51 protein-coding genes and 6 pseudogenes (1 of these 57 cut by a window edge) are annotated in these 55,918 nt (G+C 69.9%); 24 read left to right on the top strand and 33 right to left on the bottom strand.

Annotated elements, in window-relative coordinates; genetic code table 11:
* Positions 1-98 precede the first annotated feature (98 nt).
* Positions 99-752, top strand: a complete 654-nt coding sequence (locus ACX28W_RS19265; protein WP_459000224.1) for a ThuA domain-containing protein — start codon at positions 99-101, stop codon at positions 750-752.
* 91 nt (positions 753-843) lie between these two features.
* On the opposite strand, the gene ACX28W_RS19270 is transcribed toward ACX28W_RS19265, so the two are convergent.
* Positions 844-1,875 carry a LacI family DNA-binding transcriptional regulator gene (locus ACX28W_RS19270; protein WP_459000225.1) on the bottom strand — a complete coding sequence of 344 codons (1,032 nt, stop codon included), beginning with the start codon at positions 1,873-1,875 and terminating at the stop codon, positions 844-846.
* A 340-nt stretch (positions 1,876-2,215) separates the two neighbouring features.
* Here ACX28W_RS19270 and ACX28W_RS19275 point away from each other — a divergent pair, with 340 nt between their 5' ends.
* The gene (locus tag ACX28W_RS19275) at positions 2,216-2,476 is read left to right on the top strand and encodes a hypothetical protein (RefSeq protein WP_459000226.1); all 261 of its coding nucleotides are present in this window, start codon (positions 2,216-2,218) and stop codon (positions 2,474-2,476) included.
* Positions 2,477-2,482: 6 nt separating this feature from the next.
* On the opposite strand, the gene ACX28W_RS19280 is transcribed toward ACX28W_RS19275, so the two are convergent.
* Positions 2,483-3,157, bottom strand: a complete 675-nt coding sequence (locus ACX28W_RS19280) for an NADPH-dependent F420 reductase (RefSeq protein ID WP_459000227.1) — start codon at positions 3,155-3,157, stop codon at positions 2,483-2,485.
* 98 nt (positions 3,158-3,255) lie between these two features.
* Here ACX28W_RS19280 and ACX28W_RS19285 point away from each other — a divergent pair, with 98 nt between their 5' ends.
* Both ACX28W_RS19285 and ACX28W_RS19290 read left to right on the top strand, forming a co-directional pair.
* Positions 3,256-3,654 (top strand): winged helix-turn-helix transcriptional regulator, encoded by a 399-nt coding sequence (locus ACX28W_RS19285; protein ID WP_459000228.1) that lies wholly within the window; start codon positions 3,256-3,258, stop codon positions 3,652-3,654.
* Between the two features lie 27 nt (positions 3,655-3,681).
* Positions 3,682-3,912 (top strand): annotated as a pseudogene (locus ACX28W_RS19290) (three-helix bundle dimerization domain-containing protein); the annotation flags it as partial.
* Between the two features lie 10 nt (positions 3,913-3,922).
* Here ACX28W_RS19290 and ACX28W_RS19295 read toward each other — a convergent pair.
* Entirely contained in the window at positions 3,923-4,297 is a 375-nt protein-coding gene (locus tag ACX28W_RS19295; RefSeq protein ID WP_459000362.1) for a hypothetical protein, read from the bottom strand.
* A 258-nt stretch (positions 4,298-4,555) separates the two neighbouring features.
* Between ACX28W_RS19295 and ACX28W_RS19300 the strand changes: the two genes are divergently transcribed.
* Positions 4,556-4,729 carry a hypothetical protein gene (locus ACX28W_RS19300; RefSeq protein WP_459000229.1) on the top strand — a complete coding sequence of 58 codons (174 nt, stop codon included), beginning with the start codon at positions 4,556-4,558 and terminating at the stop codon, positions 4,727-4,729.
* Between the two features lie 7 nt (positions 4,730-4,736).
* Positions 4,737-6,329 carry a carboxylesterase/lipase family protein gene (locus tag ACX28W_RS19305; protein WP_459000230.1) on the top strand — a complete coding sequence of 531 codons (1,593 nt, stop codon included), beginning with the start codon at positions 4,737-4,739 and terminating at the stop codon, positions 6,327-6,329.
* Here ACX28W_RS19305 and ACX28W_RS19310 read toward each other — a convergent pair.
* The 8 genes and pseudogenes from ACX28W_RS19310 to ACX28W_RS19345 all read right to left on the bottom strand — a co-directional run bounded on the left by ACX28W_RS19310 (position 6,211) and on the right by ACX28W_RS19345 (position 15,472).
* Complete coding sequence (locus ACX28W_RS19310) at positions 6,211-8,076, bottom strand: glycoside hydrolase family 127 protein (RefSeq protein WP_459000231.1); 1,866 nt, start codon at positions 8,074-8,076, stop codon at positions 6,211-6,213. The genes ACX28W_RS19305 and ACX28W_RS19310 overlap by 119 nt on opposite strands.
* Positions 8,077-8,084: 8 nt before the next feature.
* Entirely contained in the window at positions 8,085-9,188 is a 1,104-nt protein-coding gene (locus ACX28W_RS19315; RefSeq protein WP_459000232.1) for a LacI family DNA-binding transcriptional regulator, read from the bottom strand.
* Positions 9,189-9,433: 245 nt separating this feature from the next.
* Positions 9,434-10,456 (bottom strand): amidase, encoded by a 1,023-nt coding sequence (locus ACX28W_RS19320; protein ID WP_459000356.1) that lies wholly within the window; start codon positions 10,454-10,456, stop codon positions 9,434-9,436.
* 339 nt (positions 10,457-10,795) lie between these two features.
* Entirely contained in the window at positions 10,796-11,080 is a 285-nt protein-coding gene (locus ACX28W_RS19325) for a hypothetical protein (protein ID WP_459000233.1), read from the bottom strand.
* A 54-nt stretch (positions 11,081-11,134) separates the two neighbouring features.
* Positions 11,135-12,064, bottom strand: coding sequence for a homocysteine S-methyltransferase (mmuM, locus tag ACX28W_RS19330; RefSeq protein ID WP_459000234.1), 930 nt, complete (start codon positions 12,062-12,064; stop codon positions 11,135-11,137).
* Positions 12,065-12,608: 544 nt separating this feature from the next.
* Positions 12,609-14,663, bottom strand: coding sequence for an autotransporter (locus ACX28W_RS19335; RefSeq protein WP_459000357.1), 2,055 nt, complete (start codon positions 14,661-14,663; stop codon positions 12,609-12,611).
* 152 nt (positions 14,664-14,815) lie between these two features.
* Positions 14,816-15,040, bottom strand: a pseudogene (locus ACX28W_RS19340) (PIG-L family deacetylase); the annotation flags it as partial.
* Positions 15,041-15,091: 51 nt separating this feature from the next.
* A complete protein-coding gene (locus ACX28W_RS19345; protein ID WP_459000235.1) occupies positions 15,092-15,472 on the bottom strand; it encodes a winged helix-turn-helix transcriptional regulator in 381 nt (126 codons plus the stop codon).
* 127 nt (positions 15,473-15,599) lie between these two features.
* Between ACX28W_RS19345 and ACX28W_RS19350 the strand changes: the two genes are divergently transcribed.
* The gene (locus ACX28W_RS19350; RefSeq protein WP_459000236.1) at positions 15,600-16,007 is read left to right on the top strand and encodes a RidA family protein; all 408 of its coding nucleotides are present in this window, start codon (positions 15,600-15,602) and stop codon (positions 16,005-16,007) included.
* A gap of 43 nt (positions 16,008-16,050) precedes the next feature.
* Here ACX28W_RS19350 and ACX28W_RS19355 read toward each other — a convergent pair whose 3' ends face one another.
* Positions 16,051-16,443 (bottom strand): tetratricopeptide repeat protein, encoded by a 393-nt coding sequence (locus ACX28W_RS19355; protein WP_459000237.1) that lies wholly within the window; start codon positions 16,441-16,443, stop codon positions 16,051-16,053.
* Positions 16,444-16,756: 313 nt separating this feature from the next.
* Between ACX28W_RS19355 and ACX28W_RS19360 the strand changes: the two genes are divergently transcribed.
* Positions 16,757-18,166 (top strand): RICIN domain-containing protein, encoded by a 1,410-nt coding sequence (locus ACX28W_RS19360; protein WP_459000238.1) that lies wholly within the window; start codon positions 16,757-16,759, stop codon positions 18,164-18,166.
* 7 nt (positions 18,167-18,173) lie between these two features.
* Here the strand turns inward: ACX28W_RS19360 and ACX28W_RS19365 are convergent, their stop codons facing one another.
* Positions 18,174-19,853 carry a rhamnogalacturonan lyase B N-terminal domain-containing protein gene (locus tag ACX28W_RS19365; protein WP_459000239.1) on the bottom strand — a complete coding sequence of 560 codons (1,680 nt, stop codon included), beginning with the start codon at positions 19,851-19,853 and terminating at the stop codon, positions 18,174-18,176.
* 183 nt (positions 19,854-20,036) lie between these two features.
* Here ACX28W_RS19365 and ACX28W_RS19370 point away from each other — a divergent pair, with 183 nt between their 5' ends.
* Positions 20,037-21,083 carry a rhamnogalacturonan acetylesterase gene (locus ACX28W_RS19370; RefSeq protein ID WP_459000240.1) on the top strand — a complete coding sequence of 349 codons (1,047 nt, stop codon included), beginning with the start codon at positions 20,037-20,039 and terminating at the stop codon, positions 21,081-21,083.
* 84 nt (positions 21,084-21,167) lie between these two features.
* Positions 21,168-22,856: a DUF2264 domain-containing protein gene (locus ACX28W_RS19375; protein ID WP_459000241.1), complete on the top strand. Its 1,689-nt coding sequence runs from the start codon at positions 21,168-21,170 to the stop codon at positions 22,854-22,856.
* 73 nt (positions 22,857-22,929) lie between these two features.
* Here ACX28W_RS19375 and ACX28W_RS19380 read toward each other — a convergent pair whose 3' ends face one another.
* Positions 22,930-24,333, bottom strand: a complete 1,404-nt coding sequence (locus ACX28W_RS19380; protein ID WP_459000242.1) for a hypothetical protein — start codon at positions 24,331-24,333, stop codon at positions 22,930-22,932.
* 104 nt (positions 24,334-24,437) lie between these two features.
* Here ACX28W_RS19380 and ACX28W_RS19385 point away from each other — a divergent pair, with 104 nt between their 5' ends.
* From ACX28W_RS19385 to ACX28W_RS19400, 4 genes and pseudogenes are all read left to right on the top strand, one after another.
* Complete coding sequence (locus ACX28W_RS19385; protein ID WP_459000243.1) at positions 24,438-24,755, top strand: hypothetical protein; 318 nt, start codon at positions 24,438-24,440, stop codon at positions 24,753-24,755.
* Between the two features lie 165 nt (positions 24,756-24,920).
* Positions 24,921-25,805, top strand: a complete 885-nt coding sequence (locus ACX28W_RS19390) for a hypothetical protein (RefSeq protein ID WP_459000244.1) — start codon at positions 24,921-24,923, stop codon at positions 25,803-25,805.
* A 45-nt stretch (positions 25,806-25,850) separates the two neighbouring features.
* Positions 25,851-26,246 (top strand): annotated as a pseudogene (locus tag ACX28W_RS19395) (IS5 family transposase); the annotation flags it as partial.
* A 486-nt stretch (positions 26,247-26,732) separates the two neighbouring features.
* Positions 26,733-28,511, top strand: coding sequence for a tannase/feruloyl esterase family alpha/beta hydrolase (locus tag ACX28W_RS19400; protein ID WP_459000245.1), 1,779 nt, complete (start codon positions 26,733-26,735; stop codon positions 28,509-28,511).
* 536 nt (positions 28,512-29,047) lie between these two features.
* Here the strand turns inward: ACX28W_RS19400 and ACX28W_RS19405 are convergent.
* The 8 genes and pseudogenes from ACX28W_RS19405 to ACX28W_RS19440 form a co-directional block, all read right to left on the bottom strand.
* A pseudogene (locus ACX28W_RS19405) lies at positions 29,048-29,190 on the bottom strand (IS701 family transposase); the annotation flags it as partial.
* A 36-nt stretch (positions 29,191-29,226) separates the two neighbouring features.
* Entirely contained in the window at positions 29,227-30,531 is a 1,305-nt protein-coding gene (locus ACX28W_RS19410) for a PucR family transcriptional regulator (protein ID WP_459000246.1), read from the bottom strand.
* 405 nt (positions 30,532-30,936) lie between these two features.
* Positions 30,937-32,577, bottom strand: a complete 1,641-nt coding sequence (gene mhpA / locus ACX28W_RS19415; RefSeq protein ID WP_459000247.1) for a bifunctional 3-(3-hydroxy-phenyl)propionate/3-hydroxycinnamic acid hydroxylase MhpA — start codon at positions 32,575-32,577, stop codon at positions 30,937-30,939.
* A gap of 22 nt (positions 32,578-32,599) precedes the next feature.
* Complete coding sequence (locus ACX28W_RS19420; RefSeq protein WP_459000248.1) at positions 32,600-33,523, bottom strand: VOC family protein; 924 nt, start codon at positions 33,521-33,523, stop codon at positions 32,600-32,602.
* Positions 33,524-33,584: 61 nt separating this feature from the next.
* On the bottom strand, positions 33,585-34,460 hold the full coding sequence (locus ACX28W_RS19425) for a fumarylacetoacetate hydrolase family protein (RefSeq protein ID WP_459000249.1): 876 nt from the start codon (positions 34,458-34,460) through the stop codon (positions 33,585-33,587).
* Positions 34,461-34,571: 111 nt separating this feature from the next.
* A complete protein-coding gene (locus tag ACX28W_RS19430) occupies positions 34,572-34,961 on the bottom strand; it encodes a lipocalin-like domain-containing protein (RefSeq protein ID WP_459000250.1) in 390 nt (129 codons plus the stop codon).
* Between the two features lie 243 nt (positions 34,962-35,204).
* Positions 35,205-35,662, bottom strand: a pseudogene (locus ACX28W_RS19435) (TetR-like C-terminal domain-containing protein); the annotation flags it as partial.
* Positions 35,663-35,874: 212 nt separating this feature from the next.
* Positions 35,875-37,563 (bottom strand): alpha/beta hydrolase, encoded by a 1,689-nt coding sequence (locus tag ACX28W_RS19440; RefSeq protein ID WP_459000251.1) that lies wholly within the window; start codon positions 37,561-37,563, stop codon positions 35,875-35,877.
* A gap of 174 nt (positions 37,564-37,737) precedes the next feature.
* Here ACX28W_RS19440 and ACX28W_RS19445 point away from each other — a divergent pair, with 174 nt between their 5' ends.
* Both ACX28W_RS19445 and ACX28W_RS19450 read left to right on the top strand, forming a co-directional pair.
* Positions 37,738-37,959, top strand: a complete 222-nt coding sequence (locus ACX28W_RS19445; protein WP_459000252.1) for a hypothetical protein — start codon at positions 37,738-37,740, stop codon at positions 37,957-37,959.
* A 195-nt stretch (positions 37,960-38,154) separates the two neighbouring features.
* Positions 38,155-38,883, top strand: a complete 729-nt coding sequence (locus tag ACX28W_RS19450) for a VOC family protein (RefSeq protein ID WP_459000253.1) — start codon at positions 38,155-38,157, stop codon at positions 38,881-38,883.
* Positions 38,884-39,085: 202 nt separating this feature from the next.
* Here ACX28W_RS19450 and ACX28W_RS19455 read toward each other — a convergent pair whose 3' ends face one another.
* Positions 39,086-39,733 carry a DUF1707 SHOCT-like domain-containing protein gene (locus ACX28W_RS19455; RefSeq protein WP_459000254.1) on the bottom strand — a complete coding sequence of 216 codons (648 nt, stop codon included), beginning with the start codon at positions 39,731-39,733 and terminating at the stop codon, positions 39,086-39,088.
* Between the two features lie 489 nt (positions 39,734-40,222).
* On the opposite strand from ACX28W_RS19455, the gene ACX28W_RS19460 reads away from it, so the two are divergent.
* Complete coding sequence (locus tag ACX28W_RS19460) at positions 40,223-40,795, top strand: dihydrofolate reductase family protein (protein ID WP_459000255.1); 573 nt, start codon at positions 40,223-40,225, stop codon at positions 40,793-40,795.
* Positions 40,796-40,995: 200 nt separating this feature from the next.
* On the opposite strand, the gene ACX28W_RS19465 is transcribed toward ACX28W_RS19460, so the two are convergent.
* The 5 genes and pseudogenes from ACX28W_RS19465 to ACX28W_RS19485 all read right to left on the bottom strand — a co-directional run bounded on the left by ACX28W_RS19465 (position 40,996) and on the right by ACX28W_RS19485 (position 45,522).
* Positions 40,996-42,471, bottom strand: a complete 1,476-nt coding sequence (locus tag ACX28W_RS19465; protein ID WP_459000256.1) for a hypothetical protein — start codon at positions 42,469-42,471, stop codon at positions 40,996-40,998.
* Positions 42,446-43,252, bottom strand: coding sequence for a phosphotransferase enzyme family protein (locus ACX28W_RS19470; protein WP_459000358.1), 807 nt, complete (start codon positions 43,250-43,252; stop codon positions 42,446-42,448). Before ACX28W_RS19470 ends, ACX28W_RS19465 begins: the two co-directional genes overlap by 26 nt.
* A gap of 117 nt (positions 43,253-43,369) precedes the next feature.
* Positions 43,370-43,567, bottom strand: a complete 198-nt coding sequence (locus ACX28W_RS19475) for a DUF397 domain-containing protein (protein ID WP_459000257.1) — start codon at positions 43,565-43,567, stop codon at positions 43,370-43,372.
* A complete protein-coding gene (locus tag ACX28W_RS19480; RefSeq protein WP_459000258.1) occupies positions 43,564-44,391 on the bottom strand; it encodes a helix-turn-helix domain-containing protein in 828 nt (275 codons plus the stop codon). Before ACX28W_RS19480 ends, ACX28W_RS19475 begins: the two co-directional genes overlap by 4 nt.
* A 642-nt stretch (positions 44,392-45,033) precedes the next feature.
* Positions 45,034-45,522, bottom strand: a pseudogene (locus ACX28W_RS19485) (mycothiol transferase).
* Positions 45,523-45,664: 142 nt separating this feature from the next.
* Here ACX28W_RS19485 and ACX28W_RS19490 point away from each other — a divergent pair.
* Positions 45,665-46,261, top strand: coding sequence for a hypothetical protein (locus tag ACX28W_RS19490; protein ID WP_459000259.1), 597 nt, complete (start codon positions 45,665-45,667; stop codon positions 46,259-46,261).
* Positions 46,262-46,445: 184 nt separating this feature from the next.
* Entirely contained in the window at positions 46,446-47,195 is a 750-nt protein-coding gene (locus ACX28W_RS19495) for a class I SAM-dependent methyltransferase (protein ID WP_459000260.1), read from the top strand.
* Between the two features lie 68 nt (positions 47,196-47,263).
* Here the strand turns inward: ACX28W_RS19495 and ACX28W_RS19500 are convergent, their stop codons facing one another.
* Positions 47,264-47,602 carry a hypothetical protein gene (locus ACX28W_RS19500; protein ID WP_459000261.1) on the bottom strand — a complete coding sequence of 113 codons (339 nt, stop codon included), beginning with the start codon at positions 47,600-47,602 and terminating at the stop codon, positions 47,264-47,266.
* 248 nt (positions 47,603-47,850) lie between these two features.
* Between ACX28W_RS19500 and ACX28W_RS19505 the strand changes: the two genes are divergently transcribed.
* The 5 genes from ACX28W_RS19505 to ACX28W_RS19525 all read left to right on the top strand — a co-directional run bounded on the left by ACX28W_RS19505 (position 47,851) and on the right by ACX28W_RS19525 (position 52,709).
* Positions 47,851-48,285 (top strand): ATP-binding protein, encoded by a 435-nt coding sequence (locus ACX28W_RS19505; RefSeq protein WP_459000262.1) that lies wholly within the window; start codon positions 47,851-47,853, stop codon positions 48,283-48,285.
* Positions 48,286-48,416: 131 nt separating this feature from the next.
* Positions 48,417-50,126: a PHP domain-containing protein gene (locus tag ACX28W_RS19510; protein WP_459000263.1), complete on the top strand. Its 1,710-nt coding sequence runs from the start codon at positions 48,417-48,419 to the stop codon at positions 50,124-50,126.
* Positions 50,123-50,716, top strand: coding sequence for a hypothetical protein (locus ACX28W_RS19515; protein WP_459000264.1), 594 nt, complete (start codon positions 50,123-50,125; stop codon positions 50,714-50,716). Before ACX28W_RS19510 ends, ACX28W_RS19515 begins: the two co-directional genes overlap by 4 nt.
* Before the next feature lie 212 nt (positions 50,717-50,928).
* Positions 50,929-51,963 (top strand): permease, encoded by a 1,035-nt coding sequence (locus tag ACX28W_RS19520; protein WP_459000265.1) that lies wholly within the window; start codon positions 50,929-50,931, stop codon positions 51,961-51,963.
* Positions 51,960-52,709, top strand: a complete 750-nt coding sequence (locus ACX28W_RS19525) for a TIGR03943 family putative permease subunit (RefSeq protein WP_459000266.1) — start codon at positions 51,960-51,962, stop codon at positions 52,707-52,709. The genes ACX28W_RS19520 and ACX28W_RS19525 overlap by 4 nt, the downstream gene beginning before the upstream one ends.
* A gap of 49 nt (positions 52,710-52,758) precedes the next feature.
* On the opposite strand, the gene ACX28W_RS19530 is transcribed toward ACX28W_RS19525, so the two are convergent.
* From ACX28W_RS19530 to ACX28W_RS19545, 4 genes are all read right to left on the bottom strand, one after another.
* Positions 52,759-53,565, bottom strand: a complete 807-nt coding sequence (locus ACX28W_RS19530) for an ABC transporter permease (RefSeq protein WP_459000267.1) — start codon at positions 53,563-53,565, stop codon at positions 52,759-52,761.
* A gap of 2 nt (positions 53,566-53,567) precedes the next feature.
* The gene (locus tag ACX28W_RS19535; protein ID WP_459000359.1) at positions 53,568-54,302 is read right to left on the bottom strand and encodes an ABC-2 family transporter protein; all 735 of its coding nucleotides are present in this window, start codon (positions 54,300-54,302) and stop codon (positions 53,568-53,570) included.
* Positions 54,303-54,373: 71 nt separating this feature from the next.
* Complete coding sequence (locus tag ACX28W_RS19540) at positions 54,374-55,393, bottom strand: ABC transporter ATP-binding protein (protein ID WP_459000268.1); 1,020 nt, start codon at positions 55,391-55,393, stop codon at positions 54,374-54,376.
* Positions 55,390-55,918, bottom strand: partial view of an MFS transporter gene (locus ACX28W_RS19545; protein ID WP_459000269.1) — the 3' end only. Its footprint extends 644 nt past the window's final position; 529 of the gene's 1,173 nt are visible here — the last part of the coding sequence; its start codon lies beyond the right edge, outside the window; the stop codon is at positions 55,390-55,392. The genes ACX28W_RS19540 and ACX28W_RS19545 overlap by 4 nt, the downstream gene beginning before the upstream one ends.

Here is a 55,918-nt window from a genome sequence, read left to right on the forward strand (position 1 = left end):
AAGATCAGCAGGCATCCAACAGATCCTGCCGACACAACACCCAACTGCCAAGCCCCACAACACATTTCATTCTGAAACGATCAGTTAGGCTCCCGACCATGACCTCCCGTGTACTCGTCAACACCCGCACCACCGACTACCGGCACGACTCCATCCCGGACGCCGTGGCCGCCGTACGCTCCCTGGGGGACGAACACGGGTTCGATGTCGTCGCCACGGAGGACCCCGGGGCGCTGGAAGCGCCTCTCGACGCGTATGCCGCGGTCGTCTTCCTCTCCACCAGCGGGGAGGTGCTGACCCCGCGGGGGCGTTCGCGGCTCGCGGCCTACGTCGAGGCCGGCGGCGGGTTCGTCGGAGTGCACGCGGCGGCCTGCACCGAGTACGACTGGCCGTACTACGGCGAACTGCTCGGCGCGCGCTTCGACCGGCATCCGGACTTCCAGCCGGGCAAGGTGGTGGTGGAGGATCACGGCCATCCGGCGACCCGACACCTGCCGACCGTCTGGGAGTTCACCGACGAGTGGTACGACTTCCGGGCCAACCCGCGCGGTTCGGTGCGCGTGCTCGCCACCGCCGACGAATCCTCGTACGAGGGAGGGCGGATGGGCGACGACCACCCGCTGGTGTGGTGCCGGGAGCAGGGTGCGGGCCGGGTCTTCTACACCGCGCTCGGGCATGCCTCTCAGGCGTACGAGGATCCGGCCTTCCGCGCGCATCTGGTGGGTGGCATCACCTGGGCGGGCGCTTTCTAGGGCCTGTCCGGCGGATCAGGTCGGAGGGAAGCGGCGGCGTCTTGTCAGCGCACCAGACCCCGCGTCTGCGGCATGATCCGCCGGACAGGCCCTAGGGGACCGGGCCCGTGCTCGACCGTTCCACCAGCCGTGTCGACAGTTCCGTACGCGTGCCCTCCGGCTGGTCGCCCGCCATCATCCGCACCAGCAGGCGCAGCGCCGTCGCGGCCATCTCGGAGAGCGGCGGGCGCACCGTGGTGAGCGCCGGGGTGGCCCAGCGGGACTCGGGAAGGTCGTCGAAGCCGACCACGCTGAAATCGTCCGGCACGCTCAACTTGCGTTCGGCCAGGGCCTGGTAGGCGCCGAGGGCCATCTTGTCGGAGCAGACGAACACGGCGGTGGGCGGTTCGGGGAGGTCGAGGAGTTCCAGCATGCGGCGGTGGGCGCCGGTCTCGTTGAAGCTGCCGTAGCGGATGTACTCGGGGCGGTGCCGCAGCCCGGCCGAGGCCAGGGCCGAGCGGTAGCCGGCGACCCGGGCGCTGCTGCACATCTTGCGGCGGTAACCCCCGATGACGGCTATGCGCTCATGGCCGAGGGCGAGGAGATGTTCCGTCGCCATCACTCCGCTCTGCCAGTTCGCCGCACCCACCGAGACGACGCCCGGCGGCGGCTCGAGCACCGGGTCGATCATCACGAACGGGATGCGGTGCTGGTCGAGCCAGGCGTACTGGGACGGGGTCAGTTCGGCCAGGTTGAACACCACCCCTGACGATCCACGGGTGGTGAGCTTGTCCAGCCAGTCCCGCTCCGGGCGACCATCCCTGGTCCGGGTCAGGCCCGCCGAGACCACCACCTCCAGGCCCGCGTCGTGCGCCGCGCCCTCCACGCCGTGCAGCACCGCGCCGGACCAGGAGCTCTCCAGCGAATGCACCACGAGGTCGACCAGCCCCGGCGGCTTTGTCGCCTCGAAGCGGGGTCTGCGTACATAGCCGAGCCGGTCCAGCGCCTCGGTGACCCTTCTGCGGGTCTCGGGCGCCACGTCCTCCCGGCCGTTGACCACCTTCGATGCCGTCGGCACGGAGACCCCCGCCTCGCGGGCGACGACCGCCAGCGTCGGACCGGTCACGCTTCCCGTACGGACCATGAGAGCCCGCCTCCCCGGCCCGCCCGAGGGCCATCGAAAGTTTCGAATAGCGCTGCTCAGGCGACCGGAACATTGACCGCTCAGCAACCGGTTCCTACATTAAGGCCGCCTCAACACGACGTGAAGAAGTCGGCATTCACGGAATTCCCCGCACGTCGATGCATGCCGAAACTTTCGAAATGCCGAACACGCGGACCGCATTGCCGAAGGAACGAGTCGCTTCGCCGAACACGGATACAGAGCGGTGAGGGCATGAAGTGCGAAGCCGGCCAGGGGATTCGGGTGGCGGCCGTCGCCGCGGTCATCGCGCTCACGGCGGACGGGCGATCACACCGCGAACATGTCCGTGTGGAAAGTCAGCGGTGGATATCCGCCCTTCACACCGGAAATGGCGAACGCCCTGAAGACCGGCAAGGCAGCAACCGCTGTCTGTCCCGCCGGGAAGCTCGACCGCACCAAGGAGACCTCCGGGCCCACCAACTCCGGCAAGGGTCCCGTGGCCGCGGCCCCGCAGGGCGGCAACTGCGGCGGCTCCTACCTCCTGGTGCCCAAGCAGACCAAGCACCCGAAGGAATCAGCAGCGTTGGGGTCGGTCATCTGAGGGCCGTCACACGGAGACACCAGGTGACTGAGGGGGCGCCGTCGGCACGGGGACGCGGGGGACCGCGGCGTTGGGATCGAAGCCGGCGAAGGCCAGCCCGATGACGAAGCCCGCCACCTCCTCGAGCTGATGGACGCGATCCAGCGACCCCAGAACGGCAGGCGTCCCGCCGACATCGCGCACCAGTCGGCCGACGATGTCCAGCGCCGTCGGATCGTTGCCGCACATGGCCACCGTCACCGGTGTCTCGCCACCGCCGGGAGTTCCTGTCCACTGGTCCGCGGGAAAGAGGTGGAAGGCCTTGACGACGTGCGCTCCTGGAGCAAGTCCGGCGATCCGCTTCGCCATTGACTCGCCCGGTGCGGTGAGCAGCGCGCCGACGCCATGCGCGACGGCGTTCGTGGGGTCGATCAGGGGAGTCCCCGCCAGCGAGCCGTCCGGCCCGCCTGCGGTTCGCAGCATCTCCTCGACGCCGTCCCACGACACGGCGAGCAGCACCGCATCGCGGCCCGTGACCGCCTCGCGGGGCCCGGCGGCGCGCACCCTCCGACCCAGCCGGTCGGCAAGCTCCTGCGCCCTGGCCTGCGATCGCCCGCCGACCACCACCTCATGTCCCGCACGGGCCCAGCCCTCAGCCAGCGCCGTCGCCAGTGTGCCCGTGCCCAGGATTCCGATGCGCATGGTCGCTTCCTCTCATGAAGTGATCGCGGGGTGGCCACGGTAAAGAAGTCGATACGCACCGACCGGTGCGTATCCAGTGCGCGATGATGGTCGGCGAGATGAGTGATCACGAAGCCCACTGCTACGAACTGGTCGCCGACTGCCGCCTGCGTGCGGCCACCGATCTCCTCGCTCACACCTGGGACCCCGTCGTCCTGGCCGCCCTTCGCCCTGGAGCGCGTCGGCGCCGAGAGCTGCGCGCCTCGATCGGAGGCATCAGCGACAAGGCTCTGACCGAGGCGTTGCACCGCTTGCTCGCCAGTGGCCTGATCAGTCGCCACGCGTACGCCGAGGCCCCGCCTCGGGTCGAGTACGACCTGACCAGCTTGGGCCGGAGCCTGGTCGACGGCCCGCTGACGGCGCTCGGGCGCTGGACGCTCGAGCACGGCGACGAGCTTCTCCTCGCCCAGGAAGAGCGGCACGGGCGCGACCGTCGCGCGGATGACCACGATGACTGACCGACGCTCCCTCGCGCACGCCGGTTCATGAAAGCCGGCCCGGGCCGGCGGAGCGCGCCGTTCGTAGGGCCGCCGGTCGTCCCGCCGCCCGGCTCGCAGGACGAACTGGCGTCCATCCGGAACATGGTGGCGCGGCTGGGGCCTGCCTACCCCGCGGTCGACGCGGTTACCGTCGAGGCGACGGTGAGGACCGCGTACGCCTCGTTCCACGAGGCCAGGGTCAGAGCCTACGTCCCCATCGTGGTCGAACGCCGGTCCCGGAGGGTGCTCAGTGCAGCCTGCCGCACCGCTCCCGGTCAGGCCATCGACGCCAGGGCGGCTGCGCAGCCGGCCCAGAGGCGGACCTGCCTGCGGAAACGGCCAGTGCCCAGAGGCCGAGCGAGACCAGCACGACCCACAGCAGCCCGGCAGCCGCGTACAGAAGCAGGACACCGAGCGGCGCGGCGACCACCAGCAGCGTGGCCAGCACCCTGATCCAGCCGGTGTGGGTGAGTATCCACCACACGCCGGCCGCCGTGAGCGCCAGCCCTGCCCACCCCACCCCCATGAGCACGAGGCTTGCGAGCCCGGCGAAGACCACCAGCACCAGAAGCGCCGCTGCGCCCGCCGCCAAGGCCAGACGCGCGGTCCAGCGCCTGCTCATGGGGCAACCTCCCGCCGCTCCACCGGCTGCCGGACAGAATCTCGACCACTGCGTACCTGGTAGGCCGACTGTCCGTGGACGTGGACGACCGCAGGCATCCACTTCAGGGTACGAGCGATCACCCTGCGCGGCATGTCCACCGTGAACGACTGATCGGCCCAGGGGCTGCAATGCGGTCAACTCATAGGTGACCTCGGGGGCAATGGCCCGGATGGCAGTACCAGCCGGGCCTTGGGACCACTGTCCCGGAGGAGAGCCATGAGCCACGATCCGCCAGTTTCTCCGTCGGAAGGGCCGACATCGCGCAAGGAGGACGGCCGGGTTGACCGGCCTGGCGGCACGGACGCGGCCGGGGGCGAGGGCGACGCATCGCGGGAGGCGGGGGACGAGCGCGGCGATGACGTCCGCGGAATGGCCGCCGCGGTGATCTGATGGTCTGATGGTGAAGACGAGCGACCCGGTGGTCACTACCCCGTACGGAGCGGTGCGCGGCAGGTACGAGAGCGGGATCGCCGTCTTCCGCGGCGTCCCGTACGCGGCCCCGCCGTTCGGCCTCCGTCGCTTCCGGCCGCCGGAGCCTCCCGAGCCCTGGGACGGTGTGCGTGACGTGGGCGCCTTCGGGTCTACGCCGCCCAAACCGCCGTACCCCGGGGCGTTCGCGCGGCTGCTCGCCGACCCCGTCGTACCCGGCGACGACTGCCTGAACCTGAACGTGTGGACGCCGGAGCCCGGACCCGGTGCCCGGTTGCCCGTCATGGTGTGGATCCATGGCGGGGCGCTGACGCGCGGTTCGTCGGCCGTGCCCGTGTACGACGGGCACGGCTTCGCCCGCGACGGCGTGGTCCTCGTCTCGATCAACTACCGCCTGGGCGTGGAGGGTTACGGCCTGTTCCCCGACGCGCCGCCCAATCCGGGACTGCGCGACCAGCTCGCCGCCCTGGAGTGGGTGCGCGAGTCGATCGCGGAGTTCGGCGGGGATCCGGATCGGGTGACCGTCTTCGGCGAGTCGGCCGGGGCCATCAGCATCGGGGCGCTGCTGGCCTCCCCGCGTGCCGAAGGACTGTTCCGCCGGGCCGTGCTGCAGAGCGGGCCGCCCGAGGCGAGCGACCGCGACAAGGTCCGCCGGATGGTCCGCAGGATGGCCACCCGGCTGAAGGTCCCGGCGACGGCGGAGGCGTTCGCCGCCGTCGACCGCTCCCTGCTGCTGCGCACCCAGGCCGACGTGGGCAGACGGAGCAGCCCCCTGCTGGGCGGGCCCGCCTTCGGGATCGTCGTCGACGGCGATCTGGTCCCGCGCGACCCCCTGGAAGCCCTCGTCGAGGGTGCCGCGCCCGGCGTCGACCTGCTGCTGGGCTGGACGAGCGAGGAGTACCGGCTGTGGCTGGTGCCCGGCGGACTGATGGAGCGCGTCGACCGGCTCGGCCCGGTCGCCCTGGCCGGCGCGATGGCCCGCTGCCACTGCGGCCACGCGGTGCCCCGTGGCTACCGCGCCATCCGCCCCGACGCGGGCACCGCCGATCTCGTAGGCCAACTGGTCACCGACCATCTCCTCCGCGTCCCGCTGCACCGCCTCGCCGATGCCCGACCGCCCCAATCACCCTCGTACGTCTACGAGTTCGCCTGGCCCTCGAACCTGCCAGGCCTCGGCGCCTGCCACGCCCTGGAGCTCGGCTTCGTCTTCGACACCGTCGGGGCGCCGGCCTCGGCGCGGCTCGCGGGTCCGGGTGGCCCGCAGGAGCTCGCCGACGCGATGCACGCGGCGTGGGTGCGGTTCGCCGCAGAGGGAGACCCGGGCTGGCAGGCCTGGGACGCCTCGCACCCGGTGCGGATCTTCGGCGCGGGCGAACCCCACACCGTGCACGGGCCGCGTGATCGTGAACTCGCGCTGTGGAACGCGGAGTTGAGGAGACAGGTCAGCTCTGCGGAATCCACACCCGCATCGCGCCCTCCCGCCGGTTCGCCCACGCGTAGTACGGCACCGCTGTCAGCCGTACATCGCTTCCGTCGCTCCGGCGGAGTCCGTCGGCCGTGATGACGCCGACCCCGCCGAGCAGCTCCCGTTCACGTGTGAACGTCAGGGCGGAGCCGTGCGGCAGGGTGACGTCGTCGAGGCGGACGCCGGGCTGCTGATCGACGGCTTCCAGGCAGTGCACGAGCGGCCCGCGCTCGATGGCGACACAGCCACGCACCGCGTCGACACGCGGGTCGGGGCGGGTCAGCCGGGGGATCAGGTCGAGGTCGAGCGTGAACGAGTCGCCCCGGGACCAGCGGCGGCGCACCCGCAGCCAGCCGACGCCCGTCTCGGCGGGCGGCTCGCAGCCGGGGGCCGTGGTCGTGAACTCCGGGCACCAGGACGGGATGCGCAGCGACAGCGACCAGTCACGGTCGGCCGGGGCCGCCTCGACGGTGACGGTGATCCGGCCGTCCCACGGGTAGGCGGTCTCCACCCGGACCGCGCCCTCCCCGGCGGCATACACGCCCGACGCGTACTGGTGCAGCTGCAGGCCCTCCGCGTCGCCGCTCGCCACATAGTGGGGGAGTGAGGCGAGCAGCCGCATGACATTGGGCGGGCAGCAGGCGCAGCGGAACCACGGGGTACGGCGGGCCGTCTGGTCACCGGGACCGGCGTCGTACTCCTCGCGGACCTGGAGCGGGTTGACGTACAGCCAGCTGTCGCCGTCGAGGCCGACACCGGAGAGGAAGCCGTTGAACAGCGTCCGCTCGACCAGGTCGGAGTACTTCGCCTCGCCGGTGAGCAGCGCCATCCGCCAGGACCACTGGATGGAGGCGATGGCCGCGCAGGTCTCGGCGTAGGCGCGGTCCGGCGGCAGCTCGTACGCGTCGCCGAAGGCCTCCCCCTCGTGGCGCGCGCCGACTCCGCCGGTCAGGTAGGTCTTGGTCGCGACCATGGCGTCCCACAGGCGCTCCAGTGCCGCCCTCAGCTCGGGGTCACCGGTCTCCGCGGCCAGATCGGTGGCGCCCGCGAGCAGGTACAGCTGTCGTACGGCGTGCCCGGTGACCGTCGGCGCCTCCCGCACCGGGGCGTGGTCCTGCCAGTACGCCGGGCCGGGGTCGTGGCCGTGGCCGCGGCCGACGCCCGCGCTCAGCACCCCGTACCCGCGGCGCTCGACGAAGTACTCGGCGAGGTCGAGCAGACGGCGCTCGCCGGTCTCCCGGTACAGCTCCACCAGCGCCGTCTCTATCTCGGGATGCCCGCAGACGCCGTCGATCGCCTTGCCCCGGCCGAACGTCGCGTCGATGTGGTGCGCGAACCGCTCGGCCACGTCCAGGAGTTCACGCCGACCTGTCGCTCGGTGGTGGGCCACGGCGGCCTGGATGAGATGGCCCGCGCAGTACAACTCGTGGCCCCAGCCCAGCTCCTGCCAGCGCCGTTCGGGGTGGGCGACCTGGTAGTACGTCTGGAGGTAGCCGCTCTCGTCCTGCGCGGCGGCGAGCAGGTCCGACAACTCATCGATGTGAGCAGCGAGTTCGATGTTCTCCGGGCTGTCGGACAGTTGCCAGGATGCCGCCTCCAGCCACTTGTGCACATCCGAGTCCTGGAACTGGAAGTCCCCGGTGAACGTGCCCTTTCCTTCGGCGGCGGCCCGCAGATTGGCGAGGTTTCCTGCCTCCTCCAGCCGCGACGGGCCCTGCGGGATGCTGACGTCGGCGTTGGTGCGTCGCCGCGCCGCCCAGAAACCGTCGGTGATGCGGGCGGTCGTCGCCGGGCGGAGCCTGGTGTGCGAGCCGTCGGTGGGACGGATCGGACCGGATGTCATGGTCGTCGTCAACCCTTCAGTCCTGCGTGCAGTCCTGCCTTCGGTTTCGTTGGTCCTGCCGGTTGTGTCACCGAGTCGCGCACCACCACATGTGTGCCCAGGAGCAGGTGTTCGTTCGGGGCGTCGGGGGTGCGGCCGAGGGCGGTGCGGACGGCCAGGCGGCCCAGTTCCTCGTAGGGGACGTGGACCGTCGTCAGCGCCGGGTACAGATCGCGGGCGAAGGGGATGTCGTCGTAGCCCACGAGGGAGACGTCGGCCGGGACGCGCAGGCCCGCTTCGCGCAGGGCGGTCAGGGCGCCGGCGGCGACCATGTCGGTGGTGGCCATCACCGCGGTGAACTCCAGTCCCTGGTCCAGCGCCCGGCGCAGCAGGCGGTGGCCCGAGTCGCGGGTGAAGTCACCGGTCAGGCGCAGCGCCGGGTCGGGTTCGAGGCCGCGGGCGCGGTGCGCGGCGAGATAACCGCGCTCGCGGCCCAGCGCCGTGGTGTTGTCCGCCGCGCCCCCGAGGAACAGGACCCGCCGGTGGCCCTGGGCCAGGACGTGCGCGCACAGGGCGTAGGCGCCGCCCTCGTTGTCGTACTCGATGACCGTGACCGGTGTCCCGGGGTCCAGCGGTGGCCGCCCGCACAGGACGAGCCGCGATCCCGCCGACGTCAGCGAGTCGGCGATACGGGCCATCCGCGCGCGGTAGTCCGCGTTGTCCGTGGTGCCGCCGACCAGGATCACCGCGGCGGCCCGCTGGGCGCGCATCATCTCGATGAACTCCAGCTGGTGGTCGGCGTCGCCGTCGGTGCTGCACACCAGGCACAGATGACCGAGCCGGGCCGCCTCGCGCTCCACGCCGTGCGCCATGTGCGTGAACGACGGTCCGGTGATGTCGTCGAGGACGAACGCGAGCGTCGGTGTGCCGGCCCCCGCGATCGCCTTGGCGCGGGCGTCGGCCACATAGTCCAGCTCGCGGACCGCCCGCATCACCCGGGTGCGTGTCGCCGTGCTCACCGGGTAGTCGCCGCCCAGCACCCGCGACACCGTCGACGCGGACACCCCGGCGCGTGCCGCCACGTCCCGGATCGTGTGCCGGCTTCCGGCGTCCGTGGTGCTCTTTCTGGTCATGCCTGGCCCCCCTTCCTCATCCCCGCCCCTAGGAAGTCCTTGGGGAAACCGGTTCCCGGGCCCGGAGGCTAGCAGCGGGAGCGGCGCACGACGAGGGGCGGCGAATGCGAAACTTCCCCTCCTGCACAGGGTCCCTCTCGCCGCTCCGGGACGCCCCGCATCCGGCAGCGAGAGGGAAACCGGTTGTTACAGGGGAGGCGCCGCACATGCCCGACGCCTCCAGCGGGTGGGACGTCGGGTCTGACTCACGCGGAGGCGGCGGCCGCCTCTTCGGCCGACAGCTGGGGACGGGCGGTCGCTGTCCGCAGGAGGGACCGCGCGGTTGTCGGATCGGCCGGTCGCCGCGTGTGCCAGTCGGTGACCGCCTGATACGCGGCGGCCACCTCCAACAGCCGGTCCTCCTCGTACGGTTGGCCGCCGAGGATCGCCCCGACGGGCACCCCGGCCGCGTCGAAGCCGATGGGGAAGGCGATCTCGGGCAGTCCGAGGATGTCGAACGGCACAGGACCGGTCTGCAACAGGACGTCGCAGCGGTCCATGACGCCGTCCAGGACCTCGCGCAGCAGATGGTTCTTCGCCCGCTGGGCCGTGATCCACTCGTCGCCCGAGAGCATCAGTCCCTGGAGCCAACTCAGCAGCGAGACACCGAACTTGGTCGGGTCGGCGCGCAACCAGTGCCGGAACGGCTCGGTGCGCTCGGCGAGCCGGGCCGCGTTGAACGTGCCGGTCAGCAGCGACCAGTCGGCGGGGTAGGTGATGTCGACGAGCGTGACGCCCGGGATCGCGTCGAGCTGGAGATCGGGCACCTCCGGAAGCCCCAGCGTGCGCGGGTCGAGGGCGTCGGGACCGGCCATGACCTGGAGCATGAGGGCCGCGTCCATCGCGTCGCGGGCGAGCGGACCCGCGTGGTCACGTGTGAACGAGAGCGGGATGACTCCGTGGAGGGAGACCCGGCCCATGGTCGGCTTCAGGCCGGTCAGGTTCTGCTGGTTGGAGGGCAGCACGATGGAGCCGCCGGTCTGGGTGCCGATCGAGGACGCCGCCATGCGCGCGGCCACCGAGCAGGCGGGACCGGTCGAGGAGCCGCCCGGGTCGACGCTCGGATTCTCGGGCGTCCAGGCGTTGACCGTGGTCACGGTCCCGTCGGGCGTCGTGGCCCGGGTGGTGGCGAGCGGCCCCATCTGCCCCTTGCCCAGCACGATCCCGCCGGCCGCCTTCAGCCGGGCGACGGCGGTGGCGTCGTCGTCCGGGACGAAGTCCTCGAAGATGGCTGCTTGCCGGGGAGCGTGTACGAGGGCGGTTTAACTCGATCGTGTGATGATCGGCTTCCGGGCTTGCGGCGTCCTGGGCCGTCCGGGTTAACGTGATCGTGCGATCTGGGACGCCGGGTACGGTGCCAGCGTGCGGGGCCCCTGCTCCACCGGAGTGATGGTTCAGGGCCTCTCCGTCGCCTCTGGCCGTATCCATATGGCCAGGTCGCACAGGGAACTGGCCTCCCGGGCCCGGACCACGCACAGGATGCGTGTCGCCGCCCCGGGGTTGAGTACGCCGGGGACCAGTGCGCCCAAGACCGTTCGGGGCGTGCGGCTGAGCGGACTCACTCCCGCTCAGTCCAGAGGAACGGTAGATGAGGGGCGGGACGCTTGTTGCGCGGAGGCAGGACTGTCCGCGGGCGGGGTCCACCCGGATATCGCACCGGGGGTGGACGCCACGAACGACCGCAGCGAGGCGACTACTTGTCCCCGCGTGGGCACGCCGGTATCGGCGTCGAACACCTCCGGCAGCAGCGAGAGGTCGAAACCCGCCAACGCGAGGCGGGTCCTTACATAGGCGTCCAGTTGCTCGGCGGTGGGCTCGCTCAAGACGGCCTCCATGATCGGCAGACGGGTCATGGGGACTTCATCACCCGCCTGTGAAGTCCCCATTGAGCCCGTGCTTCACAGGAGTTACCGCACCGACGTCAGCGCCCCCGCGATCCCCGCGACCGCCCCGGGCCCCACCCGGCAGCACCCTCCGATCAGCCGGGCCCCGCCCCGCTGCCAGCCGGTCACCTGCTCGGCCGTGAACGTGGACCGCCCGTTCCAGGCCCGCGCCCGGGCGTCCCACACCTCGCCGCTGTTCGGATACACCACCACCGGCTTGCCAGTCACCCGCGCCGCGGTCTCGACCGCGCCGTCCACGTCCTCGGGGGCGCAGCAGTTCACGCCGACCGCGATGACCTCGTCCGCGTCGGCGGCCAGGGCGAAGGCCTCGTCCAGGGGCTGCCCGGCCCGGGTCCGGTCACCGGCCACGCTGTACGACAGCCACGCCGGGACGCCGAGTCCGCGTACCGCCCGTAGCAGCGCCTCGGCCTCGTCGGCGTCCGGCACCGTCTCCAGGGCCAGCACGTCGGGCGCGGCGGCGGCCAGTACCTCCAGGCGCGGGCGGTGGAACCGCTCCAGCTCGTCGACGCTCAGCCCGTACCGGCCCCGGTACTCCGAACCGTCCGCGAGCATCGCCCCGTACGGGCCGACCGACGCGGCCACCCACAGCGGACGGGTGACGCCCTTGGCGTGCGCGCGGCGGGCCGCCTCGCGCGCCAGCTCGACGCTGAGGCCGAGGAGCTCGGCCGCCCGTTCCCGTGGAATGCCGCGCTTGGTGAAGCCCTCGAAGGTGGCCTGGTAGCTGGACGTGATCGCCACGTCCGCGCCCGCCACGAAATAGGCGAGGTGCGCCTCGGTGATCGCCTCGGGCCGCTCGGCGAGCAGCCGCGCCGACCACAGCTCGTCGCTCAGATCGTGCCCGGCCGATTCGAGCTGGTTGGACATGCCGCCGTCCAGGACCACCGCGCCGGTGGCGAGGGCGTCGGCGAGGGTGCGGGAGAGGACGCTGCTCATGTCACGACGCTAGTCGATACGGGACACCGCACCGCTTTATGTCCACCAGATGAACAAATTGACCACGATGTGGGATGCGTGGATACGATCACACTCCTCCCGAGGGACGGCGCGAGAGCGGCGAGGAGACCGCTACGGACAAGGCCGACGAGATCTCGGGGTCCGCCACCTAGTAGTGCTTCGTTACCTATGGGGCGAGTCGGGTACGGGATGGCCGGTCACCCGGCATGTGGAGCATCTGCGGAGGCTGGGGGAGGCGCAGGGCGCGGGGCTCACCGCCGACACAGACGCGTCCACCCGTGCCGCAGGGCCTGGCAGCGACCACTTCTCGGATCACCCCTGGCTCTCCCGCCATTCCTCCGTGCGGCTCGGCTTTCCCGAGGCGCCGACCGGCCGGTGATGCCCCCCGTGCGCCACCGGCCGGCCGACGCGGTCCCTAGGGCCTGTCCGGCGGATCATGCCGGAGACGCGGGGTCTGGTACGCCGATCACCTGCGCTGACAAGGCGCCGTTGCTTCCCTCCGACCTGATCCGCCGGACAGGCCCTAGCCGTGCGCCGCGTGCCGCCCGCCCCGGCGCCGGGCGCGCGTGCGCCGCGTCGCCGGGACGAGGAGCCCGCCCAGCAGACCGAGCGCGAGTGCGTACGGCCACCACCCGAACCTGTCGTCGCCCGCCGCGCTCGTGGTGAGCGTGTCGTCGGCCGACGCGGCGCCGGAGGCCGCGGTGTCCGCGCGGATGGTCGCCGACGGGCTCGCGGTAGCGGCCGTGAGGACCACGTCGTTGCCGTCGCCGCCGCGGTAGCTGATGCGGTACGTCGTGTCGGCGAGCCGCACCTCGCCGCCCTCGCGGAGTCCGGTGAACGTGCCGGTGGTCTTCGCGCGGCCGGCGTGGTCGAGCACGGTGATCCGGGGGGCGGGGGAGGCGCTGCCGGACGTGGAGCCGGCCGTCGACACGTCGAGCTTCCCGGCCAGCTTCACCTTGCCCGCGACCCTCAACGGCTTGTCCCGCAGTACGAGTGCGCCCTTCGAGAGCTGCGTGTAGTCGCCGGCGATCCTGAGCGGGCCGGCGACATCGCCGTCGTTCGTCACCGAGCCCTGCACCGTGCCCTTACCCGTGAGCGTGGTCGCCACCTTCAGACCCGACTCACGGACGTCCAGGCGTGCGGCGGCGCTGGTGAGCCGGATCGCCTTGGAACGGGACAGCAGCGCTCCCGGGCCCAGCGCCAGCGTGCCCTTCGTGACGGTCGTCGGCCCGGTGTACGTCACCGCGTTGCCCGTGAGTGTCGTCGTCGCGGCGCCCGACTGCGTGAGCCCGCCGCTGCCGCTGATGCGGGACAGGGTGAGGGCCTTGCTCGTGTTGCGCACCACCAGAGTGCCGTTGTTGACGACCTTGTAGAGATCGCCCTTGGTGTAGAGCCCGCCGTCGCCGCGCGACTTGCCGCTGCCCAGCCGCAGCACCGCGCCCTTCTCGACGGTCGTCGAGCCGTTGTAGTACTGGACGGCGGCGAAGGTCACGTCGTTGCCCTTCGTCCCCTTGATGACGATGTCCCCGGCGCCGGGTGCGGACAGCGTGTCGTGGAACCGGCCGCCGCCGATAGGGGCGCCCAGTGTCACCGGGCCGTTGTAGTCGAAGGTGAGCAGCGAACGGGACCTGGCCGCCAGCAGGTTGATGTACACGGTCTCGGCGGTCCCCGGCATGAAGATCTTGTTCGTCGTCCCGTCGCCCCACTGGACGTCGGCGCCCTTGATGTTGGTGCCGCGCTTGTTGACGTTCTTCCGCGCGGGCGTCCAGTTCAGGGCGGGGTCGCTGAGTGAGGGGTCGGTGTCGCCGCCCTGGTCCGACCAGCTGTACTGGCCGGTGAGCACCACCTTGCTGCCCGGCCGCGACTGGACGTTGATGTCGCTGCCGTACTCCCGCTGGTAGAAGTCCATCCCCATGGTGACGGTCTGGCCGAGCGGGGTGTCCACGGTCCAGGTGCCCTGGTTCAGGATCTTGCGGACCTTCGGCAGCGAGGTCGCGAACTCCGGCCGTCCGGCGTTCGCCTGCGTGCCGTTGTCGATCACCCCGGAGAAGGCGTGAGTCCCCGACAGATCCCAGGTGCCCCAGAGGAACCGGGGCTGGCTGATCAGCCCGGAGCCGCTGATGGTGCCCAGGTTGTAAGCGCTCGTCAGGGAGAGCCGCAGCGTGCCGTCGACCCGGATGTTGTCCTGGTTGAGCCGGAACGCAGGGGTGTTGTACGGGAAGCTGCCGATCAGCCCGGCCGTACCGCCGCTGCCGTACTGGAGGGTGGCGCCCTTCTCCACGGTCACGGCGGGCGGGTCGGGGTCGGCCACGGTGACGTACGGGTGGTTGCCGCCCTGCGTCCTCACCGTCTGCCGCTGCCGCGCCTTGGGCAGCGTGAAGTCGCTGTCCCTGGTCAGGATCAGGGTCCCGGTACCGCGCACGGTGAGCGTTCCCTCACCGCGGAACACCCCGTTGTACGTGGTCGTCCCGGCCGGCACGGTCACCACCGAGTCACCGGTGAGCGTCACCTCCCGCCCCGCGAGCACGTCCGCGGTGATGTCACCGCCCGCGGCAGCCGCGGGCGGCGACGTGAGCATGAGGGCGACCGTCGTGAGGCAGGCGGCGGCCGAGGCTGTCTTGTAGATCTGGGTACGCACGTACGGGGAGACGGACAGGACGCCCCCGAATAACAAAAACGCCAAGGTGACCCACGTCACACCCAAGGCGAGGCCCGCCAAAGACGCCCCGAAGGGGCGCGGGGAACTGTGAGATGCGCGAGCAACCGCGGCTTGCGGGCCCGAAGGATCCGCAGCGCCTCGGCCGGCTCCGCGGCGCGTGGGGTGTCCGCGGCCCAGGTCGCTGTGACAACCGCGGTACGAGCGCCCGCGGCAGCGTGACGGGCGAGCACTCCACGCGCCGACAGGGACTCGTCGTCCGGGTGGGCGAAAACTGCGAGCAGGCTCGGAGCGGCCATGGACGGTCACCTTCCGGAGGGGGAGGTTCGGATCATTGGCCGCTCCGCCCGTCAGGCGTCGAAGCGGCGGCGGGATGCCTCGATGTCACCGAGGTACCGGTGGGTCCAGTCGCACAGTCCGTCGATCGTCACCCGCAGGGCCTGGCCCGGCTCGGTGAGGGTGTACTCGACCCGCGGTGGCACGGTGGGGTGCACGGTTCGCTCGACCAGGCCGTAGCGCTCCAGCATGCGCAAGTTCTGGGTGAGCATTTTGTGGCTGATTCCCTCGACCTCGTTCCGCAGCTCGCTGAAGCGCAGGGTGCGTTCGCCCAGAGCCTCGATGATCAGGAGCGCCCACTTGTTGGCAACGTCAGAGAAGATTTCCCGCGCCAGGGAATCCGCTCGCCTCAGGTCCGCTTCGTCGGGCGAGCCGCTGTACTGCTTGGTCACCATGAGGTTCCCCAGTCACCCAAAAGTGCGTTCTTCCATGTCAGCGCACACTCTCCTACGGTTTCTGAGTAACCACAAGAGAGTGAGGGTCCCGGTACGAAGGGGCTCTCGCAACGAGGAGGCGGGCAGTATGGCCATCACCCTGGTGAACCCGAGCGGATTGCCGGTCATCGATGTCTACCGGCAGGTGTCGATCGCGACCGGGTCGAAGCTGGTCTTCATCGCCGGACAGGTCGCCTGGGACGCAGAGGGGGTCACGGTCGGCGAAGGCGACCTCGCCGCTCAGGTCGAGCAGTGCTACCTCAACATCGGCACCGCCCTCGCCGAGGTCGGTGGCTCCTTCGACGACGTGGCGAAACTGACCGTCTACGTCGTCGACTGGACCCCCGACAAGATGCCCCTGCTCCTGGAGGGGATCACCCGTGCGGCCGCGAAACTGGGGGTCACCCCGGTACCGCCGGGCACGCTGATCGGCGTTGCGACACTCGACGTACCCGACCATCTGGTCGAGGTCGAAGCCACCGCGGTCCTCGACTGAACAGACGTCCGCCCGGCCCCGCCACGGAGTCGAGGGCGGCGGATCAGCCGCCCCGCACATGGCTCAGTAGTTCCTGAACGTGCCGTGTCGCGGGGTGGTCGGGCCCGAGGTGACTTTCGCCGGCGGTCAGGGCCCGCGCGAACAGCTCCGCGCTCCGCTCCCGGTTCCGCGCCCGGTGGTGGGCGTAGGCGAGATTGCTGAGGGAGAGCAGGGTGTCGGGGTCGTCGGGTCCGAGGTCGCGTTCACGCTCGGCCACCTGCCGTTCGAAGAAGGCCACCAGGCCGTCCCCGTCCCCAGGGGATCCATCCGCGGGCCGCGTGCCGTCCACGCGCAACAGCGCGATCCCCTCCAGGGACCGGTCCTCCGCGGCTTGCTGCAACTCCCGCCGAAGCGCCCGCATGGTCCCGGCGCATTCCGCGCACGACTGTCCGGTCATGGCATCGGCCCCTCGTCTGCCACCTGCTCACAGGGTAGGTACGTCACCCGTGGGGAAGGGCGTCCCGGAACAGGCCACACCGCCGATGGTCCGGAAGCGGATCGCACACGGGCACTCGGACCGTGGACCCGTCCCGTGAGAACCATGGACCGGTCCCGTCAGACCCGTTGACCCCACCATGGCAACCGCTTACCTTTTCGGCGGCCGCACGTTCGTAATCACAGATTTCGTTCGATATTCCGGGCAGGTGGACGGATGGACGGACGGGCGGTCACCGCATGAGTCGCCCGCCCCCTCAAGGAGTGTGTGTGAAATGAGACGTGTGTACGCGGTCCTCGTCGCCGTCTGTCTCGCGGTAGCCGGGGCCCTCGCGACCGCCGGAACAGCCGCAGCGGCACCCCAGACCATCACCAACGGCACCCAGTTCACGGACACTTCGGGCAACGCCCTGCACGCCCACGGCGGCGGAGTCATCAAAGTCGGCAGCTACTACTACTGGTTCGGCGAGAACCGCAACGCCGACAACACCTTCAGATACGTGGACGCCTACCGCTCCACCGACCTGAAGAACTGGGAGTTCCGCAACCACGTGCTGACCGAGGCCAGCGACCCGGAGCTGGCCACCGCCAACATCGAGCGGCCGAAGGTCATGTACAACGCGTCCACCGGCAAGTTCGTGATGTGGATGCACAAGGAGAACGGCACGGACTACAGCGAGGCGCGGGCCGCCGTCGCCGTCTCGGACACCGTCGACGGGAACTACACCTGGCAGGGGAGCTTCCGCCCGCTGGGCACCCACATGTCCCGCGACATCACGGTGTTCGTGGACACCGACGGCACCGGCTACATGATCTCCGCCGCCCGCGAGAACTACGACCTCCAGATCTACCGGCTCACCGCCGACTACACCGGCATCGCCGCCCTGGTCGCCGACCCCTGGCACGGCGGCCACCGCGAGGCCCCGGCCCTCTTCAAGCGCAACGGCGTCTATTTCATGCTGACTTCGGGCGCCACGGGCTGGAACCCCAACCAGCAGCAGTACGCGACGGCCACGAGCATCACCGGCCCGTGGACCGCCATGACGAACATCGGCGACTCGACAACATTCGGTTCGCAGACCGCGTACGTCCTTCCCGTGCAGGGCACTTCGGGCACCTCGTACCTCTACATGGGCGACCGCTGGGGCAACGCCTTCGGCGGCACCGTCAACGACTCCCGTTACGTATGGCTGCCGTTGACCTTCCCGACGTCCACCACGATGTCCATGTCCTGGTCGCCCGAGGTCACCGTCGACACCACCGCCGGGACGGTCAGCGGGACGAGCGCCACGTACGAGACGCTGATCGCCCGGCACTCCACCAAGTGCGCCGACGTGACCAGCCAGTCGCTGTGGCAGGGCGCCCAGATCAAGCAATACGACTGCAACGGCGGCAACAACCAGAAGTTCTGGTTCAAGTCCCTCGGCAGTGGCTACCACCAGCTGATGGGCCGGGGCAGCTCCCTGTGCCTCACCGAGGGCGCCACCAGCGTCACCCAGGAAAACTGCACCGGCGCCACCACCCAGCAGTGGACGGTCACCACCTCGGGCGGCTACACCACCCTCAAGTCCCGCGCCAGCGGCGAATGCCTGGACGTGAACGGCGCGTCCACCGCCAACTCCGCCGCACTCATCACGTACACGTGCAACGGAGGCACCAACCAGCAATGGACGCGCGGAACATGAGAGAACGTCAGGTGAGCAGGTCGATCGCGTCGATCGCCGTGCCCGCACTGAGGTAGGAGGTCGTCCCCGACCCGCTCACCACGTTGATCTTCAGCACGTTGTACTGGCTGGTGTCCGTGAGCCACGCACTCGCCGGAACGCTGTGGGTGAACGTGTAGTTGTTGCCCCGGTAGGACCCGTTGGTCAGCGACCGGGTGCTCGGCTGGGTGGGTGGGGAGGGGATGGCCGAGGTCCAGGCGTCGTTGACGACGACCTGCGGCCTACCGTTGGCGTAGGCCGTCGTCACGCCGATGCGCAGGGTGTGCGCGGCGGCGGCCTGGGCGGCGGTCAGCCGGAAGTACACGAGCAGACCGCTGTTGACGTCCTTCCAGAGGTAGCAGGGGAAGGCCGACGTCTCGCTGCCGCTGCCGATGACCACGTTGCCGGTCCAGGCCGCGGCCCGGACGTCCGACGGGTGCGCGTACGTCATCAGGTCGGCGTTCTTGAAGCCGCTCGGGGAGCCGGTCCAGTCGTTGATCCGCCAGATCGCGCTCGCGTTGCTCGGATCGTTCGAGGACGGGATCGCGATCGAGTTGAGGGTGGTCGTGCCGCCCGCGGTGACCGTCACCGAGGTGGTGTGGACGGCCAGTTCGCTCTTGAAGACGGTGAGCGTGTACGTCCCCGGAAGGACGCCCCCGATCGAGAAGTAGCCGTCGGAGGCCCGCGCCGAACCCCAGTACTGCGCCGCCGAGTTGGCGAGCCCGACGGTGTACGGGTGCGCCGTGTTCCGCCCGGTGATGCCGACGCCGGCGACCCGGCCCCGGCCGCTCGCGCCGACGTACCCCGAGATGCCGAGCGAGTCCGCCCAGGAGGTGGTCAGGGTGCCAGGGAACAGCGACGAGGAGGGGGCGCCGCCATCCGTGAAGGCGATGACGTACGGGCCCTGGAGGCCGAAGCGCTGGGCCTCGGTCTGGTTCTGGCCGTAGTAAAGGATCTCGTACAGGCCGCCGCCGTCCGCGCTCTGGTGGCGCAGCAGGGAGCGGTAGAACGGGCCTCCGGAGGCCTTCTCGTGGTTGCTCCGCACGACCCACAGGCCGACGCTGCCGGTCGTCCAGCCGAGGTAGTTGTAGTCGATGACGCGGAGCTTCGAGTAGTGCTTCGAGCGGGTCTGGCCGTCGGACTTCGCGAACACGTCCGAGGCCTCGATGGTGGTGGGTGCGTACGTGTAGGAGTCGGGCTCGTCGTTGAGGAACAGGCCCTTCTTGACGCGCACGATGTAGCGGGTCGCGGAGACGGACGTATCGGCCTTGTTGGTCCACACATAGACGTTGTTCTCGCCGCTGCGGGCCGCGTAGTAGTGCTTCAGCGTGCCGTACGTGACGGAGATCAGGATCGTCGTGCCGGACTGCGTGATGGTCACCGTGGAGGTGCCGAGGCCGGACTCGACGTGCGAGTTCATACCGCCGTAGCCCTGGTACTCCACGCCGCGGTAGACCAGCGAGGTGAGGTCGCCGTTGGTCTTGCTGACCTTGAAGACGAGGTTGGCGCCGGTGTCGACGACATAGTTCGAGCCGTCGTCGGTGTAGCCGAAGGCCGCGGCGGACGCGGGGGCGGCGAGTGGACCGGCGAGGGCGGCCGAGCCGGCGGCGGCCGCCGTGCCGAGCACGAAGGTGCGGCGACGGACCGCTCTGTTCACGGATCCGGACATGGGGGTGCCTCCTTCGGGAGGTTGCGGGTGTCTGCGAGAGTGACAGTTGAATCGATTTCGCGAAAGGGCTTTCACCACTCGGCAGTTGGCAATCATGTGAAATCGGATCACCCTCTAGAAAGCGCTTACGCAAACGGGTACGGTCCAGCCGCCAGGTCATGTCGTCCTGTGGGAGGAGCCGCAATGAGACGTTTCACCACCGCCTGCGTGGCGGTGCTGGCCGCCGCCACCGCCTTGTCGGCCGCGCCGGCGCAGGCACAAGGGGGGCGGCACGCCCTCGGCCTGGAGAACTGCACCGCGACCGCCTGCCACTTCGACGTCGCGCCCGGCACGTACGACGTGCGCGTGCTGCTCGGCGGCCAGGACGCGGCGAGCACGAGCGTCAGCGGTGAGACGCGCCGCGCGCTGCTGCCCGAGACCGCCACCGAGGCCGGGAAGCCCGTGGCCCGCAGCTTCACGGTGAACGTCCGCACACCCGAGGGCGAGCCGACGGGCGTGGAGGGCACGGCGGGCCTGGACCTGGTGCTCAGCGGCTCGGCGCCCGCACTGGCCGACATCCGGGTCACCCCGGCCGGCCGTCACACCCGCCAGATCTTCCTGGTCGGTGACTCCACGGTCTGCGACCAGCCGGGCGACCCCTACACCGGCTGGGGCCAGCAGCTGCCGCAGTACCTCCGCAAGGGGCTGTCGGTCGCCAACTACGCGGACTCCGGGGAGAGTACGGTCACCTACCTCGCCACCCCGGCGCTCTTTCCGACCGTCCAGCCGCTCATCCGCAGACACGACCTGGTCCTCATCCAGCTCGCCCACAACGACAAGACGACCGACGAGCCGACGTATCGCGCGAACCTCGAAGCCCTCGTCGCCGGCGTCCGCGCCCAGGGCGGCGAACCCGTCCTCGTCACCCCCGTCGTCCGCCGCTGGTTCAACACGGACGGCACCCTGAACAACAACACCGCGCTGCTCGTGAACGGCCTCGGCGTCGACCACCCGGCCGTCATCCGCTCGGTCGCCGCCGCCGAGAACGTCCCCCTCATCGACCTCACGGCCAAGACCAAGTCCGTCGTCGAGTCCCTGGGCGTCGAGGGCTCCAAGGCCCTCTACCTCTACAACGAGAAGCGCGACAACACCCACACCTCCGTGCACGGCGCGACGGTGTACGCGGGTCTCGTCCGCGACGAACTCGTCGCCCGGCATCTGGTGCCCGCGGGCCTGGTGAGGGTGGGATGAACTCCTGGGGCGTCCCGTCCGGAACCGGGGCGCCCCAGGTACCTACCCGCTCCACCGAACCATCGAAAGCAGGGAGTCCGCCCCATGCCCCCCGAGGACCGCACCCTCAGCCCGTACACCGGCTACACCCGCGCTCACTGGGAGGCGGCGGCCGACTCCCTGCTCGCCGCGGTCGCGCCGTACGCCACCCCCGACGGCGCCCTCTACCACCTCCCCGGAGAGCACACGAGCTGGTCCGGGCGACTCTCGGACGGCCTGGAGGGCTACGCCCGCACGCTCCTGCTCGCCGCCTTCCGCCGCGACGAGAAGGCCCTGGAGCGGTACGCCGACGGGCTCGCCGCCGGAACCGCGGGCGTCTGGCCGCGTATCGAGGACCGCAGCCAGCCTCTCGTCGAGGCCGCGTCGATCGCCCTCGCGCTCCGCATCACCCGCCCGCTGCTCTGGGACCGCCTGGACGACGGTGTACGACAGCGGGCCGCGGCCTGGCTCGGCGACGCGCTGACCGCAGAACCCTGGCCCTGCAACTGGGAGTTGTTCCCGGTGACGGTCGGCGGCTTCCTCGCGGAGATCGGCCACGAACCCGAGGCCTCGCGCGCCGCGATCGACCGGGGTCTGGACCGCATCGAGCAGTGGTATGTCGGGGACGGCTGGTACACCGACGGCCCCGGCCGCGCCTTCGACTACTACAACGGCTGGGCCATGCACCTGTACCCGGTGCTGCACGCCTGGCTGGCGGACGACGAACGACTGCTCGACCTGTACGGCGGCCGCCTCGATGCCCATCTCGCCGACTACGCGAGGCTGTTCGGCGGCGACGGGGCGCCCATGCACCAGGGCCGTTCCCTGACCTACCGCTTCGCGACGACCGCACCCCTGTGGCTGGGAGCCCTGACGGGACGTACGCCGCTCGCCCCGGGCGAGACGCGACGCCTGGCCTCCGGAGCCCTCCGCCACTTCCTCGACCGAGGGGCGGTCGACGACCGTGGCCTGCTCACCCTCGGCTGGCACGGCCCCGACGAGGCGGTCCTCCAAGGCTATTCGGGCCCGGCCTCCCCGTACTGGGCGAGCAAGGCCTTCCTCGGCCTGCTCCTCCCGCCCGACCACGAGGTGTGGACGGCGCCGGAGGAGCCCGGCCCGACGGACCGGTCCGACGCGGTCACCGCCGTCCACCCGCCCAACTGGCTCCTGCAGACCACCACTTCGGACGGACTGGTCCGCCTCCACAACCACGGCAGCGAGGACGTCCGCTACGACCCCTACTACACGCGGCTCGCCTACTCGACGGCGACGGAGCCTTCGAAGTCGTACGACAACAGTGCTTCGTACGACAACAGCGTGATCGTCGGAGGCGACTCGAGGCGGACCGGCATCGAGCCGCTGGGTGCGGGCGAGGGCTGGGTGGCGTCCCGGCACACGGTGGCGGAGGGTATCCGGGTCACCAGCCTTGTCGTCGCGCGTGGCGCGGTGGAGGTGCGCGCCCATCTGGTGTCGGGTGCGGCGATCGGCACACCGGTGCGGGTCACGGGGTGGCCCGCGGCGGACGGCGTACGCTCCGAGATCGTCCCCGTCCACGGCCCGACGGGCATGACCGCTGCCGACACTCTCTTCGTCGCGCTCGCCCGCCTCACCGCCGAGCCGAGCCCCCCGCCCCTGACGGAGCTGGTGTCCGTGCGGGTGTCCGGGGCGTACGAGATCCACGTGAGCTGGGCCGACGGTGGCGAGGCGCGGTTCCGGCTGGGGGAGGGGGAGTTGGCCGTCACTCAGGGTGCCTGAGCGGGTACAGGACGCCCTTCTGGGCCGGTTCCTCAACCTGCTCGGGGCTTGAGCTGCTCGGGGTTTGAGCTGCTCAGGGCTTGAGACGGGCGATCTTCAGCGTCTTGGCGGTGGGTGACGAGCCGCTGAGGGCCGCCGTGTACGACGGGGTGACAGGCGCGTACGCCCAGGTCAGCGAGCCGTCCTTGAGAGTCGCGATGTCTCCGGAGATACGGGCCTGGACGACCTTGTCCGGTGTCTTGAAGGCGCCGTTCCAGTCGATCAGGCGGAGGTGGGTGCCGGTGAACGTGCCGGTGCAGGTGCCGTTCGCGCACTTGGCGTTCTTCAGTGACTCCCAGGAGACGAGCAGACGGTCCTTGCCGTACGGGGCGACGTGGACGTTGACATGCTCGGTGCCGGGCGTGTTGGTGAGGTAGACCGGCTTGCCCGCGGGCGTGTTGCGGTTCTTGAGGAAGGCGACGGCCACCTGGTGGGTCTTCGTCTTCGGCTTCACCGTCCAGCCGCGGCCGCTCGCGTCGTCCGGGTTCTTGGCGGCGGAGGCGGCGCCCCGGGAGGCGAACGCCGTGGCGTACCGGCCCGTCGAGGACTTCACCAGCTCGCCGGTGCGGCCGGCGAAGGTGCCGCCGCAGTAGCCCGCCCAGCACTGCTCGCGCCGCACGGTCGGCGCGCTGTCGGGTGCGCCGATGCCCGTCGAGACGAACAGTCCGGAGCGCCAGTCGTCGAAGCAGAGCGAGGTGAAGGCGCCGGTCGTCTCGGCGTGCAGGGCGATGCCCTCGTTGTGGCTGCACCCCCAGCCCCAACCGCCCGCCATTTTCGCGCCCTTGGAGCTGACGTAGGCGAGCTTGTCGCCGAAGTGGCCGTCGGCCGCGCCGCCCGCGCCGTGCACGACGAAGTACGTGCCGTATTTCGTGCCGTTCCAGGTGAGCTGCCCGTCCAGGAGCGGCGCCGTGTCGTGCGACGCGGTCCCGGTGAGCTTCGTACGGAAGGCCTGCTTGCCGTTCTTGTAGCGGATGAGCGCCGCCGCGGTCTCCTTCCACTTGTTCGTGTCCGCGACGCGGGTGAGGAGCGCGAAGCCGTCGTTGTGCGCGACCAGGCCGCCGACCTCCTTGGCGCCCTTGACGACCGTGTCGGCCGCGGAACGCTTGCCCGCCGCCGTCAGCGGGGTGACATGGATGCCGTCGGACGCGGGCCACGCGACGCGCAGGGTGCCGTTCGGGGCGACGGCCGTCGCCGTGCGCGTCCACTCACGGGTGTTGTTGTAACCCGCCGACAGATAGGGGAACTTGGCGGCCAGGTTCACCGTGGTGTTCGTGACGGCCGGTATCGCCGCCGCTGTCGTGGTAGTCGGCGTGGCGGTCGCATACCAGGCCCCGGCCAGGACACCGACGGCCGCGAGCCCGGCCGCGAGGGGCTTGCGGGCCACGTGGCGACGGCGGTGGGTGGCGGGGGGCGTGGTGGTGGGTCTTGCGTTGGTCATACGGGGTAGTCGCCGCCGAGGGGCGGGAGGTTGCCGCCGGTTTCGACATGGGGGTGACTACGGTTCGGCGGGCGCCGAAGTGTTCCGCGCCTAGCGCTCCGGGTATGAACGATTCCTCGCAGGAGAATGTCGGCGAAGCCGTTGCCGCCCTGGTGGACCACGTCCTCGAACTGGCCGCGACCTGGACCGCCTGGGACGGGAAGCCCGTCCACGTCGACGACCGCGTCCACACCCCGCACAAGGCGATCCGCCGGGTCACCGATCATCTCATCGACCACCTGGCCGAGTTGGAGGCCCGGCTGGGCGAGCTGACCGAGGAACAACTCGACGACTCTCCGGGGGAGGGTTGGAGCTTCCGCCGGCTGGCCGGGTACCTCGAGGAATCGACGTACTACGCCGACGCCGTGGGAAGGCTGACCTGATCGTTCGCCCCGGCGGAGCGAGTCCGGTCACGATGCGACGACGAGCGTGACCGGACGGCGAAGTGGATCGAACGCGGCCCGGGGGTGGTGCGTCACAGGGGCGGTACGGGATTCACCCCGCGCCGCACGGACTCCACCTGTCGCCGCTCAGTCCCTGGGGGACCCATGCGTACGAAAACCCCGCGCACTGTCGATCTGCTCGTCGTACTCGCCCTGTTCGTCACCGGAGCCGGTGCTGTCGTCGGCTGCGGTGACGAGGAGGTGAGCAGCGGCGGTACCGACCCGGCGCCGCAGTCCCGGGCCCGCGCCCGCCAGGTCGCCGACGCCTGGGACGGTTCTGGGGCCGCGCAGGCGTGGAGGACGCGTTACTTCCCGACGGGCGAGTCGGTCCAGCTCCCCGAGAACGCCTTCCGCAACGAAGCCGACAAGCGCGCCTACGCGACCCAGAACTTCGTCCTGCGCGGCGAACTTCCCACCACCCCCTCCAAGGACGGCCAGGTGAAGTGGAAGAGCGGAGACTCGCTCACGCTGCCGCTCATGGGAGCGCGGAAGGCGTACGAGACCCTGGCCCGCGGCGGCAACGACGGACCGCACCTGACCGTGACCGGGGCGAAGCAGGGCGAGATGAACGTGGCCACCAGCCGAGGCCCGGCGACTGTCCCGGCCTGGCTGTTCACCCTGGAGGGCTATGACACCCCGCTCAAGCGGATCGCCGTCAGCCCGTCGAAGCTCCCGAAGTCGCCGATCGGGCCGGCCGAGGACATGTCCACCGCCGAGCTGGCGCCCCTTGCCCGACTGGTCGAGGTGGCCGCGGACGGGCGCTCGGTGACCGTGGTGGCCACCCACGGATCCTGCGACGACGGCCCCGCCGTGGCCGTCCTGGAAACGGACGGCAGTGTCGTGCTGTCCGCGTACGTCGTCGGGACGAAGGACGGTCCCTGCACCAGCGACCTGCGCGGCCAGGAGGTGACGGTGAAGCTGGACCGGCCGGTCGGCGACCGGATCCTGCTGGACGCGTTCACGGGCCGACCGGTGTCGTCCGAGCGGTAGAACGGGCTCGCGCCGGGCCGGAGTCGGACTTCTGACGGACTATATGTGCCGCGGCCGGTGCCGCCGGGCCTTTGCTGCCCCGGACGTCGATGGGCGCCTCCGCTGGATGACCGGGCGGTCCCCAATGGAATCGTGTGGAAGTTCCGGGCCGGGGTGCCCCGGCGAGATGTGCCCGAGCGGTACGGATCGTGGGCCGGCCTGTCCACCCGGTTCCGTCGCTGGGCTGCGGACGGCACGTTCGACCGGATGCTCCCGGCAGCGCAAGCCCAGGCGGACGCGGCCGGGGGCATCGACTCGGCTGGTATCGGTCGACTCCAGCATCGTCCGGGCACACCAGCACGCGGCGGGCGCTCGAAAAGGGGGCACCGGACTCCGGCACTCGGACGCTCCCGCGGCAGGCTTACCAGCAAGATCCATCTGGCCTGCGACGGCCTGGGACGTCTCGGCAAGCTGCCGCACAACCGCCCGCGTGGCACGGACCTGAACGCCACGCTCGCCCGGCTGCGCGCGAGCTGACGCCGTCATGACCGAGCGGGCCGACCGGATCGGTTGAGCTCTGGGTGAGGTCGGCCAGTCCCGAACATTCGCCGACAGAATCGTCAACAATTCAGTCAACACATCTTGCGCCAAGATTGCCGCCAGGCTACGTTCCTTCGACGTACCGCCACTGCAGAGCCGGAGTCGCGGAAGGAGGAGCCGTCACGTCGGTCCCTGCGCTCCACGTTTCGGCAACCCCCACCCACCCCCCACCTCAGTCGACGCGGCATCTCCCTCTGCCTGTCCGCGGTCCTGTCCGCGCACCCACCTCCGTCGCGCGGCGAACGGCACCGCATGCCCGGGGACGGATCCCACCGGCCTCGAACTGCCCGCAGGACCGACCGACTGGCACGAGTTCCGATCCAACGATGAATCGAACGGAGTCCGAGCATGTCCATGCTGTCCCGATGGTGTCGGTGGAAATCAGCCACCTTCATGGCCGCCCTCGCCGCCGCCCTCGCCCTCGTGACCGGCGCGAGCATGGCACTCGCCTACGCCGCCACGACCGACAGCGCGCAGGCCTCCGCCTCCACCTCGGCTGCCGCCATCTCGTCGAGCAGCACGTCCTCCGGGATCGCACCGGCCATGTCCTGCGCGGGCGTCGCGTCGCTGGACCTGGCAAGCGCCGTACCCGACGTGCCCTTCGAGATCACCTCCGCCGCGGAGGTGGCCGCCGGCAGCAACACGCTCGGCAACTGGGCGTACTGCGACGTCAAGGGCGTCATCGCACCGCAGATCCACTTCCAGCTGCGCCTGCCGCAGGCGGGCTGGCAGGCCAACTACCTCCAGGTCGGCTGCGGCGGCCTCTGCGGCAACGTGAGCACGAACAGCGCTCCCGCCTCCAGCGGCTGCGTCCCGCTGACGACCGGCGCCTTCGCCGTCGCGTCCAGCGACGAGGGCCACTCCCAGGGCGGCGGCCTGTTCTCCACCGACCCGACACTGCGCGCCGACTTCGGCTACAAGTCCGATCACGAACTCGCCCTGGCGGCCAAGGCCATCATCAAGCAGTACTACGGCCAGTCCGCCACCCACTCCTACTTCGACGGCTGCTCGCAGGGCGGCCACCAGGGTCTGACCGAGGCCCAGCGCTACCCGACCGACTTCGACGGCATCATCGCCGGCGCCCCGGCCAACAACTTCACCGCGCTGAACACCTTCTCGCACGCCTGGACCGCCCAGTCCGTCTTCCTGAACGGCGGCCCGGCCACCCTCACCACGGCCGACCTCGCCCCCCTCCACGAGGCCGTACTCAAGGGCTGCGACGCACCCGCCGACGGGATCATCGCCGACCCGCTGGCCTGCGACTGGGACCCGGCGAGCATCAAGTGCGCGGCCGGACAGACCTCCACGACCGCGGACTTCTGCCTGACGGCGGACCAGATCACCACCCTGCGCCGCATCTACGCGGGCCCGACCGACGAGCACGGCAAGCTGCTGTACCCGGGCTACCAGCTGCGCGGCTCCGAGTTGAACTGGGCGAGCATCATCGTGCCGACCACGGCCACCGGCACCACCGGCGACATGAGCTTCGTCCGGGAGACCATCCGTTACCAGGTCTTCGACAGCCCGCAGCCGACCCTGACGTACAAGGACGTCAAGTTCACCGCCGCCTACTTCAAGAAGATCATGCAGCCCAACGAGGGCATGTACGACGCCACCGACCCGGACCTGAAGGCGTTCAAGGCGGCCGGCGGCAAGCTCATCCTGTGGCACGGCCTCGGCGACCAGCACATCCCGGCCGTCGGCACCATGGCGTACTACAAGGCCGTACAGAAGGTCATGGGCGGCGCCGAGGCGACCAAGAGCTTCGCCCGTCTGTTCCTGCTCCCCGGCGTCGCGCACTGCGGCGGCGGCCAGGGCCCGAACACCTTCGACGCGCTCACGGCCATCGTCGACTGGGTCACCAAGGGCGAGGCTCCGAGCAGCCTGACGACCAAGTCCGTCGACTCCGCCGGGAAGGTCACCGCGACTCGCCCGGTCTACCCCTTCCCCTACGTCGCCAAGAACACCACCGGCGGCCCGGCCGACGAAGCCGACAGCTATACCCCCGTGCTGTCCGAGGCGGAGGCCGACCTGACGCTGAACTGGCTCGGTTCCTTCCGCTCCGGCTACGAGACCGTCGGCAACTGGGTCAACGGCAAGTGGGTCGTCACCAAAGGCAAGGCCTGATCTCACGAGGTGATCAGGAACCGCTGCTGACCCGATACGGCGTCGCGGCCTCCGGCTCCTGCCGGGCGGCCGCGACGCCGTAACGGCCGGCGTGTGACGATCGTGCCGTGGACTGCGATGTGTGTGGGCGCGCGATGGCAGTGGACGGTGCCGTCGACTCGGTGGGAAGAGGCGACCTGGTCCTGCGCCTGGTGCCACGCCACGACCCACGCGGAACCGCGCCACCTGCTCGTGCGCGCCCAGGGCGAGCCGTCTCCCTTGTACTCGGACCGGACAATCGCGTTCAACTTCATCGGGCGTGAGCCGCCACGGCACCGTGTCGTAGAAGTCGCAGACCTCGATGACGGGCTGGACCAGTTGCCGCAGCGTGGTCGACGCCAGGCCGGTCCCTCGGCCATGGTGTCGAGGAAGAACGCGACCTCGTCACCACTGTCCGAGAACGCCGCAGCCTGCCGCTGCAGCGTCAGCACGTCCGCCAGGCCCTCGTCCGCAGGCTCCGGCTCGCCCGCCGCGTGTGAGGTCCACGAGGTCGGGTGTGTCGGCCTCGATACCCCTTTTTCGCGTTCCTGCACAGCCATCACCGCGAGGAACGCGTGGGCGAGCATGGCGAGCGTGATGTGCCGGTACCAGCCCACGTAGCGGCGACCTCGTACTGGCCCAAACCGCACTCGTTCTTCGCGCTCTATCAACCCACGTTTTGAAGGTAGGACAGCCTTCAGCTGATGGCCGACGTGCCGGTTGGCGAGGCAGCCGCGATTTCGAGCGCTACGCGCACTTCCAGTGAGCTGACTGCTGTGGTGGTCACGGGCAGCAGTTCCTCCGCGCGTTTGACGCGGTAAGTGACGGTGTTGCGGGCAATGTGCAGGCGTTCGGCCGCGCTGCGGGGGCTGCGTTCCTCGGCGAGGTAGATGCGCAGGGTTTCGCGCAGCTCACGCAGGCGGGCTCCCTCGGAGGCCAGCGGCCCGAGGACCTCCTGTACGAACCAGCGTGCGTGTTCGGAGTCAGCCGTGACGAGGGCCGCCAGGCGGATGTCCCGGTAGTCGCAGAGCCAGGAGCCCGAAGCGTGCAAGGCCATCCGTTGTGCCTGCAACGCCCCCAGATGGCTGCGGCGTATGCCGTGGGGCCCTGGTGCGGGCGGGCCGAGAGCCGCACGCACCCCTGCCGGCTCGGGCAGGGAGCTGCGCAGGTGTCGGATGTGGTCTTCGGCGGTCTCGCCGCTGACGGCGAACCATACCCACACACTGTTGTCGTGCGCCGGGATGACGAGCGTCCTGGCCGCTTCCAGGGCGCGGGCCATGGTCAAGGCCGCGTGGTGCAGCCGTTCTGCGGCGGGCGCGGAGGTGGCGGTGTCGTCGCCCCACAGCACCGCGGCCACGTGCGTGCTTGACAGGTCGTACCGCAGACGCAGTTCGGCGGCTTCCCGGTCGACCGGGCGGGCGGCCAGCAGTTCATCGATGACGGCGCGGCGGGCGGCTTCGTTACTGCCGCGCCAGCGGTCCCGTTCGGCGATGTACTCCTCGGCCATCACGCTGGAATGGGCGTCGACGTAGGTGAACATCAGGTCCTCGATCCGGCGCAGCTCGGTCAGGCGCTGGTCGGCCGGGACGTGCTCCTCGACTGCGGCTGCCAGACCGTGCGCCAGCTGCGCGTGCCCGAGCCGCACTCCCCGCAGGACGAGCTCCAGCGGGATTCCGCGGCGCGCAAACTCCCGGCATCCTTCCAGCGAATCCTCGGCGAGGGTGGGGATGGGCCGGCTGAAGTCGGACGCCATCAGGTGCAAGCCCGTCAGCACCGCGGACTGGGTCACACGTCGCAGGGTGGTCGCGGCAGCGGGACCGCCACCGTGCTCGGGCACCTTCCTGAGGACCTCCTCTGCGATGGCGTCGGCGCTCTGAAGCGCCCACTCGACCGGTGCCGCGCCAAGCTCCGTGCGTGCCGCGGCCAGCTCCGCCGGCGACAGGACGGGCTCGGTCAGGCGGTCGGGATCCGGCCGCAACCACTGGAGCCACTGTCCTGTCACGCTTCCCGTCCCTCCGTCGCCGGGGAGGCGCGCGAGCGGGCCGCTCGCCGCTGCCACCCAGGTCAGGGGACCATATCTTCCCCGGAGAGTCGAGCAGCCGCGGACCCCGCCGCTGACGAGCGCCGCCGTGCGGCCGACGGCATGCTGCCCGGCCGGGACGGTCGCACCGTTCACCGGCCGGGCTGGTTCACTCCGCGCGCCGCGCCGGCACAGGGCGGCGCGGGGACCGCCGCCGTGCGGCCGACGGCTGGAGGTGTCCTGCTGCCGGCCGGGACGGTCACACAGTTCACCGGCCGGGGTTGTTCACTCCGCGCGTCGGCACGGGGCGGCGCGCGGAGCGCCGGCCGCCCCGTGCCGACGCGCTCGGGGCGGCCGGCTATGGGCACCGGCTGTGGCGCCGGTGGATCAAGCGGTGACCTCCGGGGCGGGGACCGCCGTGAGCCGACCGCGCAGCGCAGCCACCAGACGCGGGATGTCGGCCGTACTCTTGGCGCCGCCGAAGATGTAGAAGTCGGGGCGCACCAGCATGGCCTCAAGGCCGGTACGGGCCAGGTCGGCCAGGTAGGTGTGGTCGAGATCGACGACGTCGTCGGGGCCGTTCGCCGCCGGGTCGTCGGTGATCCGCAGCAGGCGGAGCCCGACCTCTTCACACCAGGCCAGGGCGTCCTCGTCGAGCCCGTCACGCGGATCACCGGTGGTGAGCAGGGTGAGCCCGATGCCGACGGTTTCGTCGAACAGGCCGGTACGGTCCCCGAACCGCACCCGTCCCTGTCGGCTGAGCTGCCCGGTCGGCTCCGCCGTGGCGCCGGTGCAGTCGCGGTCCAGCAGTCCGCCGGTGAAGGTCACCAGGAACTGATCGCCTTGTGGTACGCGGCGTGCCTGCTGGTCGGCGATCATGCGGGCGTCGCGCTCGGCGGCCGCGGCCGGGTCCGGCTCGCAGATGATCCTCCCCAGGCCCACAGACTTCTCGATCGCATGCTGCAGATGCTGGCATCGCTCGGTGGTGTAGGTGTCCAGCAGACTGTCCTCGGCTTTCCCGGACAGCACCAGGTCGAGCTTCCAGCTCAGGTTGATGGCGTCACGCAGGCCCGAGCACAGGCCCTGCCCGGCGAACGGCGGCATCTGGTGGGCCGCGTCCCCGGCCAGCAGCAGCCGGCCGTCGCGCCAGGAGTCCGCCCAGCGTGCCTGGAAGGTGTAGACGGTTTGCCGCTCCAGGGTGGCGTTGTCCGGGTGCAGGTCCCACGGCTCGAGCAGCTTCCAGGCGGTCTCGGCCTTGTTGAGCTCGGCGATGGACTCGCCGGGCAGGCGCATGAACTCCCAGCGACGGCGGCCCGGGCCGCCGACCACCGCCGTGGTCGGCCGGGCCGGATCGCAGAGCTGCAGGTTCCGTGGCGTCCACTCGCGGTCCCGGTCATGGGGTATGACGTCGAGGACCAGCCAGTCGAACTTGAAGCCGAGGTCGGTGACCGAGGTGCGCATGCACGAGCGGATGAAGCTGTTGGCACCGTCGCAGCCGACGACGTACGCGGCCCGGAGAGTACGCTGCGCGCGTTCTCCGTCACGGAGCAGGGGCTCGTCTCCGGTGCTCTCCGCCACAGTGACTTCCACCGCCGTGGGGCCCGCCTGGACGCCGACGGCTTCCCAGCCGCGCAGGATGTCGATCCCCGGCAGCGACCGGACGCGCTCGTTCAGGGCCGCTTCCAGGGTGGGCTGGTTGAACGCGCTCAGGTTGGGCCAGCCGGAGTAGGTGCCGTCCGAGAAGTCGTAACGGAGGAGTTGCTGACCCTCTCCGTTGCGCCACTCGTAGTCCACAGCGGGTTCACTGACAGCGGCCATGTCCACCCCCAGCGACGCCAGGATGCGGCCGGTCTCGTGGTCGAAGACGACCGCACGCGGCAGCGGGTAGTGCTGCGGCCAGCGTTCGACGATGCCGACCCGCCGGCCTCGGGTGGCCAGCTGGATGGCCGTGGCCAGCCCGACCGGACCGGCGCCGACGACCAGTACGTCGTAGGCCTCCGCGGCGTGGCCCTTGGGAGGGGTGCTCATAACGTGCCTGCGTTCCTTTCGTTCAGCCGGCGTCGTGGGCGCCGGTCATCAGTGCGGCGAGGTCGTCGGGGCGGAGGAAGGACGGCGGTACGGGCGGGCCCCAGTTGTAGAGGGCGACGCGGGCGTCCTCCCACACGCCGGGGGTCCACAGCTGGTCGTCGACGATGCAGTCCATGTCGGAGTAGTACTCGGAGAAGTTGCCGGCGGGGTCCTTGAGGTACCAGAAGAAGTTCGACCCCAGCTGGTGGCGGCCCAGACCCCACACATGGCGCTCGGGGTGGCCTTCAAGCATCTTCGTGGCGCCGCGTCCGACCTCGTCCACGTCGTCCACCTGCCAGGAGGTGTGGTGCAGGAAGGAGAGGGGGGCCTGCTGGACGAGGACGTTGTGGTGGTCGGTGGAGCAGCGCAGGAACGCCGCGCCCGGTGCCTGGTCGCTGACCTTGAAGCCGAGCCCTTCGGTGAAGAAGCGCTGGGAAGCCTCCTGGTTGGTGGAGCCCAGGACGACGTGTCCCAGGCGGCGGACGCGCACCGGCCCCTCACGCAGTACGCCGGGGGCACGCTCGCCGGTCCGCTCGATCCGCCCGGGAGCGTTGTACGGCATCCGCGCGGCTGCGGGCTGCACGATGCGCGGCTGCACCTCGACGGTCACCGTCACCTCGGTGCCCGGGTCGACCGCGCGCAGGCGGTGGGATTCCCGGACGAACGGCACCTCGAGCCGGTCGAGGGCCGAGCCGATCCGGCCGAGGTCGTCGGGGTCGTCGGCGCTCAGGGTGAGCTCCTCCAGGCGGCGCCGCGCCGCGTGAACGATCTTGAGCTGTTCGCCGCCGTCGGCCGTGGCGAATCGGCCGTCGCCGAGGTCCGTCAGCCCGAAATCGGCGTAGTAGGCCGAGGTGGCGGCCACATTGGGCACCCCGATCGTGATGTGCGCCACGCGGTGCAGGGCCATGGCAGTCTCCTCCAAGAGCTTCAGTGTGCGGGTGGTGTACGCAGGAAGGTGCGGCCGCGCGTCAGACGGCCTGGGTGCCTTCGGGGTAGGTGGGGCCGGCGACCAGCGGGTTGCGCAGCTCACCGATGCCGTCGATCCAGCTGCGCAGTTCCTCGCCGGGGGCCAGGAACCGGCGCGGGTTCCGGGCGCCGCCCACGCCGGCCGGTGTGCCGGTGAAGATCAGGTCGCCGGGCAGCAGCGGGCAGATCGACGACATCCAGGCGATCTGCCGGGACACCGAGAAGATCATCTGGGAGGTGCGCGAGTCCTGCATGGTCTCGCCGTCGATCGCGCAGCCGAGCGCGAGGTCGTCGGGGTTGTCGAACTCGTCCGGGGTGACCAGCACCGGCCCGGTCGGGCTGAAGTTGGGGAAGGACTTGCCGAGGGAGAACTGGGGCGCCGGTCCCGACAACTGGATGCCGCGCTCGGAGAGGTCCTGGCCGAGCGTGAGGCCGGCCACGTACTGCCACGCGTCCGAGGCGGCGACCTGGTACGCCTCACGACCGATCACCGCTACCAGCTCGACCTCCCAGTCGACCAGGGCACTCGGCAGCTCGACCGTTGCGTAGGGCCCGGTCAGGGACGTGACGTACTTGGTGAAGACAGCGGGACGCTCCGGTACGGCGACCCCCGACTCCGCCACGTGGTCGGCGTAGTTCAGCCCGACCGCGAAGACCTGCCGCGGGCGCGGAACCGGCGCGCCCAGCTGCCGCTCCTCCAAGGGCGTCCGCTCGTGGCCGGTCGCGGCCGCGGACCGGGCCCAGTCGCCGAACTCGGCCCAGCGGTCGAAGACTGCCTGCGGGTCCGAGGAGAACAGCCCGTCACTGGCCTGCTCCACGTCCACCACACCGTCCTCGAGGACGAGCACCAGACGGCCGTTCAGATTGGCTGTGCGCATGGCACAACACCTCCATGTTTGAAAAGGGAAAAGGGATGAGCGGATGATCAGTCAGGCGGTCGTTGTCGCTGCTCCGGCTGTGTGGCGGGCGGCCGGCCCGGTCCCACGCCGTCAGGCGTCGGCCCGTCGCCAGAGCAGGCGCAACTGGGACTCGTCGGCCCCGGCAGCTGTCAGCTCCAGCCGTCCCGGGCTGAGCTGGACATCGCGCACCAAGGTCGTCCCCACCCACGGTGCGTAGTGACTGGCCTGAATAAGGTGCATGACCGGCCCGTCCGCCTCGCGCTCCCAGCGGCCGGCATACGCCACGGTCCGGCCCACTGTCTCCTGGACGTGGGATGCGACCGGGGCCACATCGGGATCGGCTGTCAGCAGTGCGCTCATCCACCCGTCGGCGGCGTAGAGCAGCACCCCGCTGGGACGCTCCCCGAGCGGACGGACGACCGTCCCCTGACATGTTTCCGAGAAGTCCTCAAGGGCCCAGGCTCCGATCAAACTGTCCATGTCTGCCTCGCACCGTGCTCCAGTACCGTCGGCCCGACCGCGCAGGCACCGTCACAGCACCACGGTGACGCCCCAGCGGCCGGGCCGAGTGGCCGGCTCCTGCCACCCACACAGAACAGTGAACCCGCGACCGGGGCACCGGCTCTTGGTCCCCGGAACACAAAATTCCGCTTGCTTTGGGCTGACAGCGCGGAGCAAGGGCCCGCTGCCGTGCACGTGGAAGTCAGGCACGGTCGTCCTTGTCTGCCGTGGCCAGTGCTCCAGGGCTACGTGCAGGGCGTCGAGGGCCCGCTCCCAGGACGTCCGCAGCTCGCGGGGGCGCCGAAGCCGCCGATCGCCTCGAGATTGCAGAAGCCGTGGAAGGTGCTGCGCAACAGCCGTACGGCGTCGGTGAGGTCGGGCTCGGCGAGGCCGTACGCGCGGAGCATGCCGTACGTGATCTCGGCGGTGCGCCGCCCCGCGTCGGACTCGGCGGCCAGGGCCGGATCGAGCTGCGTGTGCGTGGCTCGGTACCGCCCGGGATGCTCCGGGGCGTACTCCCGATAGGCACCCGCGAAGGCGACGAGCGCGTCCTTGCCGGACCGCCCGGCCACGGCGGCGGCGATCCGGTGGATCATCTCTCCGGCCGCGAGCAGCGCGATCCGCGAGCGCAGCTCCTGCATGGTCCTGATGTGCGAGTACAGGCTCGCGTCCTTCACCCCGGACCAGCCACTGGAGGCGTGGGAGGCCGAATTAATGGTGGAGCAACTGCCCGAAGGGCTCGTCATGCCCGTGCTCGTCGTCGACGTTCAACTGCGGTGCCTGGAAGAACGCACCGCCTGACACACGCGCCAAGGGCCTGTGTCACGGATACGGATCCGTGGCACAGGCCCGGCATGCTCGCCCGGGGCTCGGCGCACCGTGATCGAGCAGATCAGGTGCACCGGGTTCCGTCCGCGGGAGGACGACCCTCGAGCAGGTAGGTGTCGACCGCGCGATCAACACACGGGCTGCCCATGACGTACCCGCTGTGGCCGTCGCCGTCGCGGGTCAGCAGCACCCCGGAGTCCAACTGCTCAGCCAGCCCCTTGGCCCACGCGTACGGGGTGGCCGGGTCCCGGGTGGTGCCCACCACCAGGATCGGCGGCGTTCCCGGGGCGTTGACCTCATGCGGGGTGCCGACCGGCTTGGCCGGCCAGTCCGCGCAGCTCAGCGCGTCCCAGGCGAGCCACTCTCCGAACACGGGCGAGGCCTTCCGGAAGGAGGGCAGCTGGGCCTGGACCTGCTCGGCCGAGGTCACGGCCGGGGGAAGGTCCAGGCAATTGATCGCCGTGAAGGCCTCCGAGAAATTGCCGCCGTGGCCGCCGGAGAGGGCCATCAGCCCCAGGTCCGCCCCGTTGCCGGCCAGCGCCTCCCCCAGGGCTGCCCGCAGCGCGGGCCAGAGCTCCTTGCTGTACATCGCCTGGTGAATAACCCCCACGGCGGTGTCCCTGTCGACGGTGCCCGCCTCGGCTGCCGGCAGTGGCGTGTGGTCCAGGCTTGCGAGCAGCTCGCTCAGGCGTTGCCGGGCCCCGGGCAGGTCGGTGCCCAGCGGGCAGTCCTTCCGGGTGGCGCAGTCGGCGAGGAACGCGTTCAGGGCCAGCTCGAGCCCGGCGGCATAGTCGCGCTGCATGTCCAGCCTGTTGATCCGGGGGTCGACGGCGGCGTCGAGGACCATCCTGCCGACCCGGTCGGGGAACTCCTCGGCGTAGGAGGTGCCTATTTCGGTGCCGTAGGAGACGCCCAGGTAGTTCAGCTTTTCGTCCCCGAGAGCGGCGCGGAGCACGTCCATGTCCCGAGCGGTCTCCCGGGTGGAGACATGGGCCAGCCGCTCCCCGGAGCCGGCCTGGCAGGCGGCGCCGTACTCCTTTTGGTACTCGACGAACGTGGTGACCTCGGCCGGATTGTCCGGCGTGATGTCCAACGAAACGTAGTCGGCCGGTGCCGCGGGGGCTACGCAGCGTATCGGCGCGCTCTGCTCGACACCGCGCGGGTCGAAGCTGACGATGTCGTACTGGGAGTGCACCTGTGCGGTGACGGGCGGGACCGGGCCCTGCAGGGTCTCGACACCGGATCCGCCCGGTCCTCCCGGGTTGTACACGAGAGAGCCGATCCGCTCGCCCGGGTCGGTCGCCTGCCTGCGGGCAAGGGCCAACTGGATCGTGGGCCCACCCGGGTCGGCGTAGTCGAGCGGCACCTCCAGCTGACCGCACTGGACGCCGGTACCGCAGGCATGCCAGATGATCTTCTGGGTGTAGAAGGGGCGCAGCTCTGATCCGGAAGCGTTGACGCCTGCCGCGGCGCTCTTGAACCCGAGCACCGGACTGCCGTGGATGAGCAGCATGCTCAGCAGAACTCCACCGGCGACCACAGCGACCAGACCGGCCCGCCACACCTGAGTCCACCACTGGTGCAGTGCTCCCGGGGCCACGATGTCGGCGACACGACCGTGCAGCGTGGTCGGCTCGGTCAGGGCCCGGTGCAGGGCCCTTCTGAGCTTGGCCGTCCAGCGCGGGACAGGCCCGCTGCGGGTGGGGCGCGGGGGATCGCTTCCGTGGTGAGGGTCCGGCGGTTGCGTGGTCATGGTCGTTCTCCAGTCTCTGAGGGGGCTGAGCCACGGCTGAGGCCCGAACTCCGAGTGAAGGCGACGGGGACCTTGCGGTTAAATCCCGAAAATACGTGACTAGACATGGTTCCCGATCTCTGCATCTTCGAGATCACCGCAGGTCAGAGGCGCTGCTCCGGGGGGGAGTCTTGGGTGGGCATGCGACAACGCCTCGACCTCCCACCGGCGGTGGAAGGTCGAGGCGTTGCCAGACATGGGGACGCCCAAGCCGCCGACGACCACGGCCTGGAGCACATCGCCCTGCTCTCCGGCGCCGGGCACGACGCCCAGGAGATCGCCGCACTCTGCCCCACAGCCATGATCTTCGTACGCGGTGAATACGACGGCATCAGCCACAACCCGCGCGAATACTAGGTTCGAGGTTTTCGCATGTGCTGTGACTGACGGGTTCCGGCGGGGTCGCCGTTTCATAGGTGGTCATCTTGTGGGGGACCGTGCTTCCCGGCGACGGAAACTCGGATGCGGGTGCCGCACGGCCACCCCTAGACTGCGCTCGCGGGGAGAGCAAGGCGCCGTATCGACCGTCAGTGGATCGGAGATGCGCGGGGTATGACCAGCCAACTGTTCGCGATCTGCTTCAATGCGACCCGGCCGTCGGGCCTGGCGCGGTTCTGGTCCGGGGTCCTGGGCTGGGAGTTGGCCGACGGTCCGGACGACGACGTCGCGATCCTGCCCCCTGATAACGCCGGGTTCCGCATCCGTTTCCTGCCGAGCCAGGAGCCGAAGATCGGCCAGAACCGGGCGCACTTCGACCTGACGAGCACCTCCCCGGAGGATCAGCAGCAGACGGTGGCCAGGGCGCTGGAATGCGGCGGGAAACACATCGACGTGGGCCAACTCCCGGAAGAGGGGCATGTGGTGCTCGCCGATCCGGACGGCAACGAGTTCTGCGTAATCGAGGCGGGCAACAAGTTCCTCGCCGACACCGGCTTCATCGGAGCGCTGGCCTGCGACGGTACGCAGGAGGTCGGTTACTTCTGGAGCGAGGCGCTGCGGTGGCCGCTGGTCTGGGACCAGGACCAGGAGACCGCGATCCAATCGCCGAACGGCGGTACGAAGATCACGTGGGGTGGCCCTCCGGTGGCGCCGAAGACGGGCACGAACAGGCTGTACTTCGAGCTGACGCTCCCCGCCGACGCCGACGCCGACTGGGAGGCGGAGGTCGACCGCCTGATCTCGCTCGGCGCGACGCGCACCGACATCGGCGAGGGCGACGGCGTCCGGGTGCTGATGCTCGACCCCGACGGCAACGAGTTCTCCGTACAGAGGCCCCGGTAGCGGGGCTGTTGTCGGGTGGGCTGTGTGTCATAGGCGTTCCCCGTTTCAACACCGCGCGCTGCCGACGTCGCAGTCTCTGGGCGGTACAGCGGAGAAGTGCAGCAGCAGTGGCGACGTCCCACGGCCGTCAGCGCCCGTCACCATCGTTCTGACCAGCCCAGGAGACCTCAGCGAGCGTCCCCGGTGGTTCGCATCGAGGGAGTCAATCGCCAGCGGGCAGGGACGTGGGCTTGCGCAGCAGCCACTGTCCGAACGTCCGACGTGGGGGCCGCACGACGACGCGGCCGAAGCTCTTCTTACCGACCAGCTCCACTCGCAGCGTGATCGGCGTACCAAGGTCCGGCGCCTGACGGATCTTGAGCTTGCTGTGTTCCAGTGTCAGGGCATCGGCATCGACCACGATGCCCGGCTTGGTGACCAGCGTCAGGGTCTTGCCGGGCATGTCGACGTCGATCCGCAAGGTGTCCTGCGTGATCACTGCCTGAGTGAAGTCGAGCGTCACCTCGCACCACTCCGCCGCAAGCTCCAGCCTCCGCGGCACCACCCAGTGCCCCACACGCTCGACCGTACTGAACCTCTGGGCGATCCGGAGTACGTCCTTGACCTCTGCTACGGCCACGCCGGCCGAGGCCGACACGGGCGGCAGGTCAGCGGTGAGCGCGGTCAGTTCGCTGACGGTCCGGGCCGACAGGGCAGCCTCCAGGCGCTCGTCCAACTCGGCCGCGGTCAGCCGGCCGTCCCCCGCCGCGATACGCAGCACGTCCACCGCCCGGTCCCGGTCCGCATGAGAGGCCCGCAGCTCGGGCGACGAGCCGGAGCGCTTCCCGGTGGGCGAGATCTCTCCCGACATGCTTCCGTCCTGGTCCTGTCGAACGTCTTCACGCGACGCAGACAGCGGCGCGACTAGAGGACTAACGCTATATCGCGACATGGGTCCCGGCCAAGACCGATGAAGAAGGTGACGCGTTGATCCGCATATCGGCCGGCCGTCGAGCACGGCTTCGCAGACCTCAAGAACTGGCGCATCCTCGGCTGGCTCGGCTGTTTCGTTTGGATCACCGAGCCCGACTACATCAAGATGCCGCGCCACCGGTGGAGGCGGGTTATGCACCGCTCGTCCCTGTTGCGCTGCTGGTAGGTTTCGCGGTCGGGCACGTGTGTGGCTGTCCCAGGTGATCCGGACGGGCGAGGCCGCCGGGAGGGGCGGGCGACGACCGATGAGTTTCTCCGTGATCCGCAGTCAGAGATCGTGGTGGGTGCGCTGCAGCCGCGAATGTGGCCGGACCGTGCACTGACCGAATCTGCTGAGAACCAGACACGAGACACCGAGGTGCCTTAGATGCGTACCCTGATCAGTACCGCCGTCATCTCCCTCGACGGCGTCGTGGAGGCCCCGGGCGGCGAGCCCGGTTACCGGAACTCCGGATGGACCTTCAAGGACATGGAATTCCTCCCCGAGGCGTTCGAGATCAAGGGCCGGGAGCAGAAGGAAGCCACCGCGATGCTGCTGGGCCGGGTCAGCTACGAGGCGTTCAGCCCGGCGTGGCCGGACATGGAGGATTTCGCCGACTACAAGGTGATGCCGAAGTACGTCGTCTCCACCACCCTCACCGAGGACTACCTGGTGTCGAACTGGGGCGAGACCACGATCCTGCGCTCGCTCGACGAGGTCGCCGCACTGAAGGAGACCGAGGGCGGCCCGATCATCGTCCACGGCAGTGCCGCCCTGAACCAGAGCCTTTCGGATGCCGGCCTGATCGACCGTTACCACCTGCTCGTCTTCCCGCTCCTGCTCGGCGCGGGCAAGCGTCTGTTCAGCGTCACGGACAAGGACACCCAGAAGCTGAAGCTGGTCGAGCACGAGGTCTACGCCAACGGCTTGCAGAAGAACGTCTTCGACGTCGTCCGCTAGGACCTGTCCGGTCGCCGTCGGCTGGGAGATGGACTTTCGTGGTCAGTCCGCCGCGGGACCGGCCGATGGCTTTCCACGTGGTGATCACTGGCTCGATCCACGACTGTCGAAGGATCCGACATCGTCGGTGAGCCGTCGCTCAGCCGCGACGTGAGCGCGAGCAGGATCGCGGCCCGCGACCGCCACGGCTCTCGGGGTGCTCACCGCTCGGCCGACTGGCGTGCCGGGGGTGGTGAGGGCGAGGGGGCGGGTGCCAGGGACGGGTTCGGGGTGTTGTCCGGAACCGGGCTGCGCAGCTCGTCGGAGAGCAGCCGGTGTGTGCCGTGCCAGGTCGGGGCGGGCGCACGGTTGCGGCGGAGGGCCGCGCGGTCGACGGCCTGGAGGGTGGCGTACAGGGCGAAACCGAGTACGAGCACGGACGCGATGAGAGCGTAGACCGGGGCGTACGCGAGGTCGAACATCGAGCGGTGCACGTCGACTTCGGAGGAGTTGACACCGAAGAAGGCGAAGAGGAGTCCGAGCGTCGCCGTCACCGTGGTGACGAAGGTGACCGCGACGACCGTACGGACGCGGCGGCGGTCGGCGGAGCGCTGCTCCGCCGACTGGACCGAGGTGAGTTCGGCGGTGGTGGCGTTGCCGAGGCGGGTCAGGCTCTGGCTGACGGCGGTGGCGTGCTCGGTCACGCCCATCGCCTCGTACAGGGCTGTGTGGTACGCCGTGGGTCGGAGGGAGGGGATGAGCGTCGCCAGGTCGGCGGGGGTCTCCACGCTGTAGCTCAGCTCGAGTTCGAGGTGGCCCGTCGCGTCCGTGATGTGCTCCAGGAGCGTACGGCGTTCATGCGGGCGGGCGCCGCCGTCCGGTCGGGTGCGGAAGTGTCGGGTGTACGAATCGGCCTCGACCCGGATCTCCCGCAGCCGGGCAGCGGAGGCGACGGCCTGGACGGCCGAGAGGAAAGCGGTGTTCTCCACGTAGTCCTGATGGCCTGTCAGCAGGCTGACATAGGGGCCCAGAGCGCCTGTCGTGGTGGGGCGGCGGTTCAGTTCGGCGGGTTGGCAGATGGAGTCGTGATCCGGGCGGGCAGGGAGGTCGGCGCGGTAGATGACGCGCTGGACCGTGTCGGGAGACGGTACGTCCTGTGCCGTGGGTGACGCGCGGAAGACCAGTTGGTGGCGCTCCTGGAGCAGGCCTGGCACGGTGGCACCGATGCGGGCTGCCGCGAACTGCTCAAGTCCCTTGTCGCCACAGGTCACCTCCGCATAGTGGAGGTCCTCGAGGAGCGGAATGCAGTCGATCAAGGAGGCCTGGACGTCGAGGGTGAGGGCGAGCAGGATCTGTCCGGACGGCGCCGTGAGATACCAGAGGACGACCGCTTCGGGGTTTGCCTGAGCGGACGCGCTCCAGCGGCGGGCCGTCACCGTGGCCGGGTCGAGCCGCTCCCGGAGCAGCACGCGGGGTAACTGATCGGCGTGCGCGTCGTAGTACGACGCCAGCCGCCCCAGCTTGAGCAGTTCGGAGGGGCGCCGCGGGCCCGTTCCGCTTACTGGCCGGTCCGGAGCGTACGTCCATGAGGTGGCGTATATCGTCGTCAGGCGGGTGCCGTTGCGGGAGACGTAGGGTGCGAACGGTGCGTCGTAGGGCTCGATCTCTGGCTCAGAGGGCGTGCCAGCGGGCGACAAGGTCCCCCCTCCTCAACGATTCCATGCGCAGGGCGAACTCCCGTGCTGCCGCGGGGTATTCGACGACGTTCTGCATCAACCAGGTGGTCATTCCGAGCTCGCGGACGGTACGCAGCGTGCGGTAGCCGGGGTCGCGGGTGACGTCCGTGCCGTACGTCTCGACGAACGCGGCGTACTCGGCGGGCGACAGCCCGAAACGGTTCACCGCCGTCGCCGTCGGCAGTAGATCCCACGCTCGCGGCCCCATGGCGACGGCCTCGTAGTCGATCAGCAGCACCTGTTGGCCATGCCGGAGCAGATTGCCTCGGTGCGCGTCACCGTGGACCAGTCCGTACGAGGAGGGGTTCGCGGCGACGAGGGTGTGGAAGTCGCCCTCCGCGGCCCGGCAGGAATCCGTGAGGAACTCCACGTCGGCTTCCCGTACGCCCTCGGCCTTGCTCAACCGCTCCCGCATGAGAGGGAAGGGGTTGAGTCTCGGAACGTCGAAGTCGGGGTCCGGAAGCGCGTGCAGCCTCCGCAGGAGTACGGCCAGATCCGAGAGCTCCGGTGTCGGCTGACTGGCCGGGATGTACTCCCAGAACGTCACCAACCGGCCCTCGGTCGTTATGGGTTGGGGCAGGTCGTCCCTGGGGCGAACCCCGGGGAATCCCTGGGCCAGCAACCAGCGCGCCGTGGCCAGTTCCTTGTCCACCTTGGCGGTGAGCGAGTCGGAACGGGCGACGCGGAAGACCAGTCCCTGGGTGGTATCGGCGAACAGTGCGTTCTCGCCGAACCTCAGCAGCTCAAGATCGCCGGGGGGGGGGTGCGCCTATTTCGCCGCAGGCCGACTTCACCGCGGCAGCGGCGGCGGCTTCGGTGAACGGCCCCTCATGTGCGGGTGCGGGGTGTTGAGAGCGGCTCATACGTGAGTGGAGTTCCCGACGGCGAACTCCAGGAACTCCGTCCAGGTGGCGGGGGAGAGGGCGAGTTGGGGGCCGGTGGTGTTCTTGGAGTCGCGGATGTGGATGGTGGCGGGGCAGGTGGCTATCTCGACGCAGTCGTCGCCGGAGCTGCCGCTGTAGCTGCTCTTGAACCAGTTCAGTTCCGTGGTGCTCATAGCGCTCCTCGCGTCCGCTCCAGCAGGCTCCGGGAGTCATCCGGGGTGAGAGCCTGTGAACGCAGTTTCGCATAGCGCATGTGGAGCACACTGATCGTTTTTGGATTGGAGACGAGCTGGCCACTTTCCTGTCCCTCGCAGTAGCCGAACCACTCGTTCTCCGGGGTCTCCAGTAGCCGGATGGGGCCGTCGAGTCCGGCGTGTACAGCGCACGCCATCGGCATCAACTGGACTTCCACGTTGCGCAGTTCGCTGACCGCCAAGACGTGGTCGATCTGCCCGCGCGTGACCTCCGTGCCGCCGGTACCCCGCTGAATGACGTGCTCCTCGATGATGAAGCTGAACGCCGTGTTGGGCCGCTCGGTGAGCAGTCGCTGACGGTCCTCGCGGGCGGCGAGCTGGGCCTCGATCTGCGAGTCGGTCAGCGCGGGCACCCGCTCGTTGAAGAGGGTGCGCGTGTACCCCTCCGTCTGAAGCAGCCCCGGCACCAGCCGGTTCTCGTACGTGTACAAGCTGATCGCCCGCTCCTCCAAATCTGCCCACTTGCGGAACCAGGAAGCCAACCCTGGCTGTCGAGTCACGTACTTGGCGGCAGCCCACAACGCCCCGAACGCGTCCAGCGCCTCCTCCGCCCGCTCGATGTACACCCGTGGCGGTAACCGCCTCCCCTGCTCGATCGACGCCACCGTGGAGGGCTGGAACCGGACCAGCGGGGCGAGTTCCTCCTGTGTCAGACCCGCCCGTTTGCGGAAAGCCTTGTGGACCAGTCCGAACGTCTTGAGACTCTCCGACGGCTCGGGCTCGTTCGTGGTGCTGTTGGTCATGCCACTTATGGTTACGCACCGTCACCGGTACTGTCCATGACGTGAACTCGTACGCGACGCGGCGTACGAGTGGCGTGGCTGGTCGATTCCCGTGCCGCACGGGACCGTTGGGGCATGCAAGGAGAAATCCGGGCCCAAGTGCCGGTTACCGTACGTACGTTCACCCAGCTCTTCAGCAGCACGCCGGGAGGGGCCCGGCTCGCGCGGCGGTTGGTCGCGCATCGGATGGACGTGTGGGGGTTCGCGTACGACATCGAGGTCAGTGAGTCCGTGACCCTGGTCGTCGCCGAACTCGCCGCGAACGCCGTGCGGCACAGGCCGGTGCGCGGGCGTGACTTTCGCGTACGGCTGGTGCTGCGCGCAGACGGCGTGCGTGTCGAGGTGGCGGATGGGCGGGCCGAGCGGCTGCCCGTGAGGTCAATACCTGAGGAGGGGTGCACCGTCTCCCGCGTGATCCGCAGACGCTCCAGGCTCTCCCGGGCTTCCTCCGGCTTTCCGGACAGCGCCGCCTGTCCGACGGGCAGACCTGAGCAGACCCCGACCAGCGTCCTCCCAGCTCAACGCGTCTCTTCGGGGGAGCCGCACCCGTACGCCTTCGCGAGGAGCGTGAGCCGATCCAGACGATGCTCGGTTGTAGTTGCGTCAGCCCCAGTTGTGATCTCCGGTGAAACCGTCGATGGACTCACGCAGGATGTCAGCATGACCTGCGTGCCGGGCAACTTCTTCGAGCAGGTGGATCAGTGCCCAGCGCAGTGAGACGGTGGCGCCGTCGAAAAATGCGAATGCGGTGCCGGTGGCGTCGATGTCGAGCTTCTCGATCGCCTCGTCGGCGGCGGTCCGGCGTGGGCATAGAAGTCCAGGATGTCTTTGGTCGGCTCGTCAGCGGCCACGTGCCAGTCGGACGCCTCGTCGCCTGCGACTTCGAAGGAAAAGGGGATCGCACTCGCGGTCGAACGTCAGGCAGAACCAGCCGAGTTCGTTGCCGGCGGGATGCTTGACCAGCCTGAGGAGGAGGCTCATACCCGACGGGGCCACCGGGCGGCGCAGTTGGTCGTCGTCGAGGCCCTCGAGTTTCCATAGGGCCGCGTCGCGGTGTCGATCCAGAGCGGTGCGCAAGCTTTCCTTGAGCAATGCTCATGACTTGTGGACAGGCCTCGGGTTGGACGCGAAGGGCGTACCTTCCCGAGTGATCGACTTCTGGTCATCGAGTAGGCCGACGCTGCACCGGGCGTGTCATGGGAAGATCCAGTTCGACGGACAAGGGGTGGAGTGTATGGGGCTTGACTACAGCTACGAGATCTTTGTGCCTGCCCAGAACGTCGCCAGGGCGCTGCTCGAGCTCACCAAGCTGGCGCCGCCAACCCGTCGAGTGACGCCGCTTACGGTCACCATGCCCGGCGGTGACCGGGTCGTCGTCCCGTTCACGTCCAACTTCAAGAGCGAGCCGGTGGATTGCTCCACAAGCGGCAGGCTTGAACTCGACACCTCAATCATGTTCGGCGTCGACGACGCGGTGCGCGAGTTCTGCGGGGACCGTGACTCCGAACCCGACGAGTTCGGGAGAGTTGAGATTGGCTACGTCTACCTCACGGTGCGGTTCGCGCCCGCGCCACACCCTCGCTTCGCGTCTCTAGAGTTCACCGCAGCCACGTCGGGGATGAGCCGGCTGTTCGAGCGATCCGCAAGCGTCAGAGCCGTGTTCACCGGCCTCACCGCCGCCAGCGGCGGAGTGTGCTGTCTACTCGACACCGAGAGCGACACCTTCCACATATGCTGGCTGAACGGTCAGCCGATCCAAGACACGGTTCCCGGCCCCTGCTTCGCCAACTACCGTGATCTTGTGGCAGTTTGGCCCGGCCAAGACCAGTGAGGAAGCATCTCACCAGAGGCTCTTGGACTACTGGCCGAACGCGGAGGAACCCGCCGCGTTCGAAACGCAATGAGACGCCGACCTGGCACAGGGACCAGCCCAACTGACTTGATGGACGCATCGGGCGTGACCCACCCTTGATATTCGAGTGAACGTGCGGGATGGGTTGCATAGGGTGACGAGCGTGGACCCAGCTGACTTCTACACCGGCATCGTCGCAGAGCTCTACGGACCGCTGAAGTCCTTCTCCCAGGACCCCGAGCCCTATGCAGCCTTCATTCAGCAAGCCGGCATGCCGGCACTGGAGCTGGGATGCGGGGACGGTGATCCTCTGCTCGAACTGCGCCTACGCGGACTGGAGGTCGAGGGCGTCGACTCCTCCGCGGACATGCTGGAACGCCTCCGGCGCCGGGCAGATGAGCAAAGCATCCGTACCACCGTGTTCCACCAGCGTATGGAAGCTTTGAACCTGCCCCGTCGCTACCGGGCGATCTTCCTCGCCGGGCCGACCTTCACCCTGCTCCCCGACGACGGCGCGGCGCTGGCCGCCCTGCGCGGCATCCGCGCTCATCTGGCGGAGGGCGGCGTCGCCCTGGTGCCTCTGTTCATCCCCGCACCGACCCCGGCCGAACAGATCGGCCGTGTGCGCACGGCCGCCGCACCCGACGGCGCCGAGCTGCGAGTGTCCGTCGTCGCTGAGCAACGCGACGAGACAGCTCGGACACAGACGACGCTTCTGCGCTACGAACGCCACCACGGCTCAGACAGCAGCGTTGTAGAGCGCCCGTGGATTTTGCATTGGTACACCCGGGACCAGTTCGAGAAGCTGGCCGCGACCGCCGGCCTGACCGTGAGTGCGGTCACCGATCCGGACGGCAAGCCCGCCCCCGCCAGTGTCACCGACCTGCTGCACTTCCGGCTCCAAGCCACCTGACCCCTCCCTTGAGCAGGTCCGGGACAACTCTCCGCTACTGCTCGCCAAGATCTGGGCCAGAACCCACTTCACACCGCCTGATCTTTATGGACCATCCGCAAACTGGGGCGTGCACCCCCGCTCGGCGAGCAGGGGCCGCACCTCGCCGATGGCCCGAGCGGTCCATACCGAACCAGCAGGCCAGCGCGCAGCCGGTCGACGAACACCAGCCGGTATTTCGCACCGGCACCCACTGCCCGTTTCCGCTGCCGGGAGGCGAGTTTGGCCTGGTGGCGCTCGTGCCGCAACGGGCCGATCTCAGCGACGAGTTCGGCGATCACATCGACTGTCAGGCCCGTGATCCGCTGGTTGCTGATGATCCCTGCACGAGTCGTGTTCCCCACCGCATGACCGTGATCAACGATCAAGAGCTCGACGTCTCATCGCCCACCATGCACGAGCTCGTTTTAGCCGGCGCTGGGCGCCATTCAAGTTCGTCACACGCGAGCGGTGTGCTGGCACTGTCGGTCGGCTCGGGCTCGTTCATGGTGCTGTTGGTCATATCGCCCATGATTACGCACCGTTACCATTACTGCCCGCGGCGTGAACTCGTACGCGACGCGGCGTACGAGTGGCGTGGCTGGTCGATCCCCGTGCCGCACGGGACCGTTGGGGCATGCAAGGAGAAATCCGGGCCCAAGTGCCGGTCATCGTACGTACGTTCACGCAGCTCTTCAGCAGCACGCCGCGTGGGGCCCGGCTCGCGCGGCGGCTGGTCGCGCATCGGATGGATGCGTGGGGGTTCGCGTACGACAGTGAGGTCAGTGAGACCGTGACCCTCGTCGTCGCCGAACTCGCCGCGAACGCCGTGCGGCACGGGCGGGTGCGCGGGCGGGACTTCCGCGTACGGCTGGTGCTGCGGGAGGACGTCGTGCGTGTGGAGGTGGCCGACGGGCGGACCGATCGGCTGCCGGTGCTTCAGGGGACACCCGATCCGGTGGACGAGGGCGGGCGCGGGCTACTGCTCGTCTCGGCGCTCGCCGGACGGTGGGGAGTTGAGCCGCGTGCGGGTGGGGCCTACAAGGTCGTCTGGGCGGAAATCCGGATGTGACGGGCGGGCGGGGGCAGTTGCCCCGTCCAGGTCGCCCGGCGAACACGTGTCGGCCGCTCAGTGTTCATGTTTCGCATCGAATCTCCTTGTGGCATGCGCCCGTAGGGGCGGGGCGGGACTCAGGAGGCGTCATGGGGCACACGCACGGACACGAGCACGGGCATCATCACCACCACCATCACGACAGCACGGGTGCGTCTCTGCCCGCCGCCTTCGACACCTCCGTGCCCGACGAGGCGCTGACCCCCGACCAGCAGTCGCGTCGCTCGCTGCTGCGCCGGGCCGGGCTGCTCGGTGCGGGCCTGGCCGCCGGCAGTGTCCTCGCGCAGGGGGCCACCGCCGCCCCGGCGTACGCCACCACGAGCGGCAGCCGCAAGAAGAACGGCTTCCTCTGGCTGGCCGGTGACCACCACATCCACACCCAGTACAGCAACGACGGCAAGTACCGCGTCGTCGACCAGGTCCGCCAGGGTGCACGGCACGGCATGGACTGGTTGGTCATCACCGACCACGGCAACACCACGCACGCCAAGATCGGTGTGGAGAAGGTCAACCCCGACATTGTCGAGGCGCGCGACGCGTACGAGGACACCCTCGTCTTCCAGGGCCTGGAGTGGAACATCCCGGCCGCCGAGCACGGGACGGTCTTTGTCCACCCCGGCAAGAACGAGGTCTCTGTCCTCAAGCAGTTCGAGACCGACTACGACGGCAGCGTGAAGGGGGCGAGCGACTCGTCGCCCGCCAATGAGGCGCTCGCCATCGCGGGTCTCAACTTCCTTGCGGAGCAGGTCCAGCGGCGCAAGGTCAAGGACGCGCTGATGCTCGCCAACCACCCGGCGCGGCGCGGTGTCGACTCGCCGCACGAGATCCGCGGCTGGCGCGACGCGACCGGCTCGGGCCGCCAGATCGCGGTCGGATTCGAGGGCGCTCCGGGGCACCAGGCGGCAGGTATCGCCGCGCCGCTGGGTATGGGCCGGGCCCGTGGCATCTACGACAACAACCCGAGCGCCAACTCCTTCGCCGGGTACCCGCTGGAGAGCTACCGCACCTGGGGCGGCTTCGACTGGATGACCGCCACGGTCGGTGGCCTGTGGGACAGCCTCCTCGCGGAGGGCAAGCCCTGGTGGATCACCGCCAACTCCGACTCCCACCAGGTGTACACGGACACCGCCGTACGCGGCGGCCCGGACGCCGACTACGCCATCAACGGCAAGTACGCCGACCCGGTCTACGGCGGCAAGATCGACCTCACGCAGGGCGACTACTGGCCCGGCCAGTACAGCCGTACGCACGTCGGCGCCGACGGATTCTCCTACGCGGCCGTGATGGACGGCATCCGCGCCGGGCGCGTGTGGGTCGACCACGGGCAGCTCATCAGCGGTCTCGACGCGCGGGTGGCGGGCGGCAGCCGCTGGGCCACGCTCGGCGGGGCGCTGCACGTCAAGAAGGGCACGAAGGTCACGCTGACGGTCGACCTGGGACTGGCGGGCGGCGCCAACTGGGCGGGATACGTGCCGAAGTTGGCGCGCGTCGATGTCATCCAGGGCGATGTGACGGGCGCGGCCTCGGACCGGGACACGCTCACCGCTCCCACCGCGAAGGTCGTGAAGTCGTACGAGGTGAACAAGTCCACCGGCACCGTGCGCCTCACGTACGACCTCGGTGCGGTCGACCGCCCGGTGTACGTCCGGCTGCGCGGCACCGACGGCAACCGCTCCGCCGTCGGCCTCAATGGCTCCGCGGTCGACCCGGCGGGCCCGGCCGTGGATGTCGTCGGCGACGCGGACCCGTGGAAGGACCTGTGGTTCTACTCCAACCCGGTGTGGGTCCTGCCGTCGTGACCGAGCGGTACACCGGGCGGTACGTCGTCGGAGTCGACACCGGCCACGCGGGAACCCTGCAGGCGGCAGACCGTCTGCTCCGTGGGCTTGCTGGCGAACTCGGCCTGGGTGCGGATGTGTTGGGCTGTACGCACCATGTGCGGGACGGGCGGCATCCGCATACGGCGCTGTCCTTCGCCGTGACGTCGGAGCGTGCGGCCCGCTCGGCCTGGCAGCGGCTGGCCGAGAGGGAGTTCGGCGCGGCTCTCGGCGCCGATCGCCACGGGCCCGCCGAGCTCGCGGCCGGTGCCGCCCAGGCCGCCGCCGAGCACACCGTACGCACCGGTGGCCGGGCCGTCCTGTACGGCGGGGTGGAGTCGCTCACCGGGACGGTGACCGTCGCCCGGCTGCTGGCCGACTCCGCGGTGGACCGGATCGCCGTACTCGGCGCACCCGGCAGCCCCGAGCCCGAGCTGCGGATGGTCACACGTGACCACGTACGTCCCGAGTGGCGCGACGGGCAGCTGGTCCTGGCGGCGATGCCGGCCGCGGGCGGGACGCTGGTCCCGTTCGAGGTGCCGGACCCGACGCCGTGCTGCGCCGACCACTGAGGCGACAGCGGGCAGTCGAGAGCAGTCGGCTGGAACTGTGGTGAAGGTTCCAGCCGACGTCGCTCCCCCACGAGCACGCTGGGTGAGGCACGGCTGCTCCTCGGGGGAGTGGGGGGGGCGGGTGGGGTGGTTCTCCCTGGGGTTGCCGCCGGCGTCGCGAAGGTTGCCGGACCCGCTATCTTCGATGCGATCATCCGACAGTCGGAGCTGGCATGCAGAAAACAGAGGAACTCGCCGAGGAGGCGGAAGCGGGCGTCGTGGTCCCCGCGAGGGCCGACGACGCCCCCGTACGGGACTGGCCCCGGTTCTGGCCGCTCCTGCTGGGAGCGGCCGTCCTCTCCGGGCCGGTGCTCTTCGTCGTCAGCCGGTGGATGGACCAACCGGCCATGCAGGCCTGGCGGACCGTCTGTCTCGCCATCACCATCCAGGCGGTGCCCTTCCTGCTGCTCGGCACGGCCCTGTCCGGCGCGATCAACGCGTTCGTGCCGGCGCGGGTGTTCAGCCGGATGCTGCCCCGGCGGCCCGTGCTCGCCGTCCCGGTCGCGGGAGTCGCCGGGGTCGTCCTGCCCGGCTGCGAATGCGCGTCGGTGCCGGTCGCGAACAGCCTGATCAGCCGCGGCGTCACCCCGGCCGCCGCCTTCGCGTTCCTGCTGTCGGCCCCCGCCGTCAACCCGATCGTGCTGACCGCCACAGCCGTCGCCTTCCCCGGCAGCCCCGCCATGGTCCTGGCCCGGTTGCTCGCCTCGCTCGCCACCGCCGCCCTGATGGGCTGGCTGTGGCTCTGGCTGGGCCGCGAGGAGTGGCTCCGGCCGGCCGTGCGACACACCGGGCACCGGCCGGGGCACAGCCGCTGGAACGAGTTCCGGCGCGGCTTCCAGCACGACTTCCTGCACGCGGGCGGCTTCCTGGTCCTCGGCGCCATGGCGGCGGCGACCTTCAACGTGGCGGTCCCGCGCTCCGTACTCGACGCGTTCTCCGGCTCGCCCTGGCTGTCGGTGCTTTTCCTGGCGGCGCTCGCCATCCTCCTCGCGGTGTGCTCCGAGGCCGACGCGTTCGTGGCCGCCTCCCTGACCGGCTTCTCGCCGACCGCGCGGCTGGCGTTCATGGTGGTCGGCCCCATGGTCGACCTGAAGCTGATCGCCCTCCAGGCGGGCACCTTCGGACGGGCCTTCGCGGTCCGCTTCTCCACCGCGACCACCGTCGTCGCGGTCGTCTGCAGCGTGCTGATCGGAGGGATCCTGCTGTGAAACGCCATGCCCAGATACTCCTGCTCGTCCTCAGCGGCCTCGGCCTGCTGCACGCCTCGCTCTTCACCGACCTGTGCCTCAGGTACGTCAAGGAGGGGATGCGTCCGATACTGATCGCGTCGGGGGTGCTGCTGCTCCTGCTGGGGCTGGCGGACGCGATGCTGCACCGGAGACAGGACGGAGGCGATGAGCACGACAGCCACGACGGCCACGACGGCCACGGTCACGATCACTCCACCGCGCCCCGTGTCTCCTGGCTGCTGTTCCTCCCCGCGCTGAGTCTGCTCCTCTACGCCCCGCCCGCTCTCGGCGCGTACACCGCCTCCCGTGAGGCTCCCAAGGCCGTCGTGGAGCAGGAACACTTCGATCCGCTGCCCGCGATCTCGCCGGTCCCCCTCACCCTCACCGAGTTCACCAGCCGCGTACAGCAGGACCGCGAGCAGGCCATCAAAGGACGTAGTGTCCGGATGACCGGCTTCGTCACGCCGGACAAAGAGGGCGACGGCTGGTACCTGACCCGGATCATGTTCAACTGCTGTGCGGCGGACGCCCAGTCCGTGAAGGTGCGGATCTACGGGACCCCGGCTCTGTCCGCCAACACCTGGGTGACCATCACGGGAGCCTGGCACCCCGGCGGAACCCTTGGCACGAGCTCCGCCCCGGCCGCCCTCGACGCCCGTACCGTCAAGAAGGTCGACCGGCCGGCGAACGGATACACGGACGCCCTTCCTCTCACCCCCTCCTGACGCGCCGGTCCGGGGCATCCCGCCGTCACTCCGTCACTCCGTCACTCCGTCACCCGTTCACCCCTGTGTAGTGCCGCAGGCTCCAGCGCCACAGCAGCCGGGAGCCCAGATACGCGAGCAGCCCCACCAGCGGCGAGGCCGCCGCCAGCCAGTACGGCACCCCTGAGTCGCCCCCGTGACCGGTCAGCACCGCGGCCGGGAAGTACGCGACGAACGCCAGCGGCAGCCCGAACGTGAGGAAGCCGCCGACCGCGCGCGGCAGCACATTGAGCGGGTAGCTGCCGAACGTGCCGAGCAGTTCCTCCAGCCAGCGGCCCCAGTAGTCGGCGGCCGGAAAGCGGAGGGAGGCGCAGGCCACCGCGGTGAACAGGGCCGCCTCCAGGAGCATGCCGCCCAGCACGCACACGACAAGGTACGTGATCCGGCCCGCGTTCCAGTCCAGGTGGCTGCGGGTGAGCGCGCTCGCCATCAGGCCCGCGGCCACCGTCAGGTCACCGATCGCGTTCGTGGGGAAGAAGGACAGCTGGAGCTGCCGGTGGACGGGCATCGGGCGCACCAAGTACGTGTCGATGACGCCCTCTTGGATGTGCCGGGCCAGACCGTGCACCCGGCCCAGGAAGAGCACGAACAGACCGTGCGCCAGCATCCGCGTCGCGGCGATCAGCAGGACGTCCTCGCTCGCCCAGCCGCCCATCCCGGTGAACCGGGTGAGCAGCACGGTCGCGAAGACGATCACCGAGACCTGCCAGATCGCGCCGATCGCGATCATCATCAGAAACTCGGAGCGATACTCCAGCTGTGCACGGAAGTTGAGGCGCGTGATGCGCCACACGATCCGAAAGGAATCCAGCGACATGCTCAGCCTCCCTGCGAGATCACGCGCCGGGCGGCGCGCCGCCACAGCAGCCGGGTGAACAGGGCGAGCGCCACCACCCAGGCGGCCTGCAATGCGAGTTCGGGGCCCGCGTCGGACACCGGGATCCGGCCCACGTACAGCGACAGCGGCACACTCAGCGTCGCCTGGAACGGCAGGAAGCGGCTGAGTGTGATGAACCAGTCCGGGAAGAACCACAGCGGCGCGTACACCCCGGACAGCAGGTTCTGCGCGAAGATCAGGATCAGCATCGCGGCGCCGTTGCGGAGCGTCCAGAAACACAGCTGGTCGATGACGAGCATCACGTAGTACAGAACCCACTGGCCGAGCAGCACGCTCACCGCGAACGCTCCCGCCGCGGCGGCCGACTTGGGGGGATCGACGACTCCGACGGCCAGACAGACCGCGTATCCGGCGAGCGCCCACACGAACCCGTAGACCTGCTCGCCGAACGCCCGCAGCGCGTAGTAGCGCTGCGGGGGCAGCGGGCGCAGATACCAGTACACGATGGTGCCGAAGTGCATGTGCTGCTGGACGGTGTCCCGGCCGGAGTACTGGTCCAACTCCCGGATGCGGGTGGCCAGTACGGCGAGTACGGCGTACGTGACCGCCTGGTCGCGGGTGAGTCCGGCGGTGGTGCCGGTCTGCGCGTACAGGCCGCGCCACAGCGACGCCACCAGCACCACCTGCACGGTGAGGCGCAGCAGCGCGGCGGTCATCCGGGGCGGGGTGTGCAGCTCGCCGAGCGGGGTGACCCGGGCGGCCCGCCAGCCGCTCGGGAGGGACAGGCTCACTCGGCCACCGCCTGAGCCGACTCGGGAGCCGACGCCTGGACGTACGCCGCCCGCATCACGTCCTCGAGGTCGGCCTCGTCGATCGCGAGGTCCGTCACCTCGTACCGCTCGATGACGAGCTTGAGCGCCTGGTGGACCGTCGGGGCGGCCGGACCGTCCGGTCCGAACACCACCTGCGGGCCCTCCCGGCGCAGCAGCGCGATCCCCGGCAGTGGCGCGACGGGGGCCTGCGGATCGGCGAGCGTGGCCCGCACCTGCCAGGTCGAGCCGAACGTGCGGCGGATCTCGTCCAGGGTGCCGTCGAGGACGAGACGCCCGTGGTTGATCAGGACGACACGCTCGGCGAGCCGCTCGACCTCCGTCATGTCGTGCGTGGTGAGCAGCACCGTCCGGCCGCGCGACTCCACCTGGTGCTTGAGGAAGCCGCGCACCTGTTCCTTGACCACCACGTCCATGCCGATGGTGGGCTCGTCGAGGAACACCACGGGCGGGTCGTGCAGCAGCGCGGCGGCGAGATCGCAGCGCACCCGCTGGCCGAGGGAGAGATGGCGCACGCGGGTGTCCCAGAAGGTGGACAGTTCGAGCAGCTCGTCGAACTCGCCGAGGCGGACGCGGTGCTCACGCTCCGGCACTCCGTAGATGTCGCGCAGGATCGCGAACGACTCACGCACCGGCAGGTCCCACCACAGCTGGGTACGCTGCCCGAACACCGCGCCGATGTTGCGCGCGTTGCGCTCGCGCTCCCGGTACGGGACCACACCCGCGACGCGTGCCTCGCCGGACGTCGGGGTGAGGATGCCGGTGAGCATCTTGATGGTGGTGGACTTGCCCGCGCCGTTCGGCCCGAGCAGGGCGAGCAGTTCGCCGGGGGCCACGTCGAAGGAGACGTCCGAGACGGCCTCCTTCGCGACCCGCTCCGGGCTGACCAGGGACTTGAGGACGCCGGTGAAGCCGGGGCGGCGGACGGTGGTGTGAAAGGTCCGGGACAGGCTTCGTACTTGGATGCTTCCGCTCACGAAGAGGCCTTTCGGGTCAGGGCGATCAGCCACACGGTTGCCGCGAGGGAGGCGGCGGACAGCACGGTCAGCAGCCATGGCACCGCGTGGATCCCCGACACCTCGATGCCCGCGCCGAGGAGCGGGGGAGCCGCGACACCCCCGATCATCGAGGCCGCGATCACCCAGGCGCCGGCGCTTTTCGCCTGGGGGAGGGCGCTGTTGAGCCAGGGCAGCCCGGTCGGGAAGACGGGCGCGATGAAGAGGCCCACACCGGCGTACGCCACCGGGGCCGCCCCCGGAATCAGCGCCAGCAACAGGCAGACCGTCATCCCGGCCGCGCAGACCGCGAGGATGCGCTCGGGCGCGTACCGCAGGGTGATCGGGACGACGAGGAAGCGGCCGGCTGTCAGCATCAGCCAGTACACGGAGGTGGCGGAGGCGGCGACCGTCGCGCTGTAGCCGACGGTCTCCAGGTGGGTGGGCTCCCAGCCACCGACGCCCGCTTCGACGGCGACGTTCAGTATGTACAGGGCCAGGAAGCCG

This window comes from Streptomyces sp. SD15 (assembly GCF_054462255.1).

Excerpts from the sequence above, each read along its gene's own strand:
- ACX28W_RS19265 (WP_459000224.1), top strand. The coding sequence starts at position 99 with ATGACCTCCCGTGTACTCGTCAACACCCGCACCACCGACTACCGGCAC.
- ACX28W_RS19270 (WP_459000225.1), bottom strand. The coding sequence starts at position 1,875 with ATGGTCCGTACGGGAAGCGTGACCGGTCCGACGCTGGCGGTCGTCGCC.
- ACX28W_RS19275 (WP_459000226.1), top strand. The coding sequence starts at position 2,216 with ATGTCCGTGTGGAAAGTCAGCGGTGGATATCCGCCCTTCACACCGGAA.
- ACX28W_RS19280 (WP_459000227.1), bottom strand. The coding sequence starts at position 3,157 with ATGCGCATCGGAATCCTGGGCACGGGCACACTGGCGACGGCGCTGGCT.
- ACX28W_RS19285 (WP_459000228.1), top strand. The coding sequence starts at position 3,256 with ATGAGTGATCACGAAGCCCACTGCTACGAACTGGTCGCCGACTGCCGC.
- ACX28W_RS19295 (WP_459000362.1), bottom strand. The coding sequence starts at position 4,297 with ATGAGCAGGCGCTGGACCGCGCGTCTGGCCTTGGCGGCGGGCGCAGCG.
- ACX28W_RS19300 (WP_459000229.1), top strand. The coding sequence starts at position 4,556 with ATGAGCCACGATCCGCCAGTTTCTCCGTCGGAAGGGCCGACATCGCGC.
- ACX28W_RS19305 (WP_459000230.1), top strand. The coding sequence starts at position 4,737 with ATGGTGAAGACGAGCGACCCGGTGGTCACTACCCCGTACGGAGCGGTG.
- ACX28W_RS19310 (WP_459000231.1), bottom strand. The coding sequence starts at position 8,076 with ATGACATCCGGTCCGATCCGTCCCACCGACGGCTCGCACACCAGGCTC.
- ACX28W_RS19315 (WP_459000232.1), bottom strand. The coding sequence starts at position 9,188 with ATGACCAGAAAGAGCACCACGGACGCCGGAAGCCGGCACACGATCCGG.
- ACX28W_RS19325 (WP_459000233.1), bottom strand. The coding sequence starts at position 11,080 with ATGACCCGTCTGCCGATCATGGAGGCCGTCTTGAGCGAGCCCACCGCC.
- mmuM (WP_459000234.1), bottom strand. The coding sequence starts at position 12,064 with ATGAGCAGCGTCCTCTCCCGCACCCTCGCCGACGCCCTCGCCACCGGC.
- ACX28W_RS19335 (WP_459000357.1), bottom strand. The coding sequence starts at position 14,663 with ATGCTCACGTCGCCGCCCGCGGCTGCCGCGGGCGGTGACATCACCGCG.
- ACX28W_RS19345 (WP_459000235.1), bottom strand. The coding sequence starts at position 15,472 with ATGGTGACCAAGCAGTACAGCGGCTCGCCCGACGAAGCGGACCTGAGG.
- ACX28W_RS19350 (WP_459000236.1), top strand. The coding sequence starts at position 15,600 with ATGGCCATCACCCTGGTGAACCCGAGCGGATTGCCGGTCATCGATGTC.
- ACX28W_RS19355 (WP_459000237.1), bottom strand. The coding sequence starts at position 16,443 with ATGACCGGACAGTCGTGCGCGGAATGCGCCGGGACCATGCGGGCGCTT.
- ACX28W_RS19360 (WP_459000238.1), top strand. The coding sequence starts at position 16,757 with ATGAGACGTGTGTACGCGGTCCTCGTCGCCGTCTGTCTCGCGGTAGCC.
- ACX28W_RS19365 (WP_459000239.1), bottom strand. The coding sequence starts at position 19,853 with ATGTCCGGATCCGTGAACAGAGCGGTCCGTCGCCGCACCTTCGTGCTC.
- ACX28W_RS19370 (WP_459000240.1), top strand. The coding sequence starts at position 20,037 with ATGAGACGTTTCACCACCGCCTGCGTGGCGGTGCTGGCCGCCGCCACC.
- ACX28W_RS19375 (WP_459000241.1), top strand. The coding sequence starts at position 21,168 with ATGCCCCCCGAGGACCGCACCCTCAGCCCGTACACCGGCTACACCCGC.
- ACX28W_RS19380 (WP_459000242.1), bottom strand. The coding sequence starts at position 24,333 with ATGACCAACGCAAGACCCACCACCACGCCCCCCGCCACCCACCGCCGT.
- ACX28W_RS19385 (WP_459000243.1), top strand. The coding sequence starts at position 24,438 with ATGAACGATTCCTCGCAGGAGAATGTCGGCGAAGCCGTTGCCGCCCTG.
- ACX28W_RS19390 (WP_459000244.1), top strand. The coding sequence starts at position 24,921 with ATGCGTACGAAAACCCCGCGCACTGTCGATCTGCTCGTCGTACTCGCC.
- ACX28W_RS19400 (WP_459000245.1), top strand. The coding sequence starts at position 26,733 with ATGTCCATGCTGTCCCGATGGTGTCGGTGGAAATCAGCCACCTTCATG.
- mhpA (WP_459000247.1), bottom strand. The coding sequence starts at position 32,577 with ATGAGCACCCCTCCCAAGGGCCACGCCGCGGAGGCCTACGACGTACTG.
- ACX28W_RS19420 (WP_459000248.1), bottom strand. The coding sequence starts at position 33,523 with ATGGCCCTGCACCGCGTGGCGCACATCACGATCGGGGTGCCCAATGTG.
- ACX28W_RS19425 (WP_459000249.1), bottom strand. The coding sequence starts at position 34,460 with ATGCGCACAGCCAATCTGAACGGCCGTCTGGTGCTCGTCCTCGAGGAC.
- ACX28W_RS19430 (WP_459000250.1), bottom strand. The coding sequence starts at position 34,961 with ATGGACAGTTTGATCGGAGCCTGGGCCCTTGAGGACTTCTCGGAAACA.
- ACX28W_RS19440 (WP_459000251.1), bottom strand. The coding sequence starts at position 37,563 with ATGACCACGCAACCGCCGGACCCTCACCACGGAAGCGATCCCCCGCGC.
- ACX28W_RS19450 (WP_459000253.1), top strand. The coding sequence starts at position 38,155 with ATGACCAGCCAACTGTTCGCGATCTGCTTCAATGCGACCCGGCCGTCG.
- ACX28W_RS19455 (WP_459000254.1), bottom strand. The coding sequence starts at position 39,733 with ATGTCGGGAGAGATCTCGCCCACCGGGAAGCGCTCCGGCTCGTCGCCC.
- ACX28W_RS19460 (WP_459000255.1), top strand. The coding sequence starts at position 40,223 with ATGCGTACCCTGATCAGTACCGCCGTCATCTCCCTCGACGGCGTCGTG.
- ACX28W_RS19475 (WP_459000257.1), bottom strand. The coding sequence starts at position 43,567 with ATGAGCACCACGGAACTGAACTGGTTCAAGAGCAGCTACAGCGGCAGC.
- ACX28W_RS19480 (WP_459000258.1), bottom strand. The coding sequence starts at position 44,391 with ATGACCAACAGCACCACGAACGAGCCCGAGCCGTCGGAGAGTCTCAAG.
- ACX28W_RS19490 (WP_459000259.1), top strand. The coding sequence starts at position 45,665 with ATGGGGCTTGACTACAGCTACGAGATCTTTGTGCCTGCCCAGAACGTC.
- ACX28W_RS19505 (WP_459000262.1), top strand. The coding sequence starts at position 47,851 with ATGCAAGGAGAAATCCGGGCCCAAGTGCCGGTCATCGTACGTACGTTC.
- ACX28W_RS19510 (WP_459000263.1), top strand. The coding sequence starts at position 48,417 with ATGGGGCACACGCACGGACACGAGCACGGGCATCATCACCACCACCAT.
- ACX28W_RS19520 (WP_459000265.1), top strand. The coding sequence starts at position 50,929 with ATGCAGAAAACAGAGGAACTCGCCGAGGAGGCGGAAGCGGGCGTCGTG.
- ACX28W_RS19530 (WP_459000267.1), bottom strand. The coding sequence starts at position 53,565 with ATGTCGCTGGATTCCTTTCGGATCGTGTGGCGCATCACGCGCCTCAAC.
- ACX28W_RS19535 (WP_459000359.1), bottom strand. The coding sequence starts at position 54,302 with ATGACCGCCGCGCTGCTGCGCCTCACCGTGCAGGTGGTGCTGGTGGCG.